Origin of the sequence: Muribacter muris (genome assembly GCF_004569585.1) — a bacterium.
Taxonomy (GTDB): Bacteria; Pseudomonadota; Gammaproteobacteria; order Enterobacterales; family Pasteurellaceae; genus Muribacter; species Muribacter muris.
Window position 1 is genome coordinate 1 of the sequence record NZ_SPPA01000007.1, and the last position, 56707, is coordinate 56707.

At 45.4% G+C, this 56707-nt stretch carries 59 protein-coding genes, 1 tRNA gene and 1 pseudogene (1 of these 61 cut by a window edge); 34 read left to right on the forward strand and 27 right to left on the reverse strand.

Going from position 1 to position 56707, the window contains the following annotated elements:
- Together E4T80_RS04210 and E4T80_RS04215 are read left to right on the forward strand one after the other, a co-directional pair.
- The coding region (locus E4T80_RS04210; RefSeq protein ID WP_167740691.1) for an AAA family ATPase at positions 1–646 on the forward strand (646 nt) is incomplete at its 5' end.
- Between the two features lie 8 nt (positions 647–654).
- Positions 655–1266, forward strand: a complete 612-nt coding sequence (locus E4T80_RS04215; protein ID WP_135055239.1) for an SH2 domain-containing protein — start codon at positions 655–657, stop codon at positions 1264–1266.
- Positions 1267–1282: 16 nt separating this feature from the next.
- Here E4T80_RS04215 and E4T80_RS04220 read toward each other — a convergent pair whose 3' ends face one another.
- A complete protein-coding gene (locus tag E4T80_RS04220) occupies positions 1283–1693 on the reverse strand; it encodes a helix-turn-helix domain-containing protein (RefSeq protein ID WP_135055241.1) in 411 nt (136 codons plus the stop codon).
- Between the two features lie 153 nt (positions 1694–1846).
- Here E4T80_RS04220 and E4T80_RS04225 point away from each other — a divergent pair, with 153 nt between their 5' ends.
- From E4T80_RS04225 to E4T80_RS13100, 6 genes are all read left to right on the forward strand, one after another.
- Positions 1847–2488, forward strand: coding sequence for a hypothetical protein (locus E4T80_RS04225; protein WP_135055243.1), 642 nt, complete (start codon positions 1847–1849; stop codon positions 2486–2488).
- 17 nt (positions 2489–2505) lie between these two features.
- The gene (locus E4T80_RS04230; protein ID WP_135055245.1) at positions 2506–3162 is read left to right on the forward strand and encodes a DUF805 domain-containing protein; all 657 of its coding nucleotides are present in this window, start codon (positions 2506–2508) and stop codon (positions 3160–3162) included.
- Positions 3163–3177: 15 nt separating this feature from the next.
- Positions 3178–3624: a hypothetical protein gene (locus tag E4T80_RS04235; RefSeq protein WP_135055247.1), complete on the forward strand. Its 447-nt coding sequence runs from the start codon at positions 3178–3180 to the stop codon at positions 3622–3624.
- Between the two features lie 373 nt (positions 3625–3997).
- Positions 3998–5059 (forward strand): IS1595 family transposase, encoded by a 1062-nt coding sequence (locus E4T80_RS04240; protein WP_135055249.1) that lies wholly within the window; start codon positions 3998–4000, stop codon positions 5057–5059.
- Between the two features lie 24 nt (positions 5060–5083).
- Entirely contained in the window at positions 5084–5500 is a 417-nt protein-coding gene (locus E4T80_RS04245) for a hypothetical protein (RefSeq protein ID WP_228064868.1), read from the forward strand.
- Between the two features lie 15 nt (positions 5501–5515).
- Positions 5516–5926, forward strand: a complete 411-nt coding sequence (locus E4T80_RS13100) for a hypothetical protein (protein WP_228064867.1) — start codon at positions 5516–5518, stop codon at positions 5924–5926.
- 311 nt (positions 5927–6237) lie between these two features.
- On the opposite strand, the gene E4T80_RS04255 is transcribed toward E4T80_RS13100, so the two are convergent.
- The 5 genes from E4T80_RS04255 to cysZ all read right to left on the reverse strand — a co-directional run bounded on the left by E4T80_RS04255 (position 6238) and on the right by cysZ (position 10822).
- A complete protein-coding gene (locus E4T80_RS04255; RefSeq protein WP_135055251.1) occupies positions 6238–7953 on the reverse strand; it encodes a flotillin domain-containing protein in 1716 nt (571 codons plus the stop codon).
- 9 nt (positions 7954–7962) lie between these two features.
- Positions 7963–8631, reverse strand: a complete 669-nt coding sequence (locus tag E4T80_RS04260; RefSeq protein WP_135055253.1) for a YqiJ family protein — start codon at positions 8629–8631, stop codon at positions 7963–7965.
- 9 nt (positions 8632–8640) lie between these two features.
- Complete coding sequence (locus E4T80_RS04265) at positions 8641–9312, reverse strand: PspA/IM30 family protein (protein ID WP_135055258.1); 672 nt, start codon at positions 9310–9312, stop codon at positions 8641–8643.
- On the reverse strand, positions 9309–9818 hold the full coding sequence (locus E4T80_RS04270) for a hypothetical protein (protein WP_209304366.1): 510 nt from the start codon (positions 9816–9818) through the stop codon (positions 9309–9311). Before E4T80_RS04270 ends, E4T80_RS04265 begins: the two co-directional genes overlap by 4 nt.
- Positions 9819–9976: 158 nt before the next feature.
- Complete coding sequence (gene cysZ, locus E4T80_RS04275; RefSeq protein ID WP_135055262.1) at positions 9977–10822, reverse strand: sulfate transporter CysZ; 846 nt, start codon at positions 10820–10822, stop codon at positions 9977–9979.
- Between the two features lie 113 nt (positions 10823–10935).
- On the opposite strand from cysZ, the gene zipA reads away from it, so the two are divergent.
- The 3 genes from zipA to E4T80_RS04290 all read left to right on the forward strand — a co-directional run bounded on the left by zipA (position 10936) and on the right by E4T80_RS04290 (position 14373).
- Positions 10936–11790, forward strand: coding sequence for a cell division protein ZipA (gene zipA, locus E4T80_RS04280; protein ID WP_135055264.1), 855 nt, complete (start codon positions 10936–10938; stop codon positions 11788–11790).
- 62 nt (positions 11791–11852) lie between these two features.
- Positions 11853–13874 (forward strand): NAD-dependent DNA ligase LigA, encoded by a 2022-nt coding sequence (ligA, locus tag E4T80_RS04285; RefSeq protein ID WP_407662328.1) that lies wholly within the window; start codon positions 11853–11855, stop codon positions 13872–13874.
- Positions 13867–14373: a DUF2301 domain-containing membrane protein gene (locus E4T80_RS04290; protein ID WP_135055270.1), complete on the forward strand. Its 507-nt coding sequence runs from the start codon at positions 13867–13869 to the stop codon at positions 14371–14373. The genes ligA and E4T80_RS04290 overlap by 8 nt, the downstream gene beginning before the upstream one ends.
- A gap of 179 nt (positions 14374–14552) precedes the next feature.
- Here the strand turns inward: E4T80_RS04290 and artM are convergent, their stop codons facing one another.
- The 4 genes from artM to artP are packed head-to-tail and all read right to left on the reverse strand — an operon-like array spanning position 14553 to position 17388.
- Positions 14553–15236 (reverse strand): arginine ABC transporter permease ArtM, encoded by a 684-nt coding sequence (gene artM / locus E4T80_RS04295; RefSeq protein WP_135055273.1) that lies wholly within the window; start codon positions 15234–15236, stop codon positions 14553–14555.
- Positions 15236–15907 carry an arginine ABC transporter permease ArtQ gene (artQ, locus tag E4T80_RS04300; protein ID WP_135055276.1) on the reverse strand — a complete coding sequence of 224 codons (672 nt, stop codon included), beginning with the start codon at positions 15905–15907 and terminating at the stop codon, positions 15236–15238. Before artQ ends, artM begins: the two co-directional genes overlap by 1 nt.
- A gap of 6 nt (positions 15908–15913) precedes the next feature.
- Positions 15914–16636 carry a transporter substrate-binding domain-containing protein gene (locus E4T80_RS04305; RefSeq protein ID WP_135055279.1) on the reverse strand — a complete coding sequence of 241 codons (723 nt, stop codon included), beginning with the start codon at positions 16634–16636 and terminating at the stop codon, positions 15914–15916.
- Positions 16637–16653: 17 nt separating this feature from the next.
- Entirely contained in the window at positions 16654–17388 is a 735-nt protein-coding gene (gene artP / locus E4T80_RS04310) for an arginine ABC transporter ATP-binding protein ArtP (protein ID WP_135055282.1), read from the reverse strand.
- A gap of 152 nt (positions 17389–17540) precedes the next feature.
- Here artP and E4T80_RS04315 point away from each other — a divergent pair, with 152 nt between their 5' ends.
- Together E4T80_RS04315 and E4T80_RS04320 are read left to right on the forward strand one after the other, a co-directional pair.
- Complete coding sequence (locus E4T80_RS04315; RefSeq protein WP_135055285.1) at positions 17541–17963, forward strand: DUF2628 domain-containing protein; 423 nt, start codon at positions 17541–17543, stop codon at positions 17961–17963.
- A gap of 47 nt (positions 17964–18010) precedes the next feature.
- On the forward strand, positions 18011–18706 hold the full coding sequence (locus E4T80_RS04320; protein WP_135055288.1) for a hypothetical protein: 696 nt from the start codon (positions 18011–18013) through the stop codon (positions 18704–18706).
- 195 nt (positions 18707–18901) lie between these two features.
- Here E4T80_RS04320 and E4T80_RS04325 read toward each other — a convergent pair whose 3' ends face one another.
- Both E4T80_RS04325 and E4T80_RS04330 read right to left on the reverse strand, forming a co-directional pair.
- Positions 18902–20338, reverse strand: coding sequence for a surface lipoprotein assembly modifier (locus E4T80_RS04325; RefSeq protein WP_135055291.1), 1437 nt, complete (start codon positions 20336–20338; stop codon positions 18902–18904).
- A gap of 191 nt (positions 20339–20529) precedes the next feature.
- The gene (locus E4T80_RS04330; RefSeq protein WP_135055294.1) at positions 20530–22755 is read right to left on the reverse strand and encodes a factor H binding protein domain-containing protein; all 2226 of its coding nucleotides are present in this window, start codon (positions 22753–22755) and stop codon (positions 20530–20532) included.
- Between the two features lie 143 nt (positions 22756–22898).
- Between E4T80_RS04330 and E4T80_RS13250 the strand changes: the two genes are divergently transcribed.
- From E4T80_RS13250 to E4T80_RS04340, 3 genes are all read left to right on the forward strand, one after another.
- Positions 22899–23030, forward strand: coding sequence for a hypothetical protein (locus tag E4T80_RS13250; RefSeq protein WP_265588429.1), 132 nt, complete (start codon positions 22899–22901; stop codon positions 23028–23030).
- Positions 23031–23130: 100 nt separating this feature from the next.
- Positions 23131–23898, forward strand: a complete 768-nt coding sequence (dnaQ, locus tag E4T80_RS04335; RefSeq protein WP_135055296.1) for a DNA polymerase III subunit epsilon — start codon at positions 23131–23133, stop codon at positions 23896–23898.
- 101 nt (positions 23899–23999) lie between these two features.
- Positions 24000–24076, forward strand: a tRNA-Asp gene (locus tag E4T80_RS04340).
- A gap of 142 nt (positions 24077–24218) precedes the next feature.
- On the opposite strand, the gene E4T80_RS04345 is transcribed toward E4T80_RS04340, so the two are convergent.
- The 3 genes from E4T80_RS04345 to lolD all read right to left on the reverse strand — a co-directional run bounded on the left by E4T80_RS04345 (position 24219) and on the right by lolD (position 27618).
- Complete coding sequence (locus E4T80_RS04345) at positions 24219–25205, reverse strand: amidohydrolase family protein (protein WP_047976013.1); 987 nt, start codon at positions 25203–25205, stop codon at positions 24219–24221.
- Positions 25206–25681: 476 nt separating this feature from the next.
- The gene (gene lolE, locus E4T80_RS04350; RefSeq protein WP_135055299.1) at positions 25682–26932 is read right to left on the reverse strand and encodes a lipoprotein-releasing ABC transporter permease subunit LolE; all 1251 of its coding nucleotides are present in this window, start codon (positions 26930–26932) and stop codon (positions 25682–25684) included.
- Complete coding sequence (gene lolD / locus E4T80_RS04355; RefSeq protein WP_135055302.1) at positions 26932–27618, reverse strand: lipoprotein-releasing ABC transporter ATP-binding protein LolD; 687 nt, start codon at positions 27616–27618, stop codon at positions 26932–26934. Before lolD ends, lolE begins: the two co-directional genes overlap by 1 nt.
- Positions 27619–27789: 171 nt before the next feature.
- Here lolD and eno point away from each other — a divergent pair, with 171 nt between their 5' ends.
- The 12 genes and pseudogenes from eno to E4T80_RS04415 all read left to right on the forward strand — a co-directional run bounded on the left by eno (position 27790) and on the right by E4T80_RS04415 (position 37833).
- Positions 27790–29091: a phosphopyruvate hydratase gene (gene eno, locus E4T80_RS04360; RefSeq protein ID WP_135055305.1), complete on the forward strand. Its 1302-nt coding sequence runs from the start codon at positions 27790–27792 to the stop codon at positions 29089–29091.
- A gap of 65 nt (positions 29092–29156) precedes the next feature.
- On the forward strand, positions 29157–29570 hold the full coding sequence (locus E4T80_RS04365; protein ID WP_135055308.1) for a DUF2251 domain-containing protein: 414 nt from the start codon (positions 29157–29159) through the stop codon (positions 29568–29570).
- Between the two features lie 139 nt (positions 29571–29709).
- Complete coding sequence (ispB, locus tag E4T80_RS04370; protein WP_135055311.1) at positions 29710–30693, forward strand: octaprenyl diphosphate synthase; 984 nt, start codon at positions 29710–29712, stop codon at positions 30691–30693.
- Positions 30694–30719: 26 nt separating this feature from the next.
- Positions 30720–31139 (forward strand): hypothetical protein, encoded by a 420-nt coding sequence (locus E4T80_RS04375; RefSeq protein WP_135055314.1) that lies wholly within the window; start codon positions 30720–30722, stop codon positions 31137–31139.
- Positions 31140–31212: 73 nt separating this feature from the next.
- Positions 31213–31878, forward strand: a pseudogene (locus E4T80_RS04380) (epoxyqueuosine reductase QueH); the annotation flags it as partial.
- A 52-nt stretch (positions 31879–31930) separates the two neighbouring features.
- Positions 31931–32554 carry a LysE family translocator gene (locus E4T80_RS04385; protein WP_135055319.1) on the forward strand — a complete coding sequence of 208 codons (624 nt, stop codon included), beginning with the start codon at positions 31931–31933 and terminating at the stop codon, positions 32552–32554.
- Between the two features lie 74 nt (positions 32555–32628).
- The gene (fabD, locus tag E4T80_RS04390; protein ID WP_135055322.1) at positions 32629–33564 is read left to right on the forward strand and encodes an ACP S-malonyltransferase; all 936 of its coding nucleotides are present in this window, start codon (positions 32629–32631) and stop codon (positions 33562–33564) included.
- 20 nt (positions 33565–33584) lie between these two features.
- Positions 33585–34310 (forward strand): 3-oxoacyl-ACP reductase FabG, encoded by a 726-nt coding sequence (gene fabG / locus E4T80_RS04395; RefSeq protein WP_135055324.1) that lies wholly within the window; start codon positions 33585–33587, stop codon positions 34308–34310.
- 163 nt (positions 34311–34473) lie between these two features.
- The gene (brnQ, locus tag E4T80_RS04400; RefSeq protein ID WP_047976058.1) at positions 34474–35766 is read left to right on the forward strand and encodes a branched-chain amino acid transport system II carrier protein; all 1293 of its coding nucleotides are present in this window, start codon (positions 34474–34476) and stop codon (positions 35764–35766) included.
- An 82-nt stretch (positions 35767–35848) separates the two neighbouring features.
- Positions 35849–36673, forward strand: a complete 825-nt coding sequence (mutM, locus tag E4T80_RS04405) for a bifunctional DNA-formamidopyrimidine glycosylase/DNA-(apurinic or apyrimidinic site) lyase (RefSeq protein ID WP_135055327.1) — start codon at positions 35849–35851, stop codon at positions 36671–36673.
- 16 nt (positions 36674–36689) lie between these two features.
- Entirely contained in the window at positions 36690–37691 is a 1002-nt protein-coding gene (lpxK, locus tag E4T80_RS04410; RefSeq protein ID WP_135055330.1) for a tetraacyldisaccharide 4'-kinase, read from the forward strand.
- Positions 37672–37833 (forward strand): Trm112 family protein, encoded by a 162-nt coding sequence (locus E4T80_RS04415; protein WP_047976056.1) that lies wholly within the window; start codon positions 37672–37674, stop codon positions 37831–37833. The genes lpxK and E4T80_RS04415 overlap by 20 nt, the downstream gene beginning before the upstream one ends.
- A gap of 44 nt (positions 37834–37877) precedes the next feature.
- Here E4T80_RS04415 and infA read toward each other — a convergent pair whose 3' ends face one another.
- Together infA and E4T80_RS04425 are read right to left on the reverse strand one after the other, a co-directional pair.
- Entirely contained in the window at positions 37878–38096 is a 219-nt protein-coding gene (gene infA / locus E4T80_RS04420; protein ID WP_005712424.1) for a translation initiation factor IF-1, read from the reverse strand.
- Between the two features lie 88 nt (positions 38097–38184).
- The gene (locus E4T80_RS04425) at positions 38185–38847 is read right to left on the reverse strand and encodes a YtjB family periplasmic protein (RefSeq protein ID WP_135055333.1); all 663 of its coding nucleotides are present in this window, start codon (positions 38845–38847) and stop codon (positions 38185–38187) included.
- Positions 38848–38984: 137 nt separating this feature from the next.
- Here E4T80_RS04425 and serB point away from each other — a divergent pair, with 137 nt between their 5' ends.
- Together serB and glgP are read left to right on the forward strand one after the other, a co-directional pair.
- A complete protein-coding gene (gene serB, locus E4T80_RS04430; RefSeq protein ID WP_135055336.1) occupies positions 38985–39869 on the forward strand; it encodes a phosphoserine phosphatase SerB in 885 nt (294 codons plus the stop codon).
- Between the two features lie 108 nt (positions 39870–39977).
- The gene (gene glgP / locus E4T80_RS04435; protein WP_135055339.1) at positions 39978–42377 is read left to right on the forward strand and encodes a glycogen/starch/alpha-glucan family phosphorylase; all 2400 of its coding nucleotides are present in this window, start codon (positions 39978–39980) and stop codon (positions 42375–42377) included.
- A gap of 46 nt (positions 42378–42423) precedes the next feature.
- On the opposite strand, the gene malT is transcribed toward glgP, so the two are convergent.
- Positions 42424–45135 (reverse strand): HTH-type transcriptional regulator MalT, encoded by a 2712-nt coding sequence (gene malT / locus E4T80_RS04440; RefSeq protein ID WP_135055342.1) that lies wholly within the window; start codon positions 45133–45135, stop codon positions 42424–42426.
- Between the two features lie 309 nt (positions 45136–45444).
- On the opposite strand from malT, the gene hslR reads away from it, so the two are divergent.
- Both hslR and hslO read left to right on the forward strand, forming a co-directional pair.
- On the forward strand, positions 45445–45858 hold the full coding sequence (gene hslR / locus E4T80_RS04445; RefSeq protein WP_135055458.1) for a ribosome-associated heat shock protein Hsp15: 414 nt from the start codon (positions 45445–45447) through the stop codon (positions 45856–45858).
- Positions 45855–46721: an Hsp33 family molecular chaperone HslO gene (hslO, locus tag E4T80_RS04450; RefSeq protein ID WP_135055345.1), complete on the forward strand. Its 867-nt coding sequence runs from the start codon at positions 45855–45857 to the stop codon at positions 46719–46721. Before hslR ends, hslO begins: the two co-directional genes overlap by 4 nt.
- A 45-nt stretch (positions 46722–46766) precedes the next feature.
- Here hslO and rluD read toward each other — a convergent pair whose 3' ends face one another.
- A complete protein-coding gene (rluD, locus tag E4T80_RS04455) occupies positions 46767–47744 on the reverse strand; it encodes a 23S rRNA pseudouridine(1911/1915/1917) synthase RluD (RefSeq protein WP_135055348.1) in 978 nt (325 codons plus the stop codon).
- Positions 47745–47896: 152 nt separating this feature from the next.
- Between rluD and E4T80_RS04460 the strand changes: the two genes are divergently transcribed.
- Entirely contained in the window at positions 47897–48676 is a 780-nt protein-coding gene (locus E4T80_RS04460) for an outer membrane protein assembly factor BamD (RefSeq protein WP_047976048.1), read from the forward strand.
- Positions 48677–48759: 83 nt separating this feature from the next.
- On the forward strand, positions 48760–49791 hold the full coding sequence (gene tsaD, locus E4T80_RS04465; RefSeq protein WP_135055351.1) for a tRNA (adenosine(37)-N6)-threonylcarbamoyltransferase complex transferase subunit TsaD: 1032 nt from the start codon (positions 48760–48762) through the stop codon (positions 49789–49791).
- Positions 49792–49884: 93 nt separating this feature from the next.
- Here the strand turns inward: tsaD and E4T80_RS04470 are convergent, their stop codons facing one another.
- From E4T80_RS04470 to rsxC, 8 genes are all read right to left on the reverse strand, one after another.
- The gene (locus E4T80_RS04470; protein WP_135055354.1) at positions 49885–51168 is read right to left on the reverse strand and encodes an NAD(P)/FAD-dependent oxidoreductase; all 1284 of its coding nucleotides are present in this window, start codon (positions 51166–51168) and stop codon (positions 49885–49887) included.
- A gap of 329 nt (positions 51169–51497) precedes the next feature.
- Positions 51498–52250, reverse strand: a complete 753-nt coding sequence (locus tag E4T80_RS04475; protein WP_135055357.1) for a class I SAM-dependent methyltransferase — start codon at positions 52248–52250, stop codon at positions 51498–51500.
- Between the two features lie 31 nt (positions 52251–52281).
- Positions 52282–53235, reverse strand: coding sequence for a lauroyl-Kdo(2)-lipid IV(A) myristoyltransferase (gene lpxM / locus E4T80_RS04480; protein ID WP_135055360.1), 954 nt, complete (start codon positions 53233–53235; stop codon positions 52282–52284).
- A complete protein-coding gene (locus E4T80_RS04485) occupies positions 53235–53924 on the reverse strand; it encodes an electron transport complex subunit E (protein WP_135055362.1) in 690 nt (229 codons plus the stop codon). The genes lpxM and E4T80_RS04485 overlap by 1 nt, the downstream gene beginning before the upstream one ends.
- 15 nt (positions 53925–53939) lie before the next feature.
- A complete protein-coding gene (rsxG, locus tag E4T80_RS04490; RefSeq protein WP_135055365.1) occupies positions 53940–54572 on the reverse strand; it encodes an electron transport complex subunit RsxG in 633 nt (210 codons plus the stop codon).
- Between the two features lie 9 nt (positions 54573–54581).
- Positions 54582–55625 (reverse strand): electron transport complex subunit RsxD, encoded by a 1044-nt coding sequence (rsxD, locus tag E4T80_RS04495; protein WP_135055368.1) that lies wholly within the window; start codon positions 55623–55625, stop codon positions 54582–54584.
- Positions 55626–55649: 24 nt separating this feature from the next.
- Entirely contained in the window at positions 55650–56285 is a 636-nt protein-coding gene (locus tag E4T80_RS04500) for a trimeric intracellular cation channel family protein (protein WP_135055371.1), read from the reverse strand.
- Between the two features lie 13 nt (positions 56286–56298).
- On the reverse strand, positions 56299–56707 hold the final stretch of the coding sequence (gene rsxC, locus E4T80_RS04505; RefSeq protein WP_135055374.1) for an electron transport complex subunit RsxC. It continues 2348 nt past the right edge of the window; 409 of the gene's 2757 nt are visible here — the last part of the coding sequence; its start codon lies beyond the right edge, outside the window; its stop codon occupies positions 56299–56301.

The window sequence follows — 56707 nt, forward strand, 5'->3', positions numbered from 1 at the left end:
CCTTAAGTTTGTTCAAAACTTATTTTTTAGAGATAGAGAATTAAGCCCATTTATACAAAAATATGACTATCTTCTTCATGAATTTAGTGATTTAATAGGTGGGGAATATCTAATTGACAATGAAAATGAAGAAATTAGATTTATTCCTAATAATGAGAATTTAGAGTTGTCAATGATGGAAAGTTCTAGTTCTATTCGTTCTTTATGTGATTTAGGTATTTATTTGAAATTTTTTGCAGAAGAAGGAGATCTAATAATAATAGATGAACCTGAATTAAATCTACATCCAGAAAACCAAAGAAAATTAGCTAGACTTTTTGCTAAATTAATAAATTGCGGTCTAAAAATATTAATTACAACACATAGTGATTATATTATAAAAGAATTGTCTATTTTATGTATATTAAATAGTAGAGAGGAAATTTTACCAAATGTCAACAAAATATCTAATGTAAAATATGAATTAAATAGTTTGCTGGACTTAAATAGAATTAATGTGTTCTTATCAAAAGATACAAATAATTATGTAAAACTATACACTTGTGAAATTAATAATATAGATGGAATCGTACTTCCGACTTTTGATGACACAATTCAAGACATCAATAGCATCATGGATGAAATTGCATTCTCTTCAGAAATTTAGATTTTAGCATGTTAGAATACATAAAAAAGGTAACCCAAAAGGAAATAATTAAAGAGCCTTATATAGAAAATGGGAAAAGATGTTTAAAATTATCCGAGGAAGATGAGCAAGGAACGTTATTGTATACTTTTACTTTTTTTAATGTTCCTCAAGATAGTATTCTAATTAGATTGGATGAGAAATTTTTAGAAACCAGGAATATTTTTATTAGTTCTAGTAATGATAAATGCAAAAATAAAAATGATTTCGAACATTATTTATGTAAGAAAGCGGATTATCTTCTAATTGATTCAGAAAATAAAACTATATTTGTAATTGAACTAAAATCTTCTTCTCATACTGAAGAACATATTATTGCTCAATTAAAAGGAGGTTTTTGTATCCTTAAATATATTGAAGCTATAATAAATAATTTTTCTAATCTATTTAGATATAAATCATCTTTAAACCTTCCTTTTGATAGTTTTTCATATCGTTTTATATCAATTAAACATATTAAAAATGCCACTAAAGGAAATAAATTACAGGATTCTAAGAATTATAATGATTTTTCATCTGCAGATAAATTTTTGCATCTAAGAGGAAGAGATAAAATTATATATAATCATTTAGTAAAATAAGGCAAAGTAGCAAGTATTAAAGCTTGCTGCTTTTTATAATTTGAATTAAATCTTTTAAGTGCATTATTTCACTATCCTTTTGCTCAAGCAATCTTTTCAATAAATCTTCTTTCTCATTAGCATGAGCCAGTGACAACTTCAATTTCTCAATTTCAACAAGTAATGCGGACTCTCCCACGCCTTGATATACTGAACCTAGAGGTGACTCAATCTGAAAACAGATATTCTTACCATCAGATTGCATAAGCTCAACAACATCAATATCAAATACTTGGGCTATTTGCTCAAGTTTCTCTAGGTAGATTTTGCTCTCACCTCGTTCAATCTTGGCATAGCCATTTAAAGACATATTTAGCTTCTCAGCCATTTGCTCTTGTGACCACGAGTTGCTTTCTCGTAGCTTACGAATTTTCTCGTTGATATCCATTTTTTTACTGATTGATTGTTGATGGTACACACTTGTAGTGGCAATGAATAACCACCCTGAGTGGCTACATAATATAAGTATAATTCAATAAAATATTCGCTGAATTATGTTCTCTTTTAGATTAAAAATCAACATAAATTGAGGTATCCAAATATGAAAAAGCACCTTATTTTCTTACCATTCAGCCTTGCTCTAACATCTTGTGCAGAGCTTCAATCTCTCGCAAACCTTGCCACATCTAATAGTCAAATGCCACCTCTCACATTTTATGAGCAATATGCCATTACAGATGATGCAGCTACAGTATTACCTCTCTTGAGACAGAATCTTACTACATTCATTGATGAAGATGGTTCACACCAAGTGTTTAAGTTTTCACCAAGTCTTGTAAGTGAGGCTACATTTAATTATTACGACCCAACCCTATCTTGGAACTTTACAAATATCGTACGCCCTAGTGTAGAAGTAGTAAGTAACAAGGTAAAAGATGTGAGCTTATCATTTAGTTCCGTTGTTAATTTTACTCACTCGAATTTCTATAAAATCTTCAATTTGAATCCTAGTGACATTAAAATCTCACAATTAAAACACCATTGCAATTCTTATAGAAGAACTGTCCCGTTCTACAAATTGGTGACAAAAAATGGCTCTTCTTTATATATGATGGAAAATTTTGAGAGTGGTTCTGAGAGTTCAATTACAACCTTTACATTTTTCAAGAAATTACCAACTTGTAAAAAGTTAGGATATGAAGAAACCATTAAGCAATACGGCAATGATTCATTTGGCAATTAATCAGGGAGGATTAAATTATGAACGAATCATTCACAAAGTGGGTAAACACATCAGGAAGAGCTAGTCGGTTTGAATTTATTATTTTAACTATTATCTCTTTAGTGGCTTTAATACTCATTACTTCATTATTTATTGAGCTATTCCAAGCCTTTTCAAAAGAACAGGCTCAACAGTTATACTCAAGAAACTATGTTGAGCATTCTATATATACTGCAATAATTGAACTTTCTGCTACTGGGAGACTTGATGCAACAGCTAATTCACTTTACCAAGACATAGAAAGCGTCACACTACCAAATTTAATAAAGGCAGCATTAACTTATCTCCTATTCTTACCTTTTGCGATAGTTTGGATTGCAGGAGCCGTACGCCGTTTACACGATATCGGTACATTTGGTTGGTGGGTATTACTTATTCTCGCCCCAATTTGGTTATTCTTCGATAATTGGGTCATTATGATTCCCCTGTTGTTTTTATTTTTCAAAAAAGGTCAAGACTTTCATAATAAATACGGAGCACCACCTCATAACCCTAATGCTCCAACCCCACTAGAAATGCCGAAAGAATCGGAAAAACTAGCTAAGTTTGAAAGTAACGTGCTAAAGGTTGTGGACAATATAAAACTCATTCTAAAGCCATATTGGGATTTACTATTAAGTAAAATAAAAAAATAATCAAAAGGAACTTATATGAAAAAACATTTTAAATTGATATCTGTATTGGCTGTTAGCAGTATGTTATCTGCTTGTGCTAATTTCGATTTAGGTACTATACTCCAGCCGCAGAAGAATCAGCAGGTAACACAAACTATCCCTAATGGCTTTGCAGGTAAATGGGTAAGCAAGAAGAATCATAGACACAAGCACTGCAATCCTCCAGCGGGAGATTTTCTTGAACAACCGTTTTTAATTATTAATCCTAAACAAAATCATTTGGAATGGCTTACTTGGTCTGACTATAGAGTAATTAAATTTCACTCTTTGAGTGATAGTTTTTTCACTGCTGAGGTAGAGGTCACTTCTATAGAAATCGATCCTGATGATACACCTAGTGTAAGCAGAAAAAATCTTAGTGCTAAATTAGTAAACCCAACTACGCTTGTTATTGATGATAAACGGTACCATCGCTGCCCTTAAATATTTAGCTATCCCTCAGAATTAGCCACCTTAAATGGTGGCTAACCACCCAAAATCGCTCAATAATCATACAACTCTTAAAACCAGATTGAATGAAATATCATCAATTAAACACACAAAAATCCCCAAATCTCTATTATTTTTCACAAAAATAGCACTTACATATCAATCAGTTAAAATTATTTTTCATTTTTTGTCAAAAATAACTTGACATGCTTTTGAATTTTTGGTTGAAAATATCACTTGACAATACCCCCTGTTACTATTATCATTTTTGGCACGGATAATAGTCCCTTTATTACAGTTTTTGATTGTTTTTAAGCCTAAAAAGGCTTGGAAAATCGAGAGTGGTAATAAAGGGATTTTTGTTTTTATGGCACAGCATTTCCTGTTATCAGCGAACGCTCGCTGCTTGTCACTAACACAAGTGGTTGGGCTTGCTGATGCAGAAATACTGGCTCTACTCAAAAAAGCCCGTTGGGGAACGGAAGATGAACAAGTTTGTCCTCGTTGTGGTGTCCGTCATTCCGCCTACTTCATTAGCACTCGCCAACAATGGCAATGTAAGCATTGCCACGCTCGCTTTTCAATCACGACAGGCACGATTTTCCAATTTCATAAACTCTCATTACGTCAGATTTTAATTGCTCTGTATTTGTTTGCCACAGAAAGCAAAGGCTTGTCGGCTGTTTCGCTTTCCCACAAGCTCAACGTGCAATATAAAACAGCTTGGGTACTGCTGCATAAATTACGAGAGTCGCTGAATCTCACCAAAGACTTAACCCACTTATCAGGCGAGATACATTCGGACGGCTGTTATGTGAATTACTACATTCGCCCGAAGAATTTTAAACATAGACGGATAGATAGACGAGCTAAACGCAATCAACGTCAAGACAAGGCGTGTGTAATGGTTTTCCGCCAACGAGCAGCCAATCAATCCATAATGAAAGGTGCAGATAGAAGTATTGTGGCAATGATTAAGGAAGAAAATAGCGATGATATTCTTGCTCTCACACATCGCTTAGTGAAAGCTAACAGCATTATTTGTGCGGACGAAAATGCCGCCTATGACTTGCTCAACATTCATTATCGGTTAGAACGAGTGAATCACTCACAAGAATACTGCTCGATAGACGGCATCACTAACAACCTTGCCGAATCGTTTTTTGCTCGATTTAGGCGAATGATTACAGGGGTTCATCACCGAATCAGCAACCTCTATATGATGCACTATGCGAATGAAACCGCTTGGCGGGAAGATGAACGCCGTAAAAGCGTAAAAGAGAAATTTACCCAATTACTCAATAAGTGTTTAAGCTCTCCGCCTTCACGGCATTTTGTGGGCTATTGGCAAGGCAATAAAAGACCGCACGCTGCCTTTGGGATAGCCAGTTTAAGCAAAAACGAAACACAGTATCACATAGCCATTTAATCACACTCAATAAAAGGAAATCTTATGATGATGAAAACCACCACACCGATTGATGTTCACGGCATTCGTTTTGATTATGATGCTAATGACCCGATTATCTGCTTATTAGAAAATCAGCCTACCTTAGCCGATAGGATAGCGTTGGAAGTAATGAATGAAGAGGGCATTTCGTGGGATACGTTACCTCAATCACTTGAATCCCAAGATGATTCAAATGATATGTTATTACATCAGCCTTATGATGAAAAGGGCGAGAATAAAGAAATTGAGCCAACCCCTTACTTTAGTTTGGCTTACGCTCACTTTCAGGCACAGAAAAAGATGCAGGATATTGATGCACTAATGGAAGTATTTGAGAGTCCTATCATCTCTAATGAAGTCGATAAGTATTGGTTAGATGGGGCTTTTATAAGTCAAAAAGCGATGATGAACACACATTAAAAAGAGGAATTAGCGATGATTTTATTTTATGCTTTGATGATGTTATATGCTCTAGCTTTTTGTGCTGTCTGCCGCCAGTGCCACCAGTTAAAGGTGAGGCATACTTTTATGCTATCCGCAATAATGCTAGTAGTGGGCGTGCTACTTTATCAATGGCTACCACACCATAAGATACTGGTTTCACTCACTGATGCGACTTTATTTATTATGCTATTAGAGTGGATAACGATTGGATTGGGTCTAATGTATCAGTTTGGTTACTTACGCACCAAAATCGGCACGGATACACAACGTGCAATGCTATGGAATTGCCCGACCTATGTCTTGATAATCCCGTTTTTATTAAACACATCGGTGAAAAAACAATATCACGCATTTTGGCAAAAATATCACCGGCATAACAATGATGTGAGTTTTCCCTATTAACCATAATATGTGATAATAAATGCCCTAGACTGAAAAATCAGTCTAGGGCATTTCATTTTTAAGCGGTTTTAATGAATTTGGGTCTTTGTGCAACTGCTACATAATACCGAGAAAATCTGCAAATCGCCCCGCTTCTATTTTATCAGCCCCATTCATAAGGCAATATTGCGATATGAACCCATCACCATTTTCATTACCAGATCAAAACGCAATATCTAATAGATCATTGTGCAATAAAATGACGAAAACAGACCGCTTGTCCTATCATTGAAACTGAACAGGGCTTCCATAAAGAAGCCCTGTATTACGGATTATTCGTCCGCCGATTTTACGACTTTTTGCCGGATAGGTTGAGTCAGTCCATTGATATCCGCACCGTCTAACCCCAACTCTTTGAGCAGATTATCGACTAATGGTGCTTGCCCTCGATAACGCAATGCGCTATTGACGAGCTGATCGGATAAGCTACTATTTTGACCGGCATTGTCAGCATCATTAGAATGAGTGCCAAAGCCTCCCAGCCCATTGACTTGCAAGATCTTAATATCGTCAATATTTTCCATCGGGCGTACACTTTCACGGATAATATCCGGTAAATGTTTCAAGAGGGCTAAACGCACCTGCATTTCAACCTGTTCAACAGACAGAACATTTGCCGCTTCATTTACCGCTTTTGTTCCTTCTGCGTCCACTTTATATTGCTGCTCTTGTGCTTGAGCTAACAGTATTTTTGCGTCAGCTTCCCCTTTTGCTTGTAAGCGTAATTTCTCCGCTTCGGCTTCCGCACTGATCCGAATCGCTTCCGCTTTATCTTGCGCGGCTTGTTTTTCGGCATCGGCGGCAATAGTGATGGCGATAGCATCTTTCTGTGCCGCTTCTTCCGCCGCAATCAATTCTACCGCCTTGACACGCTCTGCACGCTGCGTTTCTCTCACCGTAATCACGCTCTCTTCTTCACGCACAGCTTCAGCCCTTGCTTTATCCGCTTGCGCTTTCGCTTCGGACTCTGCCCGTGATTTTTCCGCAACCGCAATCGCACGATCCTGTTCAGCAAGTTCAATCGCTTTTTTACGCTCCACTTCTGCACGTTCAATCAGTTGATCTTTTTGGATTTTCTCATTTTCAATATCCCGTTGAGCGATAATACGTTTTAAATCCACTTCTCGCTCTGCGGCAATTTTTGCCTCTTCCGCCTCCCGCTTTTTCTGTGCTTCTTGCCCTGCAATTTCGGCATTTTGCTCGGCTCGGCGAACGGCAATTTCCCGTTCTTGCTCAAGTTTCGCATACTCTTCTTCTCGTAAGATTTGTAAACGGGTACGCTCGGCTTCTAAATTTTTGCTTTTAATCGCGAGATCCGTATCTTGTTCAATGTCGTTACGTTTCTTGCGGCGAACTTCAATCGTTTCGGTTAAACGTGTTAAACCTTCCGCATCAAAGGCATTTTGCGGGTTGAAATATTCAAAACTGGTTTGATCCAATCCGGTGAGGGAAACCGTTTCAAGCTCTAATCCGTTCTTAAAGAGATCTTCGGAAACGACCTGTTGCACTTTTTGGACAAAATCGACCCGCTTTTCGTGTAATTCTTCCATTGCCATTTCTGCTGCCACCGCACGCAGGCTATCGACAAACTTACCCTCAACCAAATCTTTCAGTTGATCCGGCGACATCGTTTTCATTCCCAGTGTTTGTGCGGCAGTCGCAATACTCTCCATTGACGGTTTAACCCGAACATAAAATTCCGCTGTTACATCTACCCGCATTCGATCCCGTGTGATCAGTGCTTGCTCTGCGGCACGGCGAACTTCTAAGCGCAGAGTGTTCATATTCACCGGAATGACCTCGTGCAAGACGGGCAATACGATTGCACCACCGTTAACGATCACTTTTTCACCCCCAAATCCGGTACGAACAAACGAAACTTCCTTACTCGCTCGGCGATATAATCGGGTTAAAATTAAACCAAGAATAATGAGTGTCAGTAAAATAATACCGGCAATAATCGCAATAGGGATAAAATTAAAAGACATAATGAACTCCTATGAATTAATCAGATTATGATTTGGATTTTTTATAGCTTTAAACACGGTGTGCTGGCGAGAAACCAATAAAATAGAGTCGCCTTGCGTCAGCTCACCGTCATCATCGGGTTCAACCAAAATATAGTGCTGTTGCTGATATTTATCTTTCACCCTTGCCTGTGCCGGCGAACCTGATGTTGCCGTACCGAGTACAACCGTTGCGACTGCTCCGATTAAACTATCCACATCGATAGCGGTTGTCTCATCTTTTGGCATTATGCGGTATAAACCACCTGCGCTCCAGCGAACAAGCGGTAGGCAAAGCCCCCAACTTAACAGCGCTGCCAGCCACATATTCAGATAACCCCCAAATAGCGCATAAATCAACGCTTGTAGGCTATACCCAACAATACCGAATAAGGCAAAAAAGAGTACCATTAGCATCAATAAAGGTAGTTTGCCGATATAAAGCCAGCTTAAAAAGCGAATAAATAATCCGGCATCTGCCGTATCCAAAGCAACATCGGGGTGGATATGATCCGCTAAACTATCCGGCAGTAAGTTATCCAGCCAATCGTTACTCCCACCTAATAAAAGGCTGATTAGTTCCAATATCCCCAACAGCAACATTACCATTATTGCAATGCCGAAAATTTGGGTTTGCGGTACAAAAATAAGTTCCCACATAGGCACTTCCTAAATCATATCGGCGGCTTTTAACTGTGCCAAGCGTGCTTTTATTTGTTGGCTTCGGTTTAATTCTTCCAACTCTTTTAATTTGGCTAACTGTGCCGTATCACTCGGATTTAGTCCCATACCTGTTTGACGCTTTAAAATGCGTTCAAACGCATTATGGCTTCGCTCGGTCTCACGGTTAATTTGATTAAGCTTATTTGCAGATATTGCTTCGTGCGTAACCGCTTGTTTCTGGCTTTGCTTCCATTCTTGGATAGCATTTTGCATTTCTCGGCGCTTGGCTTGTAACGCAACAATAAAACGCTCTAGCTCCTTTTCTTGAGTTGCACAATCACTTAGACTATTTTCCAAGATCGGCAAACGTGCTTCGATATCCATTTGCTCTGCAATGCCTGTTTCGGCTAAATCATCTCGCCCTGCCTTTAATGCCGTCTGAATGGTGTCCGCCAAGAGCGTATGGCGGTTATTTTCATCCAGCAGTTTTTTGGTTGTGAGGTGCTTTTGTACCAAGACTTTACCCAACTCGCTACGCACACTCTCAATCGCCTGTTCAACTTCTCGGATATTCTCATTCATTACCGCTTCCGGTGCGAGATTTTCTGCCGCATCTATCACGGCGTGAAACCCACCACTGATTAAACGCCCGACCCGCCGTGCTAATGTTTCGCTCATAATGCCTCCTGTTTTTGCTGGGTGTCAGTAATAATATGTGCCAATTTCAATGTATTCTCTAATTGGTTAAGCACCTTATCGTCATAAGCCGAACCTTTGCCAATCACTGCCAACTGCAAGATACTGTCCATTAAACGTACAATTCGCCACATTATCTCTTGTTCGTATTGCTTCAAGCCGTCTAGCGTGATGTTATCCTCCAGATCGACAGCCAATGTTGCCGTTAAATCCGGCAATAATTCAAACAAACGGGCTAAAATATGTGAATGTACGCCAAGCCGTTTCTCCGCTTGTAATACATCGTGCTTCGCATTTTGCAAAAATTGCTCCGCCTGTTTTAATGCCGATTGATAATTTTGCGGCTGAGTATAGGCAAGCCGTGCCTGCGTTAATAACTCACGGATTTTCTCTGATGGGGTATGTGCCCCCTCTAACTGTAAACCCGCAATAAAATCCGCATCGTCTTGGCTAATTCGGACGCTCACAGGGATTCGATTAGTTGCCATAATTATTTGAACTTATTTGTCATTTTTTGTATTCATTTGTATGCAATATAATAGATTGAACAAAAAAACGCAAACTATTTTGTGTAAAAAACGACTGATGTCTGTATTCAAGTAAATAAAAAGGCTTTCAATCTTGAAAGCCTTTAAACCCTAAAAAATTATCGTTCTACCAAGTGATTACTGCTCGGTTTGTTGTTACTGATGATTAAGGTTGAACCGGAAGCTCCGCCACCAAACTCACCTGATGATTCTCCAAGGAAGAAACGGCGATATTCTTTCACCCACATTGCCGTTGCACCGCATACGGCAACGGGCATTACCACTAGATTGACAAAGGGTAGCATTGTAAACAGACTGACCAACGCCCCAAACGTAAAATTCATCACACGTTGCTGGGCAAGAGCATTGCGCATACGGGCAAAACTGATTTTATGGTTATCAAAAGGGTAATCGCAATACTGGATCGCCAGTAGCCAAGCGCCAAAAATAAAGGTTAAAACCGGCACAATACTTTGCCCGACCACCGGCATAAATCCCAATAAAAATAGAGCGATTAAGCGAGGAAAGCTATACCACATTTTTTGCCATTCCCGTTTTAACATTCTTGGTACATCTTTAAGTAGCTCGCCAAACCCGGTGTCTGTCAGCGCTTCCCCCGTTAGCTGCTGCTCGACTTTTTCTGCGAGCAACGCATTAAAAGGGGCGGCGATGAAATTGGCAAGGGTAGTAAATGCAAAGTAAAACGCAACCAAAATCATTAAGAAAATCAATGGGATCAAAATCACGTTTAACCATTCCAACCACGACGGCAGCAGGCTGTCGAGCAAACCACCGATATGGGCAAAAAAGAGCCAAATCAGCCCAATCATTAACACAGCATTGATCGCAATCGGGAACACCACAAAAGGCATTAGTTTGCGTTGTAAAATCAATCGCCAACCGTAGATAAAATAGTGAAAGCCGGCACTGACTTGGCTTTCAGGGGTAGCAAACGGAGAAGACATCAATCAAACCTTAAAAATTAAAATTTTCAACGGAAATATGGTAAGCTATGCGAGACTTTTTCGCAAAGTGCGAAAGTGTAAATTTCATTATTATTTCAGCTAAAGAGGGCAAAATGGACAATCATATTCTTTTCTTTATTTTAGCAGGATTGCTGATTGCGATTTTAATCGGCTACAGCCTTTGGTCTGCACGCCGTGAAAAATCTCGGGTATTTTCCAACACGTTCTCTACTCGACCGCCTTCAACCCCGATCAGCCATAGCTCGCAAACGGATATTCCGGCAAGCCTTCAGCCGCAAAATGGTGCTTTTCAAGCAACCTATCCGAACGACCAAGCCATTGCCGAACAGCAGGTACAACAGCAAGTCGAGCAAGATGTCAAAAATATCAAAATCCGTTTATCCGATGCGCAAGCGCCCGTACAAACGCCGTTTTCTGCAACACCCGAGCCGACAATGCACTACGCCGAACCGGCATACAGTGAACCGGTCGTTGCCGAACCGCCCCCGAATATTGAGCAGCCGTTAAACGCCGAGCCAGCCCCTGCCGCTCAACCGATTGAAAACGGCTTGATTACGCTCTATGTGGTGGCTCAAGACGGTCAACCGCCATTCTATGGCGAAAACATCGTGCAGCAGTTAGAAGCACTTGGTTTCCAATACGGTCAATACCAAATTTTCCACCGCCATTTAGATAATGCCAACAGCCCTGTGCTTTTTAGCGTTGCCAATATGATGCAACCGGGCATTTTCGATCTAGATAAAATCAGCCAATTCAGCACGGTCGGCTTGGTTTTCTTTATGCAGTTACCGTCTGGCAGCGGCAATGATTTAGTCAATTTACGCTCAATGATCCGTTCCGTTGAAACCTTTGCCCGTGCAATGAACGGTATCGTCCTCACCGATCAACACCAACTGTTTGACGATAATGCCCGCCAGCAGTATTTGTTAAGGGTATCACAGCAGTAATTTGCAACGTTTTAACTCAATCTGACCGCTTGCAAGCGGTCTTTTTTATCGAGAAAATGACAATGTCAGTCCAAATTGAAATCGAACAATTACGTAAAACACTCCACCGCTACGAACATCATTATCACGTTTTGGATAACCCGCTCGTGCCGGATGCCGAATATGATCGTTTAATGAACCAGCTCAAAAGTCTTGAATGGCAGCACCCTGAGCTGATCACACCGGATTCCCCAACCCAGCGGGTCGGCGGCAAAATTTTAGACGGTTTCGCCGAAGTAACCCACGAAATCCCAATGCTCTCGTTAGACAACGCTTTTTCCGATGACGATTTGGAAGGCTTTTTACGCCGTATTGAAGATCGCCAATCCGTCAATGCCGATGATCTGGCTTTCTGCTGCGAACCGAAACTGGACGGCTTAGCCGTGAGCATTTTATATGAGAACGGGCTTCTAACCCGTGCGGCAACCCGTGGGGACGGCACAACGGGCGAAGACGTTACCGCCAATATCCGCACCATTCGCAACGTGCCGCTCAAATTGCATACTGACACACCGCCTGCCCGTTTAGAAGTGCGAGGCGAAGTTTTTATGCGTCAAAAAGGCTTTGAACAACTTAACAAAAATGCCTTACAGAAAGGGGAAAAAACCTTTGCCAACCCTCGCAACGCAGCGGCAGGCTCACTCCGACAGCTTGACCCGAAAATTACCCGCCAACGCCCATTAGTGCTGAATGCGTACGGCATCGGCATTTATGAAAGCGAGCAACCGCTGCCCGACACCCATTTTGCCCGCCTAGAATGGCTGGCAGATCTTGGTATTCCGATCAATCCGGAAATTCGCCTAGCCAAAGGCAAAACCGCACTGTTGCAGTTCTACCACGACATTCAGGCAAAACGCAGCCAATTAGGCTACGACATTGATGGTACTGTGCTAAAAATCAATGACATAGCATTACAGGAAAAACTGGGCTTTGTTTCCCGTGCCCCCCGCTGGGCAATCGCTTACAAATTCCCCGCTCAAGAAGAGATGACTTTACTGAAAGATGTGGAATTTCAAGTTGGCAGAACGGGGGCGATCACACCGGTTGCCAAGCTAGAGCCGGTATTTGTCGCCGGTGTAACCGTCAGTAACGCAACACTTCACAACGGCGATGAAATCGAACGGCTCGGCATTGCGATCGGCGATACGGTTATTATCCGCCGTGCCGGCGATGTAATTCCGCAAGTCGTCGGCGTGGTAGCAGAACGCCGCCCAAGTAATGCAAAAAAAATCCATTTTCCGACCGCTTGTCCGGTCTGCCAATCGGCAATTAGACGGGTAGAAGGCGAAGCCGTTGCCCGTTGTACCGGCGGGCTGTTTTGCGCGGCACAACGCAAAGAGGCGTTAAAGCATTTTGTGTCCCGTAAAGCAATGGATATTGACGGCGTAGGCGAAAAGCTGATCGAGCAACTGATGACCCGTGAGCTAGTGCATACCCCTGCCGATCTGTTCAAGCTCGATCAGGCAACCTTAATGAGTTTAGACAGAATGGGGGAAAAATCCGCTCACAATGCGTTACAGAGCATCGAAAAAGCCAAAAACACCACCCTCGCCCGCTTCTTGTTTGCCTTAGGTATCCGTGATGTCGGCGAAACGACTGCGCAAAATCTCGCCAACCATTTCGGCACATTAGAAGCCATTCGCCAAGCAGATCTTGATAGCTTACAGCAGGTGCAAGATGTCGGCGAAGTGGTGGCGAACCGTATCTTCCAATTCTGGCAAGAACCGCACAATGTTGAAGTTGTTACGGATCTGATCAATCAGGGCGTACAATGGCAAACGGTGGTGAAACGAGAGATTGCGGATAACCCGCTAAAAGATAAAACGGTTGTGCTAACCGGCACGCTCACCCAGCTAACACGGGATCAAGCCAAAGCTATTTTGCAAGGGCTGGGGTGTAAAGTATCCGGCAGCGTCTCTAGCAAAACAGATTTTCTGATTGCCGGCGAAAAGGCAGGTTCAAAATTAGCTAAAGCGGAAGAATTGGGGGTTAAGGTGCTGACCGAGCAACAATTTATCGCTCTCACAGGGCAAGATAATGGCTGATCCGCATATTCAATCCCCAATGGATCGCTGGGATATTCTCACGGTGATCCTGTATCGCAGTGGCTTAACCGTCGCACTGGCAATGTTATTTTGGCTCAAATACAACCCTGAAACTGCCCAATTAGGCTTTTTGGTGAGCGGCGTGATGCTGGCTTCTTCGCTGCATCTTTACCTTAAATCCTTCCGGTTGTTATTCCAATTTGTAATGTGGGGCGGTTTACTGTGCCACATTTTCGGCTTTCCTGAATTGGCACTCGGTGCAGCTTTCTTGGTGATCGGCGGGCTATGCTATAAAGAGTATTTCTGCTTTCGCATCACGGGCTTAAATTTTCAACCGCTCATCTTTGCACTGTTGTGGGTGTCATTGATAACGCAAGCCGACCTCTTTATCGATCTTTTTCGCATTACCGCATTTATTTTACTCGCCATTTTGACGTTTAAAAAATGGCGAATGCCGCTGCACTTTGATATTGGCGATAAAGGTAAATATCAAATTTAATAACCTGCAACAAGCGGTCGGTTTGGTCAGATTTTTTGCAACCATTGTGCGATAACCAAATCAAATCTGTTCAATAGGTAATTAAACGGACGCTGGCGTCCCTACTTATAAACTATTTTATAAAACTGCTATCCAATGCAAAAAATCTGACCAAACCGTCCGCTTGTTGCCATTTTAGGTTAAGCCTTTTCCAGCTCCAAACGCTCAAATGCCAACACTTTATGTTCCAGTTTACGCAATAACAGCGTCATTATGCCGGTAATCACAAGATAGAGCGCACCGGCAATGCCGTAAATCGTTAGTGCATCATATTCCGTGCCGTACAGTTGGCGAGCGTAGCCCATAATATCCATAATTGTGATGGTTGAGGCAAGGGACGTGCCTTTAAATACTAAAATAATTTCGTTACTGTATGAGGGCAACGCACGTTTTAAGGCATAAGGGACGAGGATTTTGAGGGTTTGCAAACGGTTCAAACCTAAGGCAGCACAGGTTTCCCATTGCCCTTTCGGGATCGCTTTGACTGCGCCGTGAAAAAGTTGAGTGGTGTAAGCAGCGCTGTTTAAGGCAAGTGCTAACATTGCACAAAACCACGCATTTGATAGTAGCGACCAAAACGGGCTATTGACGATCCACTGAAATTGCCCCGGTCCGTAATAAATCAGAAAGAACTGCACTAGCAGCGGTGTGCCGGTAAAGAGCGTTAGAAAACCGTTCACCATAGATTTCGTCCAACGGTTTTCCATTGAGAGTATAAAGGTCATCACCACCGCTAGCACAAAGGCAATAGAAAGGGAAACAGCGGTCAGCATTAAGCTGGTCGGAATGCCTTGGGCAATTACGTTGAAATATTCTTGCACCATTATGCGTTGCCTCTCTCAAAACGGGTAAAACGAAGATCTAAACGGCGGATAATTACTTGGCTAATTAAGGTAATCGCTAAGTAGATCAATGCCGCAAAACCATACCACGTAAACGGTTCGTGCGTGCGGGTGTTAATCAACTCCGTTTGACGCATTAAATCCGATGCACCAATCAATGATACAAGGGCGGTATCTTTCAACAGAACCAGCCATTGATTGCTTAACCCCGGCAGCGCGTGCCGCCAAACCTGCGGCATCACAATATGCAAAAAAGTGTAGCCACGGCTTAGCCCCAACGCCGCACCGGATTCCCACTGTCCGAGGGGAATGGCTTGAATTGCACCCCTTAGTGATTGGGAAGCGTAAGCGGCAAAAATAATCGCAAGGGCAACCACACCGCAACCGAAAGGCCCAAGCTCAATATATTGACCGGTAATCAGCTCAATCACTTCCGGTGCACCAAAATAGATCAGAAAAACCACTAAAATTTCGGGCAAGCCACGCAATAAGGTGGAAAATACCGCCATTGATTTGCGCACTACTGCCCATTTGTGCATTTCAAGCACCACAAACAATACGGAAAGCAGTAAGCCGACCAATAACGAACAAACCGCTAACCCTAAGGTCATTAGGGTTGCGGAATAGATCAAAGGAAGATAATCAAAAAACATAAAACCTTATTTCGTCATCCATTTATCATAGATTTTTTGGTATTCACCGCTTGATTTAATGGCAGCAATACCTTTGTTGAGGCTATCCACCAACGCTTGATTGGATTTATTCACCGCGATCCCCAAGCCGTTGTTGAAGTAGCGTTTATCCGTTACTCTTTCGCCGATAAAAGCCAGCTCCGGATTTTTATCAAACATCTCTCTTAACACATCGGTATCGCCAAAAATGAGATCAATCCGCCCGTTTTTTAAATCTAAGATCGCATCTTGTAGGCTGGCGTAGGCTTTTGCTTCATACTGCTTGGCTTCGGCATTAGCATATTGCTGATAGGTTGTGCCGTTTTGTACGCCGATACTTTTTGCCGTCTCCAACGTTACTTTATCTTTCACCGCAATAAAGCTGGCGGAGCTTTCATAATAGGCATCGGTAAACGCCACTTGCTTCGCACGGGCTTCGGTAATATCAATCGCCGAAATTGCCGCATCAAAGCCTCCACGTCCTTTGATTAAACTTGGAATTAACGCATTAAAGGCTTGTGCTTTAAAATGGCAAGTCGCATTGATCTCTTGGCAAATCGCGTTGGCAACATCGACATCAAAACCGACAATCTCGCCTTTTTCATTGGTCGATTCAAACGGCGGATAGCTAGGTTCCATTGCAAAGGTAATCTCTTGGGCGTGTGCCATTGTCGCCGTGGCAAAAAGGGTTGCTAATAGTAATTTTTTCATTGTGTTTACCTCAATTATTAGTGTGAATGTGAAAGATAGTGGGCAAATTGCTCGGTTTGAGGACGCTCAAAGCAACTCGCATCACCAAATTCAATGATTTTGCCTTTTTCCATATAGACCACTTTGGTCGCCGTTTTACGGGCAACGGCAACTTCGTGGGTAACAATCACTTGTGTAATACCCGTTCCCTGTAATTCTTTAATAATATCAACTACTTGAGCAGTAATTTCCGGATCGAGTGCGGCGGTCGGCTCATCAAACAGCAACACTTGCGGCTGCATCATCAACGCCCGAGCAATCGCCACCCGTTGTTGTTGCCCGCCGGAAAGTTGCAGCGGAAAACGTTCGGCAAATTCCGCTAATTGCAAGCGAGCAAGCAGACCTTTCGCCCGCTCAACCGCCGCATCTTTTGCCAGCCCCAACACTTTCATCGGTGCTTCAATTAAGTTTTGCATCACATTAAGATGCGGCCAGAGATGATATTGCTGAAATACCATTCCGACCTCACGGCGTAATAATCCGACCTGCTTACTGTCCGCTTTTGCGCTCAGATCAAAGCGGTGATTGGCTATTTCCAACGTGCCGGATTGTGGCACTTCCATTAAATTCAGCGTCCGAATAAGCGTACTTTTTCCTGCACCGCTTGGCCCCAGCAGGACAACCGTATCCCCTTTCTCAATATTTAAATTGATGTCAAACAAGGCTTGATGCGCGCCATAAAAAAAATTGACGTTGCTGATGCGAATCGCCATTTCACTAAAATCCTACGAATATAAATAACTGAATGAATATTAAATATTTTTGCATAGTTATGCAAGCGTATTTTATAACGGATAATTTGACGCTTACACTCAATTCACTTAGACTAGCCTACGTTTTAATTTATCATTAACAGGAGTCAATAATGTCTGAACACAACAGCACACAGTACGAAGGTCTAAAACCCAAATGGCAAAAACGTTTTGCCTTTTTCGACAAATACGGCACGAAAGAAAGCGCGCCGGAATATAAACAAGCCTTTAAATCCCTCTCTTTTTTCGAAAAACGGTGGCAAGAACTCAATTTTATAGCCCTACTTTTTGGCTTTATTTATTTCTTTGTGCTGGGGCTTTGGCGTAAAAATCTGAGTATCATTGGTCTCTATCTGGTGGTTGGCATTATCGTAAGTATCATTATTGCTATCCTTAATGTACCTGATCGAACGGTCGATGCCATTGCAAACGCAATCGGTTTATTATTCGCCTTTATTTATGCCAAAACAGCAAATAAAGCTTACTACCTTCATAAAGTGAAAGGGTCTAAAAGTTGGAATCCGTTTGAATCATAATCTTCACAGCACGCAACTGCGTGCTGATTTTTTAAGGAAATAACACGATGAAATTAAACGCTTATTTTACTTTTCTGTGTGCCTCGTTTACCGCTTTAAGCCCCCTTGCTTTTGCCGATAACAGCCAACAAGTCCGCAGTATCGACATTTATATTACTCCCTACTACTCTGCCCACGGCGGCAAAGTCGAGCACGTTGCGGTACACCCCGAACTTGATCCACTTTTGAAATCCAACTCGGTCGCCTCACTGAAAAAAGCGATCGCACAGGTCGAAAAAGAACCGCAGCTTATCACGCCAATGGTGATGTTTACCCTTGCCGCACGTTCCTACGATCTTGGGCTGAGAGATGATGCGGTATTTTGGTTTTATGCGGGCAGATACCGCTTAATCACGGCAATGGACGTGTTGGATTTACCCAAATCCTCACTGGCGGAATACAGTAGCTTTGCCACATTAGTCGGCAAATTTATTCTTCCTTACGCCTTTTGCGATCACGCCAAAAACAGCAAAATCAAACGCAAAGCATTGCAATGGGTCAAAGATCACCCTTACCAAGCCCTCTTTTTAGCGCAACTCCCGTCAAAACAGCCGGATCGCAAAAAAGCCCTCGCACAGAGTGAAAAAGCACTGGACAAAAACTTTCAGGAAAGTGAAAACTACTTGAAAGATCCGAAAAAGAAAGCGGATTTTCTGGCTAAACGTAAGGCGGAAAATACCGATGCCCGCTTCTGCTGGAAATAAGCAAGCGGTCGGTTAGGGGAGATTTTTTGCAAAATTATATCGCAACTGCACAATGCTAAATAACAGCTAATCAGTAGGGACGCAACACTTGCGTCCGTTTAATCATATTGTGAAATAATGTTATCTTATTTTGCTCAACGGCGATATAATCCTGATAATTTGCAATACTCCCCCACCAACCCACCGCTTGCGGTGCTAAAACGCTTTTTCCAAGCTCAAAAACAGGCGTTTTTTCTCGGTAGAATAGAGCTGCGCTAAATTAGATTTCACCTTGTTATAGCTGAAAGTCAGCTTCGGCGTAATGCCCCAATAATAAAAATCCCGTTTCCACAGGGTGAGCGTTGCCGCCCACTCTTTATCGTGGCGGACTTGGAGGAACAATTTGTGCAGTGCTAAAAAATCCCGCTTGCCGTAGCTCAACTGCACACGAGAAGAGATACCGCCCCACCACGCCTGCCCCCAACCCAGACGCACCGTTTTGCGATCAGAGCCGAATGCGGCTTCACGGGGACGATCCGCCAAATAATCCGAACCGAGATAGAGATAGCTGTTGGCATTCAGCAAATGTAACAGTGTGGCGGACAACAACAGATTATGCCCGTCTGCCGCACGGTTTTCCGCCGCCCGATGTTTTAGCTCGCCCCGCTCTGCCGCCAGTGAAAGCTGCCATTTCGGGCTGAACCAGTGGTTCAGTTCCCCCCGCACACCATAGCCACGATTGTAGCGGTGATTGCCATACCAACGCATTTCATAAAACGGCAACAACGCCACGCCGGTTTTCGCCCGCAGGTATTGGTAGCCGACAGATAAGCGGTCGGATTGGTCGTCATAAGCGTAATTATCCCAAAAGGTTTTGCCGTGGAAATTATTCTCAATTTTGGCGTAGTGCGAGCCGACTAAATTGATGCTTTTTTCCGCATTAAACACATAGTTCAGTCCGTGGGCTTTTTGCGGCAGCGAGTCCGGCGTTTTCTCAAACGGCACATTGCCGAGGTAAATATAGCGATCGGCGGAGGCATTATTCACATTGTTTTCCTGCAAATAATTCACCCCGAAATGAAACTGCCACTGCGAGCGTTGCGCAATCGCTGCCAAATATTGCGTGGTTAAGGTTGCAATTTGCGGCGGTAATCTGACCGCTTGCAAACGGCGAAAATGGTCGGCCGCCGCCCGATGTTGCCGATCGTCAAACAGTATTTGTGCCAAACGGAAACGGACGGGGTCAAAATCGGGGTGAGCGGCTAAGATACGTTGATACAGGGCAATCCCCCGCCGATATTCCCCCCGCAAGCCGAACAAAATCGCCTCGCTGTAATCAATCAAAATCGGATCGGGCTGGGCGGTTTGGCGGTAAATCGCCAACAAATCGGGCAACAAATGAAACTGCCCGCTGTCAATCACCCGATTCAGCAAAGTACGGGTTAATTCAGGATTTTCCCGCAGCTCTTTTGTGGTTGCCGTTTTCAGCTCGGCAGGATCGAAATTCGCAAAATTCCCCACCATTCTGACCGCTTGCGGGCGGGGGTCAGGGGTCGCAACTTTCACCTCCAATTCAGGCGGATTTGCCCAAAGTGCCGGCGGCAAGCACGCCAATGTCAAAATCGCACAGGGGAAGAAATATGATGATTTCATTGATTCACCTCATTTAAACCAAACAAAATGCGCAATAGTGTTGCCGTTAAACCTGTGCTTATCGGTAGGGAAGCATTGCGTCCAACATCAATCTGCTATTAAATAAGAACGCACACCGTACGTCCCTACTTTTAGCAAAATGTGATGTTGTGTTCATTGCAACATCATTTTACGCACTTAAATTCAGGCGATTATTGGCGTTTGCCGCCGAAGGAGATATCGTTTCCTGCTTTACCTACCACTTCTTCCGCATTTGGACCGGCAAAAATGCCCTTGTAGGCTTGATCTTTTAGCGAACCTATGTCAACTGTACCTGAAAAGACGAGATTATTTTGTGTAGAATAGCTAATATCCCCTTGCTTCAGCGTATATGTTCCTTCCCTCATATTAGTAAGCTCACCACTTACCGTCCCTTGATTAAAATCAGCATTTAAAGTGAGTTCTCCCGTTGTAATAGTCGACTTATCCCAAATACCTCTTTCTAGTGCTTTGCCTCTGTAAGTCGCTTTCGGCGATGTTTGCAGATAAGCTGAGTTATCAAAGGAATCACGGCTGGTTGGCACGGAAAGATAGCTTGGACTACTATGTAAATCATTATCGGTAATTAAATCGGTACGTGTCCAATTCGCATAGGTTGAGTACTGCTGATTAACAAAATGCGCAGTAGCAATTTGTACTTCGACATCGTTATTCAACCCTTTCTTAGTTGCCGTTACAGGTAATTGCTGTACCTCATCAGATACAGGCGCATCATTAAAGTTGATCGCACGCTGTAATTCCCATTTTTCAGCTTGCCCTTTAGGAGATAATTGACCGACTTTACTATCGCTTTTACCAGCATTAGGTCCTTCTACAATTTTATTATCGTATGAGTTTTTCTTCAAATATCGCCACTGACTACCATCACTTAAAAATGCCCAACGTTGTGCTTCGGCTTCTTGTGCTTGGCGTTTACGCTCGGCTTCTTCGCGGTGTGGAGCGAGTTCTTGATTTAACGCTTCATTTTGGCTGTTTAAAGCGGCATTTTCCTGCGCTTTTTCTTCAAGCTGTTTTTGAGCCTCTGCTAATTGCTGACGGGCGGTTTCTAACTCACGTTGTGCCGCTTGTTTCGCTTGAGCTTCGCTGTTTGCTTTCGCCGTTTCCGCTTCCAAGCGTTTTGCACTGTCAGCAACATTTTTCTGCGCTGCCGCTAATTGCTGACGGGCGGTTTCTAACTCACGTTGTGCCGCTTTTTTCGCTTCGGCTTCACTGTTTGTTTTAGCAGTTTCCGCTTCCAAACGTTTTGCACTATCGGCAACATTTTTCTGTGCTGCCGCTAATTGCTGACGGGCGGTTTCTAGCTCACGTTGTGCCGCTTGTTTCGCTTGGGCTTCGCTGTTTACTTTCGCCGTTTCCGCTTCCAAGCGTTTTGCACTGTCGGCAACATTTTTCTGCGCTGCCGCTAATTGCTGACGGGCAGTTTCTAACTCACGTTGTGCCGCTTTTTTCGCTTCGGCTTCACTGTTTGTTTTAGCAGTTTCCGCTTCCAAACGTTTTGCACTATCGGCAACATTTTTCTGTGCTGCCGCTAATTGCTGGCGAGCAGTTTCCAACTCACGTTGCGCCTCTTGTTTCGCTTCGGATTCGCTGTTTACCTTAGCTGTTTCCGCTTCCAAGCGTTTTGCACTGTCGGCAACATTTTTCTGCGCTGCTGCTAATTGCTGACGAGCCGTTTCTAACTCACGTTGTGCCGCTTGTTTGGCTTGGGCTTCACTGTTTACCTTCGCCGTTTCTGCTTCCAAGCGTTTTGCACTGTCCGCTACATTTTTTTGGGCTGCCACTAATTGCTGACGAGCCGTTTCTAACTCACGTTGTGCCGCTTGTTTCGCTTCGGCTTCACTGTTTGTTTTAGCTATTTCCGCTTCCAAACGTTTTGCACTGTCGGCAACATTTTTCTGTGCTGCCGCTAATTGCTGGCGAGCAGTTTCCAACTCACGTTGCGCCTCTTGTTTCGCTTCGGCTTCACTGTTTGTTTTAGCTGTCTCCGCTTCCAAGCGTTTTGCACTGTCGGCAACATTTTTCTGCGCTGCCTCTAATTGCTGACGGGCTGTTTCTAATTCTTTTTGTAGTGTTGAATTCGTTTTAGGTTGCTCAGCGTTTTTCTGTAACTCGGCAATTTTTTTCTCCGCCGTAACAAGATTTGCTTTCGCCTCAGCTAAATTTTGTTCCGCCTGTTCTTTGGCTTTCTGACTAGTCTCCATCGCTTTTTTTGCCGCAGCTTGTTCCGCTTTAACTTGTTCTTTTAATTGATGAATTTGTTTGATTTGCTTTACATTATCGTTGTTACTGGTACTCGAACCACCGCCGCCACTACTGCACGCAGCAACGCCAAGAGACACTAACAAAGCAAGGGCTGTTTTTGATAATTGAGATTGCATAGGAAAAGTCCTTATTGGTAAGAAAATTAAACAAAGATTGTTGATTTTAGTCGCAACTAAAATGCGAAGCGATTATAAATGAAATACACTTCTTTTTTTTTTTTTGCATTTCTTTACATAATATAGGGGTTTTAGGAGGTGTTATGCGTATAACTATCGAAATGAGTTACCACAAGCGGCCTGTTCACTACGTTTATTTACAGTTAAAAGTTCAGCTTAAACATCGGCAATGGCAACTGGTGATTAAAGGTAGCGTTCGCCCGCAAGAAAAATAAGCCAACGGGTACAGCTTTGGTTATAATAACGGCTTGTTAAACAAGCGAACATTCTGCAAAAAATCTTGCCAAACCGACCGCTTGTTAAGGGAGAGATGAGATGAAAGAGCCGATTTTGCGCCAAGTTGTGCTGGATACGGAAACCACCGGTATGAACTTTAACGGTGCACCGCATATTGGGCATAATATTATTGAGATTGGGGCGGTGGAGGTGGTAAATCGCCGTTTAACCGGCAGAACCTTCCACGTGTATATTAAACCGCCGAGGGAGGTGGACGAGGAAGCGATTAAGGTTCACGGCATTACCAATGAGATGCTGGTGGATAAGCCGAGCTTTGCCGAGATTGCCGATGAGTTTATTGCATTTATCAATGGGGCGGAATTAGTGATTCATAATGCGCCCTTCGATGTGGGCTTTATCGACCACGAATTTTCGTTTCTGCCTAATCCGCCGGCAAAGGTGGCGGAGATGTGCGAAGTTACCGATAGCTTGCAACTGGCACGCAAAATGTACCCCGGCAAACGTAATAATTTAGATGCGCTGTGCGACCGTTTAGGCATTGATAACAGTAAGCGGGTGCTGCACGGGGCGTTGCTGGATGCGGAGATCCTTGCCGATGTCTTTTTGATGATGACAGGCGGGCAGATCGCTCTGCTCGGCGAGGAGGAGCAATCGGATATGAGCGTAAACGCACAAGATGCTCACTATACGCCGATTGTTGTCGATCACAGTCATTTGGTCGTGCTGCAACCGACCGAAGAAGAATTGGCGGCTCATCAAGACTATCTTGAGCTAATCAATAGGAAGTCGAAAGGGAATTGCCTTTGGACACGGGAATTGGCGGCAGAATCAACGGCACTCAATTAAAAAATCGTCATTCTGTATAGTAAAAAACCGTTTGATATTTTTTTGAAAAAAAGTATTTGACGCTGATCCGAGAAATCATTATTATACGCCTCGTTCGCTGCGGAGTGGTAGTTCAGCTGGTTAGAATACCTGCCTGTCACGCAGGGGGTCGCGGGTTCGAGTCCCGTCCATTCCGCCAACTAATTTAAACGTCATAATATACCTCCTTAGTACGTTAATAGGAAAAAGCCTCTAGTTATCTAGAGGCTTTTTTCTTTCTATCGTTTTTATAAAAATAAACACGGTGGAAGCCAGTTCCGCCGTGTTTGCTCATTTATCATTTACAGTAAACCCAGTACCTTACGCCCATTGGTGCTGGCAATATTTGCCATTTCATCTAGGTTGGTAAAACGGCAGCCGGCAGAGAGTAGGCTTAATTCCTGCCACATATCGCCCTCACACAGAGGCACCATATAGTCGCAGATATTGTCCGTACCAATCGCAACCGTAATCCCTTCGGGGATCATTTCATCCGCCGGCGTTAAGGCATTATGGAACGGCAGCACTTCGTCTTTACGAGGGCTGTCAATCCACGCCATCGGGCAGGCAATCATCATCATATCGCAGGCTTTCATTTTTTTATACAGCATTTGGCGGTACTCTTTCGGGTGTGCGCCAATCGAAATCCCGTGAATCGCTACAACCCGCCCTTGCATTCCGTGTTCCATTGATTTATCGCACAGCTGCTCCGTTTCTTTCTCTTTTTGGGTATTGAATTGGTCAACGTGAACGTGCAACATTTTGCCCTGCGATTTCGCCGTGTCCATCAAAATATCCATCGCTTCCAGCCCTTTGCCGTAGTCCAATTCATCACGGTAAGGTAAACCGCCAATCATATCCACCATTTCCGAACCGATATCAAACCATTTACGCGCATTCGGTTCAATCACGCCCTTGAGGGTTTGATTGGCAAATTTCAACACAATATCGTTTTTATACACTTCTCGAGCTTTGTGTGCCGCAATGATCGCACGGTCTTCGCACACTTGGTCAATATCGACAAATGTGCCGAACGCTGTTACCCCTTGGGAAATCATCAGCTCAATCGCTTGGCTAAAACGGCGGTAGTAATCTTCTACGCTCGACTGACGTTTCACCTCGTCCACTAAATCCCATTTCTGTTGCAAATTTGCCTCTTGATAAATTTTGATTTTCTCCGGCGTCATCGTAAAGGCACGGTCTGCGTGAGCGTGAGAATTTACCCAGCCGCCTTTTTTAATCACTTCATCACGAATATGGCTTTTTAATGTACGAATCAATTGGCTCATTGCTTATCCTCTATGATCTGAATTTTGGGCAAAAAAAAGATCTCACGTTACGCAAGATCTTGTCGAAATAAAAAAAGAGCTAAACCTCGTAATGATGCGAAGTTTAGCTTTAAAAAAGAAATTAAACAGGTTAAATTTAGTTTGTGGTTCATTACTAGTTCCCTATGGCACTAGAGGCGTAGTATAAATTTTTTAGGCGGAAAATGCAAACGTTTGCTTATAGGTTTACCCTTTTAAACAAGCGGTGAGATTAGCCGTTTTTTCTAATACTATATAGCTATTGCACAAAGTTGTTTTTTATTCGCTTGTAGGGACACGCTGCGTGTGTCCGGATTTCAACCTATTGGAATAATTTGATTTTTATAAACGACACACACAGTGTGTCCCTACATTCCGTTAAAATGTCTATTTTGTGCATTTGCTACATAATACCGTTTTTTCACAAAACTCGGCTAATCTCACCGCTTGCATAAGGGCTAATGCCCGCTTAACACTTTTGCCGGCTCGAGTTTCGCCGCTCGGACGGCAGGATAAAGGCTGGCGAGCAGGCTAAGCACCAGCGTGGCAAGCAGCACCCATACAATGTCCAGCCAATGAATTTCACTTGGCAGAAAATCAATAAAATAGATACCGTCAGAGAGTAGTTTCACCTCAAAAAAGCGTTCAACCCCTTGAATGATGGCAGTTAAATTAAGTGCGGTCAGTACCCCCAGCACAATGCCGCATACAGCCCCTTTCATTCCGGAAATCAAGCCGTACCAAAGGAAAATATGCCGAATAAAGCGATTATTCGCCCCAAGGGTTCGTTGAATGGCAATATCGCCCTGCTTATCTTTCACCGCCATTACAAGTGTTGAAATAATATTAAAGCAGGCAACGCCGATGACCAGCACCATTGCGATATACATTACCGTGCGGATCAACTGAATATCGTTGTACATATAGCCAAACTTTTCGATCCATTTTTGTAGGTAAAGAGGCTGTGGGTAATCCGCTAATGCCTGAAACGTCAGTTGATTGATTTCCAACGGTTTTTTAACCGCCATTTCAATCCCCGACACCTGATCCGGCTGATATTCAAGCAGTTCTTGCGCCGTTTGCAACGGCAATAAGGCGTAGCTGTGATCGAGCTGACCGTCCAAACGCAAAATACCGCTCACTGTTTGCGTAAAACGCAATGGCTGAGTTAAATTGCCGTCATCACTCGGCTGTGGCAGCAGTAAGGTAACATCATCGCCGACCTCAATTTCCAACGCCCGTGCAATACCTGCCCCCAAAATCAGCCCGCCTTGTTGTTGAAACTGCTGCCATTGGCTCGCTTCAATAAATTGATTGAGCCGACTGACCTGCATCTGTTTACTCGGCTCAATCCCTTTGACTTGGGCAATTTTGAGCTTAGCGCCGTTTTCAATCAGCGCAGTAAAGCTGACAAACGGCGAACTTGCCACAATATCTGGGTTATCGGCAAGGCGCTGCGCTAACTCGGTATAGTGTGAAATCGGCTGCGGCTCGCCATTGTCATAACTCAATAACTCGGCGTGCGGCACAACGGAGAGTACCCGCTGGTTCAGCTCCCGCTCAAAGCCGTTCATTGCACTTAAACCGATAATTAGCACCGCAACGCCAAGGGCAATACCGACACTGGAAAACAGTGAAATCAGCGACACCAAGCGGTTTTTTTGCTGACTGCGTTGATAACGCCAGCTAATAAAAAAGGGAGTATTCATTAAACGCCCTCACGCAATACGCCGTCTTGCATCAGTAGGCAGCGGTTAAGTTTATTGGCTAAATTAAGATCGTGAGTTACCAACAAAAACGCAATCTGTTGCTCTTGGTTAAGCTGACTAATCAGCTCAAAAATGCTTTCAGTGGTCTTTTGATCGAGATTACCGGTCGGCTCATCCGCCAACACTAATGCCGGCTGATTAACCAGCGCCCGAGCAATCGCCACCCGCTGCCGCTCGCCGCCCGATAGGGCTGACGGGCGGTGTGCAATACGATGAGATAATCCGACCGCTTGCAACATTTTTTCCGCCCGATCTTTTGCTTCGGTTTTGTTCTGCCTGCCAATCAGCATCGGCATCATCACATTTTCTAAGGCACTGAAATCCGCCATTAAATGATGAAATTGATAAACAAAGCCCAAATGCTGATTTCGCAATTTTGCCAACGCATTGCTGCTTAATTGTTGCAGCGACTGCCCTTGGATAAACACTTCGCCGCTAGAAGGTTGATCTAAACCGCCAAGGGTATGTAACAAGGTGCTTTTTCCCGAACCGGAGCTGCCGACAATCGCCGCCAGCTCACCACAGTTCATTGAAAAAGAAACATTTTTTAGAATTTGAGTGGCGTTCTCGCCCTCTTGATAAGATTTGCTGAGATTCACACAGCGGAGCAATTCGGTTTTGGTCATAATCGGCCTCAAAAAAGGTTATCGTGCTATTTTGCAAAAATAACCCTTTCGGATCAAATTACTTTTAAATTTTGTGAAGTAAATCACTTTTTTGCAAGACAAAACCGCGCGATTCCTTTAGTATATAGCCGTTTTTTCACATTAAATCTCAACTTTTTAGAGGATATTAAAATGGCAAAAATCGTTAAAGTGATTGGTCGTGAGATCATCGACTCTCGTGGTAACCCAACCGTCGAAGCGGAAGTTCACCTTGAAGGCGGCTTTGTCGGCTTGGCGGCTGCACCGTCCGGCGCATCAACCGGTTCTCGTGAAGCGTTAGAATTGCGTGACGGCGATAAAGCCCGTTTCTTAGGTAAAGGCGTATTAAAAGCCGTTGCTGCGGTGAACAACGACATTGCACAAGCTATCTTAGGCAAAGATGCGTCTAACCAAGCAGAAATCGACCAAATTATGATCGACTTAGACGGCACGGATAACAAATCAAAATTCGGTGCAAATGCCATCTTAGCCGTCTCTTTAGCGAATGCCAAAGCGGCAGCGGCATCAAAAGGTTTACCGCTTTATGCACACATTGCCGAACTCAACGGCACACTGGGCGTGTACTCTATGCCGTTACCGATGATGAACATCATCAACGGCGGCGAGCACGCAGATAACAACGTGGATATTCAAGAATTTATGATCCAACCGGTTGGTGCAAAAACCTTAAAAGAAGCGCTACGCATTGGTGCAGAAGTATTCCACAACCTTGCAAAAGTATTAAAAGCGAAAGGTTTAAATACCGCGGTAGGTGATGAAGGCGGCTTCGCACCAAACCTTGCCTCTAATGCCGATGCGTTAGCCTGCATTAAAGAAGCAGTTGAAAAAGCAGGCTATGTGCTAGGTAAAGACGTAACCTTAGCAATGGACTGTGCTTCTTCCGAGTTCTACAATAAAGAAACCGGTCAATACGAAATGAAAGGCGAAGGCAAAACCTTTACCTCACAGGAATTTACCCACTACTTAGAAGGGTTATGCAAAGAGTATCCGATCGTGTCTATCGAAGACGGTCAAGACGAGTCTGACTGGGAAGGCTTTGCTTACCAAACTAAAGTGTTAGGCGATAAAGTACAATTAGTCGGCGACGACTTATTTGTTACCAACACCAAAATCTTAAAAGAAGGGATTGAGAAAGGCATTGCCAACTCTATCTTAATCAAGTTCAACCAAATCGGTTCATTAACTGAAACCTTAGCGGCAATCAAAATGGCGAAAGATGCCGGCTACACTGCTGTCATTTCACACCGTTCAGGCGAAACCGAAGATGCGACTATCGCTGATTTAGCAGTAGGTACGGCAGCAGGTCAAATCAAAACCGGTTCAATGAGCCGTTCAGACCGTGTTGCAAAATACAACCAACTTATCCGCATTGAAGAAGCATTAGGCGATAAAGCACCGTTCAACGGCTTAAAAGAAGTGAAAGGTCAAGCATAATCGTTTACCGATTAAATCAAGCCACCAACTTTGGTGGCTTTTTTGCACGACAAAAAGGACATACAATGCTATATTCCGTAATTGATGATCATCTCCATATTGGCAGCCCTTACCGCACCGGCGCACACTCCACGCAGCACGAACATCTGGTGGTAATGTTTGAAGATGACGGCGAAACGGGCTTCTTTTATGCAATGGATCTGCACCAAACCACCCAACCGGTAGTTGACAGCCTATTTGTCTATCGGGTCAGCGACATTGAACAGCACACCCTAAAAGAACCCCGCCGCTTACAAATTTGCTGGTCGGAAGACGGCTATACCGCCTTTTTAATGATCAACGAATACCCACACGCCGTCTTCGATTTCAGAGCGTTTATCGGCTATAACCGCACCAAGCTCCCCGACATCGAATTAGGCAGTATGTGGCAACATAAAGAAACGACTCCCGCCCTTGTTGAACAGTGGTTTAGGGGATAATACGCATTACAAGCGGTCAGTTGAGAAATATTTTTGCAAATTTCCCATCGGAACACACCGCTTGTTTATTTCTTTTTTTGAAGAAATGCACGCATTAGGGTAAAATCCAAACTTATTTTATCATTCATAAGACAAGCCAATGACAGCGCAACTTTCTCTCGATCATATTTCAGCACTTGCCGATAAGGATATGCAAGCGGTCAATACTGAAATTCTCGCCCAACTTAATTCCGATGTGGTTCTGATAAACCAGCTCGGGCATTATATTATTAGCGGCGGCGGCAAGCGCATTCGCCCTTTAATTGCAGTGTTGGTGGCGCGAGCGTTGGGTTATGAGGGCAATCAGCATATCACTTGCGCAGCCTTTATTGAATTTGTCCATACGGCGACCCTTTTACACGATGATGTGGTGGACGAGTCGGCAATGCGCCGTGGCAAAGAAACCGCCAATGCCCGTTTTGGGAATGCGGCAAGTGTGCTGGTCGGCGATTTTATTTATACCCGAGCCTTCCAAATGATGACGAGTGTCGATTCCCTTGATGTGCTGAAAGTGATGTCGGCAGCAACAAATGTGATCGCTGAGGGCGAAGTGCAGCAGCTAATGAATGTGAACGATCCCGATACGACCGAAGAAAACTATATGGGCGTAATTTACAGTAAAACCGCTCGCTTGTTTGAGGCGGCAACCCATTGCGCCGCCTTAGTTGCCGAGGCTAATCCGGCTCAAATTGCGGCGTTGCAGGATTACGGTCGTTATCTCGGTACGGCATTTCAGTTAATTGACGATATTTTGGATTACAGTGCCAATGCGCAAAAATTAGGCAAAAATATTGGGGACGATTTGGCGGAAGGCAAGCCGACCCTGCCGCTTTTACACGCAATGCGTAACGGTAATCCGCAACAGGCTGCCTTAATCCGTGAAGCAATTGAGCAAGGCGGCAAACGGGAAGCGTTACCGGCAATTTTGGCGATTATGGCGGAGCATCGTTCCCTTGATTATGCGATGCAGCGAGCCAGACAAGAGGCACAAAAAGCAGTCAATGCGCTCGCGATTTTACCGCAGAGCGAATATAAATCCGCACTGGAAGCCTTAGCCTATTTGTCGGTGGATCGCAGCTACTAATTTTGTTCACAAAAACAGGGGGGTGTATGAAAATAGGCGTTGTACTGACTCTTATCAGCTTCGCAATACCGGTGTTGGCACAAACGGCTAAACCGGAAAAATTAGCGCTCACCCAGCATCAACTCAAGCAAAAAAGCAGCGATAATCCGAGGCAGATTTACGAGCCTAATGTCAGCAATAAGGTAGGCGGTCGTCCGCTTTATATCAGCGATAGTCAAGGTAATATTACCCCCTATCAACTTGCGACGGCGGGCGACAAGCATATCTATCGGCATCCGGATAATAAAGCAATCGCTTCCGCGCAGTCTGAACAACAACGTTTTAAAATGACCTATCATTCCGATACGCAGCATTTGGAAACGATGAAATGCCATAAACAAGGCTTTAACCGTGAGCATTGTGAATACACGCCGAAGGGCAGCCGATTTAACCAGCTTCGGGACTAATGGTTCCGATATTTTATAAACAGAGTGATTACCACCATTTATGACAACCAAAAATCCTATCAAGAAAACCCGTAAGGGCAAAGATCCGAACGCCCCTTTTGTACGGGAAAAACTGACACTCCCAAACGGGCATAATAAATTATTGCTACACTCGTGCTGTGCGCCGTGTTCGGGCGAAGTGATGGAAGCGATCCACGCCTCCGGCATTGACTTTACGATTTATTTCTACAACCCGAATATCCACCCACTCAAAGAGTATTTAATCCGCAAGGAAGAGAATATCCGCTTTGCTGAAAAATGGGGCATTCCGTTTATTGACGCTGATTACGACCGCCAAAACTGGTTTGACCGTGCCAAAGGTATGGAAGACGAGCCGGAGCGGGGCATTCGCTGTACAATGTGCTTTGATATGCGTTTTGAAAAGGCGGCGCAATATGCCCACGAAAACGGCTTTCCAGTCTTCACCAGTTGCCTCGGTATTTCCCGTTGGAAAGATATGAACCAAATCAATGGCTGTGGACATCGGGCTGCGGAAAAATACGATGATGTCGTCTATTGGGATTACAACTGGCGCAAAGGCGGCGGCTCGCAACGAATGATTGAAATCAGCAAGCGTGAACGTTTTTATCAGCAGGAGTACTGCGGTTGCGTCTATTCCTTGCGGGACACTAACCGCTGGCGTGAAGCAAACGGTCGCCAAAAAATTGAAATCGGCAAACTCTATTATTCCGCCGATTAACAAGCGGTGAGATATGGCATAATTTTTGCAAACATAACTTGAGGAAACGAAAATGGACTTTTGGCAAGGCTTCATCATTATTACCAGTATTCATATTTTAGCGGCAATTTCGCCGGGGCCGGATTTTATCTATGTGTCCCAGCAAACACTTAGTCGTGGGCGAACGGCGGGGCTAATTTGCGCACTGGGCGTTGGCTTAGGATTCGGCATACATATTTTATATTCCGTGCTTGGTTTAGCGGCAGTGATTGCTTCTGCGGCTTGGCTACTGACCGCAATTAAAATTGTCGGTGGGGCTTATTTAATTTACCTTGGCTATCAAGGCTTAAAAGCAAAAGCGAAAAAAGATGTAGTGGAAATCAGCGCACAGCAGGTTGAGCCGGAATCTTCGCTCAAAACCTTATGGAAAGGCTTTCTTTGCAACTTGCTTAATCCCAAAGCCCCTGTTTATCTCGTTTCTGTGTTTACGGTGGTACTTTCACCGGAGATGCCGATGTGGCAGCTCAGTATTTACGGCGTATGGATGATGCTTTTACTGTTTTTATGGTTTGCAACGGTAGCATTTTTGCTTTCCATTCCATCTGTCAACAGCCGATTTCAGAAAGCTGGACATTGGATCGACCGTATTTTAGGTGGTCTAATGGTCGGATTGGGGATTAAAGTGATTTCGAGTTAAGCTAGCTGCCTAGCTAAAATAAGAACAAGCGGTTAAATTTCAATCGATTTTAACAAATAAAGAGGAATACAATAATGACACAATTTGCAATGGTTTTTCCGGGGCAAGGTTCTCAAGCAATCGGAATGTTGGCAGATTTAGCACCGCTCTACCCTGTGGTTAAACAGACGTTCCAACAAGCCAGCGAGGTGCTGGGCTACGATTTATGGGATTTAGTCCAAAACGGCACGGCGGAAGCCTTAGGGCAAACGGAACGCACACAACCGGCATTATTGGCGGCATCGGTTGCGTTGTTCCGCATTTGGCAACAAAAATTCCCTGCGCAACAACCGTCCGTAATGGCGGGGCATAGTTTAGGCGAATATTCCGCCTTGGTTTGTGCCGGCGTGTTGGATTTTCAGCAGGCGATCAAATTGGTCGAACTGCGTGGGCAGCTGATGCAACAAGCCATGCCGGCGGGAACAGGAGCAATGTATGCGATTATCGGCTTGGATAATCAGCCGATTATTGATGCCTGTGCGAACGCAGCAGCGGAAACGGGCGAAGTGGTGTCGGCAGTAAACTTCAACTCACCGGGGCAAGTGGTGATTGCCGGTACAAAAACCGCAGCGGAACGTGCAGCGGCATTGTGTAAAGAAGCCGGGGCGAAACGAGCATTGCCGCTGGCGGTGAGCGTGCCGTCCCACTGTGCGTTGATGAAACCGGCGGCAGAAAAACTTGCTGCCGTGTTGCAAAAAATCAGCCTCAACCCACCGCTTGTCAATGTGATCAACAATGTTGACGTAGCGGTTGAGAAGGATCTGGAAGCGATCCGTGATGCGTTGGTGCGTCAGCTTTACAGCCCAGTTCGCTGGACGGAAACAGTGGAAAAAATGGCTGAACAAGGTATCACAATGTTATATGAAATCGGGCCGAATAAAGTGCTGACGGGCTTAACCAAACGCATTGTGGCAGATTTATCCGCTCAAGCGGTCAATGATGTGCCGTCCTTTGAAGCCGTTTCATTCTAATTCAAAATTAAGGAGAAAAAATGCAAAAAATCGCACTGGTTACGGGTGCAACCCGTGGCATTGGTAAAGCTATCGCACAAGAGTTGGTTGAGAAAGGCGTTTTTGTGATCGGAACAGCCACTTCAGAAAAGGGTGCAGAAGCAATCAGCGCTTATTTAGGCGAACACGGTAAGGGATTAGTGTTGAACGTTACTGATGCCGATTCCATTGATGCCACCCTTGCCCAAATCAAAGCGGAAGCGGGTGAAATTGATATTTTGGTGAACAATGCCGGCATTACCCGTGATAATTTGTTAATGCGAATGAAAGATGAGGAGTGGTTCGACATTATGCAAACCAACCTCACGTCCGTTTACCGTCTATCCAAAGCAATGCTGCGCTCAATGATGAAAAAACGCTTCGGGCGGATCATCACTATCGGGTCGGTGGTCGGTTCAATGGGTAATCCGGGGCAGACTAACTATTGTGCGGCAAAAGCAGGGTTAATCGGTTTTTCCAAATCGTTGGCAAAAGAAGTGGCGTCCCGCGGCATTACGGTAAACGTGGTCGCACCGGGCTTTATTGCAACGGATATGACCGATGAATTATCGGACGAACAAAAACAAGCGATTTTAAGCCAAATTCCGGCGGGGCAGTTAGGGCAGCCGAAAGACATTGCCAAAGCAGTTGCATTCTTAGCTTCTGACGATGCCGCTTATATTAACGGCGAAACCTTGCACGTCAATGGCGGTTTATATATGCAATAATCTCAACAAAAGTTTGTTGGCGACCGAATTTTACTCGTGTAAAATTCGGTTTTTTCTTTCTCGGTTTTTTGCCAAATCGTATCATTTGGCTATTGACGATTTTTTAATGGATAGTGTTCTTCTCTTAGAAGAATAAATGTTTAACTTACCTTTAGGAATGTGTATGAATAAAAATACGCTTGTTATCGGCTTTATGCTCTTTGCCATCTTTTTTGGCGCAGGTAACCTGATTTTCCCACCGAAGCTCGGCTTGGAAAGCGGGTTGGATTTTTGGTCTTCCATCAGCGGTTTTGTGATTACCGGTGTCGGTTTGCCGCTATTGGGTATTATTGTCAGTGCCTTTTATGAAGGCGGCTATAAAGCCGTGCTGAACAAAGTTCACCCACTGTTTTCCCTGTTATTTTTAATGGCGATTTACTTGGCGATCGGCCCATTCTTCGCTATTCCCCGCACCGCCGCCACTTCCTATGAATTTGCGGTATTACCCTTTGTGAGTGAAGGCAGCTCAACCTACCTGTTTGTTTTCACCGTGATTTACTTCGCCATTGCGCTTTGGTTGAGCCTTAACCCGTCTAAAATGGTCGAACGTATCGGGGCGATCTTAACACCTGCCTTACTACTTTCTATCTTCGCCTTGATTATTGTGTCCGTTTTCGCTTACGCCAACAATACGCCGTTAGCGGTTGATAAAGATAGCAGCGAAGCGTTGTTCGGCGGAATGGTCGAAGGGTATCAAACAATGGACGCTCTCGCTTCCGTTGCCTTTGCCGTTATTGTTCTCTCGGCAATCAAAGCGAAAGGCGTTTCCGGCAAAGCAATGATCAGCCAAACCATTATGGCGGGTTTAATTGCTTCCGTGGCACTCGGCATTATCTACATCGCATTAGGCTGGATCGGTAACCACATTGCCATCGACCAAAGCACCTTAACCCAACTTGCCACAGAAGGTAAAAACATCGGCGCATTTATTTTAAACAAAGCGGCGTCTGATAATTTCGGCATTTTCGGCAGTGCATTGCTCGGTTTAATTGTAACGCTGGCGTGTTTAACCACCACGATCGGTTTGATCGTGTCCGTGTCTGAATATTTTTACGAAGTATTCCCGAAAATCAGCTATAAAATTTATGCAATTTTATTTACCTTAATCGGTTTTATCATTGCGAACCAAGGCTTAAATGTAGTAATCAGCAAATCCGTGCCGGTACTGCTCGTGCTTTACCCAATCACAATGACGGTGATTTTATTACTGTTAGTGAATATTTTCGTCAAAATCCCGCTGCTTGCCCAACGTATTTCCCTCGGCTTAGTCACGATTACCTCCATTTTATCTGTTGCAGGGGTAGAATTTATCAGCCAACTACCGCTGAAAAACTACTCAATGGAATGGCTACTACCGGCAGTCATCGGTTGTGTTGCAGGTTATCTGCTTAACCCTGTGATTGGCGAAAAAGCCTAATCGCCAAGCGGTCGGTTATCTCTCACGTTTTGCAAAAAAAGCAAGTAAACCGACCGCTTACCGTTTAATTTAAGGATTTAAAATGCCGGAATTACCCGAAGTTGAAACCAGCCTGAGAGGGATTGAACCCTATCTGCACGGCGAAACGATCAAACAGATTATCTCCCGCACGGAACGACTGCGCTGGGCGATTTCACCGCAACTGGCGCAAATGCAAGGGGCAAAAATCCAGCGTCTTTCACGTCGTGCCAAATACCTGATTATTCACACCGACCGAGGCGATATTCTCGTTCATCTTGGAATGTCCGGCTCGCTCGGTATTCTGTCCGAGCAACAGCCGAAAGCTATCGGCAAACACGATCACGTGGATTTAATCACTGAAAGCGGCACGATTTTACGTTATAACGACCCACGCAAATTCGGTGCGTGGCTATGGGTAGAAAAGGCAGAAAATGCCGAATTGCTGGCAAAATTAGGCCCTGAACCGCTCTCTGATGCTTTTACAAGCGGTTACTTATACGAGAAAAGCCGCAAAAAAACCGTCGCAGTGAAAAATTTCATTATGAATAATGAGGTGGTGGTGGGCGTGGGCAATATCTACGCCTGTGAATCACTGTTTATGGCGGGTATTCACCCCGACATCGCCGCCCAAAATTTAAGCCAAACCCAATGCGAAAAATTAACTGACGTAATCAAATCGGTATTGCGTAAGGCGATCATTCAAGGCGGCACAACCCTCAAGGATTTTATTCAACCGGACGGCAAACCCGGCTACTTTGCTCAAGTTCTGCAAGTGTACGGCCGCAAAGGCGAAGAGTGCAACGACTGCGGCAATATTATCCAAGCGAAAGTTATCGCCCAACGCAACAGCTACTTCTGCCCGCATTGCCAGCCGTTACCGAAATGATTTTTTATTGATGAAAATGAACATTTGGCAATCTCGCTCGCTGATTACCTGGCTACTCGCGCCGTTTTCGTTGCTGTTTTGGTTGGTTAGCCAACTTCGGCGGCAACTTTATCGTAAAAAAATCCTGCCAACCTACCGTTCACCTATGCCGGTGCTGGTGGTCGGTAATCTTTCTGTCGGTGGAAACGGCAAAACGCCGGTGGTGGTGTGGCTGGTGGAACAATTACAGCAACGCGGGCTGAAAGTCGGCGTGATTTCACGGGGCTATGGCGGGGAAAATCGTGCATTTCCCCAATTAGTGAGAGCGGACAGTTCACCGCAGCAAATGGGCGATGAGCCGGTGTTGATCGCCCAGCGTACCCAAGCTCCCGTGGCAATTTCTCCCGACCGCCGACAAAGTATTGAATTACTGTTAAGCCGATATGACTTGGACATCATCATCACCGATGACGGCTTGCAACATTATCGTTTAGAGCGAGATATCGAATGGGTGGTGGTGGACGGCGAACGCCGCTTCGGCAACGGTTTTGTGCTACCCGCCGGTAGTTTGCGTGAGCTGCCGGGCCGTTTGGCGTCTGTACAAGCGGTGATTTGCAACGGCAAATCTGCAAAAGCCGGAGAACATCAAATGACCCTTACCCCAAGCTATGCCATCAATCTTAAAACGGGTGAAAAACGCACCCTTACAGCCTTTCAACACACATCTTGTGTGGCAATGGCAGGCATCGGCTATCCGCCTCGTTTTTTTACGATGTTAAGTCATTTAGGTATTTCGCTGCAAACCTGTCACGCCTTTGCCGATCATCAAGCCTATCTGCCCGAACAGCTTTCTGCATTGGCAACAAGCGCAATACCGCTATTGATGACGGAAAAAGATGCGGTAAAATGCCAAGCATTTGCGGAAGATCATTGGTGGTATGTGCCGGTTTCTGCCGCATTTAGCCCTGAATCGACCGCTTGTCTGATTGATCCGATTTTAACGTTAGTGAGAACACGAAATGAACGAAAAACTGCTTGATACCTTGGCTTGCCCGATTTCCCATCAAAAATTAGAGTGGGATAAAGCCAATAATCGCCTGATAAGCCCTGCCGCTCAAGTTGCCTATCCGATTGAAAACGGCATTCCGGTATTGTTGCCGGAAAAAGCGGAAGCACTATAAACAATGAGGGACGCCAATGCGTCCCTCTTGTGTTCTACGGCAGATTATCTTGCACGGAAAATAATGCGACCTTTGCTTAAATCGTACGGGGTCATTTCAACGGTTACTTTATCACCGGTTAAAATGCGAATGTAGTTTTTACGCATTTTTCCTGAAATGTGAGCGGTTACAACGTGTCCGTTTTCTAATTCGACACGGAACATTGTGTTCGGTAAGGTTTCTAAAATTGTACCTTGCATTTCAATGCAATCTTCTTTAGCCATTTATTCCTCTTTGTCTGATGAATGTCATTTATTACAGCCGTTTTCGGCAAAACGGGCGATATTATACTCTCACACGGGCGAATTTCAATCATTTACGGCGAAAAGCGCGTCGGCGAGAGTGAAAACGTCGGCTTGGCGGGCGATTTTCCGTTGAAACCGCTTTTAACGGTAAATGTGCAGCCAAATGCGATTTGCGTTTAAACAGGTAAAAGCAACTGACAAACAGACCGCCGGCTAAAAATAAGATAATCAACTCACCGTAGAGCAGGTGAAATAATTCATTGACTTTACTTTGCGTGGTTTGTCCGTATTGCATATCGAAGGTAACCCGCAAAAAGCCGACCAAATTTTGCTGGGCGAAAATCGGCTCGACTATTTGCTGGGTGGACTGATTAGGGCTATCGAATGTGGCTTGTGGCACAAACGGGCGGGCATTTTCGCTTTGGGCAATCAACTGACCGTTTGCCGAGTAGAGATTGGCATCAATCACAAAATCTTCTTTGGCAAAGGTGTCTAAGGCTTCCGTCAATTCATCATTCTTGGCTTTTCTCACCAGCAATAACGAAAATAATTTGGCTTGCTGACGAACCAGTAAATGCGAAAGGTTAGAGACTTGGTTAATGCCGGCGAGTTGCGAGCTGAGTTTAAATTGCCCGATGCCGTTTAAGATCAGCCCGACAATTGCCACGCAGACCACCAAAATCACCGCCATTAAACCGCTTTTTATCGCTTTTTCACGCGTTATATACATAAATGTCCTCTCTTTTAGGCGATAAATTTTAGCCTGTAAATGCGTTGGAGTATAGCCCCGCTTTTTTGGCGACAATCTAGACAGTCGCAGATTATTTTTTTATTATGCGTGCTTTGATTTTTTAACCGATAACGACTATGCCTCAGCCTTTTTTTATCTACGCTAAAACCTTATCCGATGACCAAATTCACGCCTTTGCCACTCAAATTGAGCGGGCTTGTTTAGGCACAATCGCCTATTTGGATTATCGTCTTGCCTTTTTTGAAGGCGAACTGACCGCTTGCATTCGCCAAGCCGCCCACGCCATTGCCGCTGATGTGAGTGAATTAGCCATTACCCCGCAATTAGACCAAGCGGGATTGCTGGTAATGGATATGGATTCCACCGCTATTAAAATTGAATGTATTGATGAGATCGCCAAACTCGCCGGCACAGGTGAGTTGGTGTCCGCTATTACCGCCAGTGCAATGCGTGGCGAGTTGGATTTTGAGCAAAGCCTGCGTAAACGGGTCAGTACCCTTGAGAATGCCCCCGCCGCTATTTTGCAGCAAGTGCGGGCAGCACTACCGTTAATGGATGGCTTTGAACAACTGGTTGCGACGCTCAAACAACACGGTTGGAAAGTGGCGATTGCCTCCGGCGGTTTTGATTATTTTGCCGATTATTTGAAAGAAAAATACGGTTTAGATGCCGCAGTCGCCAATCAGTTGGAGATCCAAGACGGCAAACTCACCGGTGCAGTGCTGGGCAAAGTGGTTGATGCGCAATATAAAGCTGACACCTTACAAGCCTTAGCCGCCGAGTTCGGCATTGCGCCAACACAGTGGGTGGCAGTGGGAGACGGCGCAAACGATTTGCCGATGCTCAAAACGGCACGTTTAGGCGTGGCACTGCACGCTAAACCGGCGGTGCAGGCACAAGCCAACACAGTGGTTAATTTCGGTGATCTCACCGCTTTACTGGTACTACTGAATGCGGCAGCACTTTTTCAGGCGATGAAAAGCACGGCACTTGATAATTAGGTATTCCTACCCCGCTATCATACCTAATTGATTTTTTCAGGGATGATTTAGTCCCAAGCCTTTTAGGAATAATAACGGTTAATATGATTTTTAAATTGGAGCAAATTGATGTTAAGTTCTCAACAATTTCAAACCTTATTTGATGCAACCCTCAGCCGCTATTGCGAAGCACGTTTTTTAACCCCTTCGCAGCTATCGGATACCCAATGGTATCAATTCCTCGCCACCCTTTCTCACCAAACGGTTTTGCAACATTTTCCCGCTAACGCCCAGCTTGCGAATACCCGCAAGGTCAATTATTTATCAATGGAATTTTTGATCGGGCGTTTATTGGGCAATAATTTGTTGAGCCTAGGTTTATATGATGAAACCAATCAACAATTAGCCAAATACGGTAAAAATTTGGTCGATATTTTAGAACAAGAGCGTGATCCGTCATTGGGTAACGGCGGGTTAGGACGTCTGGCCGCCTGCTATTTAGACTCAATGGCAAGCCTCTCCCAACCGGCGATTGGCTACGGTTTACACTATCAATACGGCTTATTCAAGCAAGCCTTTGGTGATGAAGGTCAGCAACTGGAATCCGGCGACGGCTGGGAGCGTGATTTTTATCCGCAACAATATCATCGGGCAGATTTCCGCCAAACAGTCGGCTTCGGCGGTAAAGTGAGTCTTATCAGCGGCGATAAATATGCGTGGCAGCCGGAATGGAGAATCTTCGGTGAAGCCTTTGATTTGCCGGTGGTCGGCTACAAAGGCGTGCAACAACCGCTCCGCTTATGGCAGGGTTACAGCGAATCCGCCTTTGATTTGGCAACATTTAATGACGGCGACTACCTTGATGCCGAAAGCCGTGTGGTTGATGCCGCCAAGCTCACCAAAGTATTGTACCCGAACGACAATCACGCCGAAGGTAAAGCCTTACGCCTAATACAGCAGTATTTCCACTGTGCCTGCTCGGTGGCGGATATTCTGAAAAATCATCTAGCGCAAGGCAGAACCCTTGAGCAACTGCCTGAATTTGAGGTAATTCAGCTCAACGACACTCACCCAGCGATTGCGATTCCGGAATTACTCCGCCTGTTACTCGACCAATACGATCTCAGTTGGGAACAAGCGTGGGCAATTGCAAGCAAAACCTTTGCTTACACCAACCACACCTTATTGCCGGAAGCCTTAGAGCAGTGGGATCAAAAATTACTCACCCAACTATTACCACGTCATATTTTAATCATCGAACGGATTAACGATCAACTGCGTCAGCAAGTAGAAGCGGCGTTCGACGAAGCGGAATTTGATGCGGCGTGGCAAGAAACCGCTGTCTTGTTCGATCAACGTGTGCGTATGGCAAACTTATGTGTGGTCGGCTCGTTTGCGGTAAACGGCGTGGCGCAAATTCACTCGGATTTAGTCGTCAGCGATCTCTTCCCTGCCTATGCCCGCTTATTTGAAGGACGCTTCCACAATGTTACCAACGGCATTACCCCTCGCCGTTGGATTCGCCAAGCCAACCCGAAATTAAGCGCCTTATTGGATCAACATATTCAAGGCGACTGGACGCAGGATCTCTCGCTTCTCAACCAAATTGAACCGCTTGCAAAAAATCCAGCATTTCAGACCGCTTACCGTGCGATCAAACAGCAAAATAAACAGGCATTGGCGGCGGAAATCGAGCAAACCCTCGGCTTAAAGGTGAACTGTGAGGCGATTTTTGATGTGCAGATCAAACGTTTCCACGAATATAAACGTCAGCATCTCAATTTGCTCAATATTATTGCAACTTACCAATCGCTCAAAGCGAACCCGCAGCAAGATTTCGTGCCACGTGTGTTTATCTTTGCCGGCAAAGCCGCACCGGGCTATTTTATGGCGAAGCAAATTATCCAAGCCATCAACGGCGTGGCGAACGTGATTAACCAAGATCCGGATATGCAGGGCAAATTGCAAGTGGCATTCCTGCCGGATTATCGTGTTAGTTTGGCGGAAAAAATTATTCCGGCGGCAGATGTTTCCGAGCAAATTTCCCTTGCCGGTAAAGAAGCGTCCGGCACAGGCAATATGAAATTAGCGTTAAACGGGGCGATTACCCTCGGTACGCTAGACGGTGCAAACGTAGAAATTGCCGAATTTGCCGGTAACGAAAATGTGGTAATCTTCGGGCATACGGTGGACTCCGTGCGGGAATTACGGGAGCAAGGCTATGTTTCCAAAACCTACTATGAGCAAGATGCGGTATTAAAACAGGCTATTGATGCCTTGGCAGACGGTACCTTCTCAAACGGCGATACCGAACGTTTTGAAGCACTGGTAAACGATATGCTTAACCACGATTACTTCTGTGTGCTTGCCGATTTCGCCAGCTACCGTGAGGCGCAGGACATCGTTGCAAAACGTTATCAAGATCAGACCGCTTGGGTGGAATCCACCATTCTGAATACTGCCCGTTTAGGCACATTCAGCTCTGACCGTTCAATCCGTGATTACCAAACCCGTATTTGGAAAAAATAATCCGAGGATTGACTATGAAAAGGGGCACTAATGCGTCCCTTTTTAGTCAGTGATACCCCATCATTCTTAACAGACTTCTGGTATATTCAATCGCTTCGGCACGGTTAGATACCCCGATCTTTTGGTAAATATTCCGAATATGTGTTTTGATTGTTGTCATCGCCACGAATAATTCTTGGCAGATCTGCTCGTTGCTGTAACCGGAATAGATTAACCCAAGAACCTGCCATTCCCGTTGTGTAAGCGGGCTGATTTTCAGCATTTCCGGAATGTGCGGATTTTTCAATAAATTTGCGACAAATTCTTCATCAAAATGGGCGGTTTTGTGGCGGTTGTGTTGGTTAATGCTGCGTAAAATAAATTGCGCTTTGTGAACCGTCAGTTCTTCCAACACATTCAGCTGTAATAATTGGCGGATCTGCTGGGCGATTAAATCGCCCTCAATCACGAAAGCACTGATAAAATTGGTTTGGCGGCTGAGATTGAGGGCTTGGATCAGATCCCGCTGTGCTAAATCCGGGCGGTTTTGCAACGTATAAACCCGATTGCGTAAAATCAGCGCGCGTTGGCTATCGCTCACCAAATTAAACACGCCGCTGGTACGCAGTAAGCTATTCAGAATTTTTAACGCTTGATCGTAATCTTGCTGTAACAAATAGCAGCGGGCGATATTCCGCCATTGGCGTTGCGTAAAATGATTATGCTCTTGCGCCGGAAAATTGGCTTGTGCCAACCAGCTTTCCGACTGTTCGGTCTGATTACACATTTGCCAGTAAATCAGTTGAACTTCGTCCACAGCGGTAACCCAATCCTTATGGGGTGAACAACGGGAGAGCAGCTGGCAGCACTGTTCAATCAACCGCTCGGCATTGTTGAGATCGCCTTTCGTGAGCGAGATTTTTGCCAATAGAGTCAAACATTGAATATGTTCTTCTTCGTTCTCCAACACCTCAATCCCCGCATTTGCCATTGCTTCGGCTTGATCAAGATGATGCCACTCCCATAAAATTTGCCCTTTGAGACGTAACAGAAATTCATTCATCGGAATTTGATGAAATTCGGTAGTTTGTTGGGTGGTTTCTTTCAACAGATCGTAGGCGGATTGCCAAAAACCTTGGGCGGACAGGATCTCCGATTGTTGTAGTTTCGACCAAAGCCAGTGGTGATAGGCACGGCGACCGGTCGCCATTTTCTCCACTTGCTGCATTAGGGCAAGGGCTTCTTTCAAATAGCCTCGACAGTGCTGCGCCTCGCCGATAACGGAGGTCGCCACAATTTGAGCGTAACCAAATTCGGACGATAAATTACTCAATGCTTGGCTGGCAATCAGATAGGCTTGTTCCTCATTACCCGCATTGATTTCCACCTGTGCCCGCAGCGCATCAAAACGCCCTTGTAGGCTGGCGGTAAGCGGTGCTTTCGGCTGACATTTTTGCAAAATGCCGGACACCTCTTGATGCCGATGCTGACTTTGAGCTAACCACGCTTTCAGCAATACCAGATTTTCATCTTGCCAAAGTTGCTCGGTTGGCAAGCGGTTGAGGCAGTCCTCCAGTAATTTGAGCTGCCCCTGATGAAACAACGCCCAGCCGTGCTGCTGCAAAATTTGGTAGAGTGTGTCGGGGTCATCAAGTATTTGGGCGTGATAAAGGGCTTCGGAGCTGTAACCGAGTTTTAGCCACATCAGCGCGGCGGTTCGATGGAGCGATTGCCATTCGTTCGGCAGTTCTACCCGACAACTTTGGGCGAGATAAGACGCTAAAATAGGGTGAAATTTCCACCAAACTTCCCCGTTATCATTGTTGATACGGGTGAGAAACAAGCCGAGTTTTTCAAGCTCGTCCAAGGTTTTAATGCCGTTTTCGTCTTGAGTGAGGGCAACGATCAGCTTTTCGTTCATTGAACGCAAAATGGCGCAACGCTGCATAAAGCGCTTCATTGTCGGATCGACATAGTAAAACACTTCTTCGTTCAAATAATCGGCAATATGCTGCTGGTTTAATTTGTACAGTAATTTTTCGGGGAAATGGACTAATTCCGCATTTTGTTTGAGGGCAAACACCATCAGTTGCAACGCTGTCGCCCAGCCCTCCACCCGCTCGCACAGGGTAAAAATCTCACTATCCGTTAAGGCAGTATTCAGCTTCAACTCAAAGAATTGACGGGCTTCCGTGGGGCTGAATGCCAGTTGGTGTACATCAATTTCCAAGACTTTTTCCCGAATCCGCAAATTCGTAATACTCAGCGGCGGGGTTAAGCGGGAGATTAAAATCAGGCTCATCGTATCGGGCTGATGTTTGAGCCAAAAACGCAATGCATCGTGAATTTCACTGTTTTCAATCAAGTGATAATCATCAAGGATCACATAAAACGGCTGAGACACTTCGGCAAGCTGCACCAATAACTGCCCGAAATAATCGATCAGGTTATTCTGATAGTTAATACCTTGCAAAGAAATATCGGTAATACTGGCAAGGGCGGCGGCAAAATAGTGGGAAAATTGCTCGGCTTTATTGTCGCTTTCGTCCAATGCAAACCACACAACCGATTGATTTTGTTTGAGTAATTGCGTTTTCCATTGTGAAACCAACGTGGTTTTGCCATAGCCTGCCGGTGCGGTTACCAACGTCAGCGGATAGGATTTTGCTACCGATAAACGAGCTAAAAGTTCACTACGTTCAACGCTCTGTTCAATTTTGTGCATTGGGGCGGATTTACCGGCGATTAGCTTGGTCGGAATCAATTTTGTGGTTTGCATTGCGATCCTTTGTTATTTTTATGAAGCGCTTTAGAGGGAGTCTATTCTAGCAAAATTTCACTCGAAATAGAGGGCGCGAGATCAACAAGCGGTCGGTTTTAGTAAAATGTTTGATCCGATATTACCGTTGCACAACATTACATTTTGATGATGGGTAAGGACATCTTTGTCGTGTCCCGAAATTTAAGGAAAATGTACGCCATCATTTTGCAAAAAATATCACAATAACGCACCGCTTGTCCTTTACACCTTGAAAAAATAAAAAGTCCCCCCATTTTATTTCGCACTATTTTCAACAGAGTGGCTAAGATGACACATCACAATCCCGATAATGACGGGGTACGCTTAGACAAATGGCTGTGGACAGCACGCTTTTATAAAACCCGTAGTATCGCTAAAGCAATGATTGAAGGCGGCAAAGTCCATTATAACGGGCAACGGGCGAAAACCAGCAAGCTGGTGGAAATCGGGGCATTGATTAAACTTCGCCAAGGCAATGAGGAAAAAGAAGTGGCAGTGCTGGCGTTAAGCGATCAACGTCGTGGCGCACCAGAGGCACAACGGCTTTATCGAGAGACCGAGCAGAGCCTCGAAACACGGGAGAAACTTGCCTTTGCCCGCAAAGCAAATGCCCTGTCAATGCCGCATCCGGATCGGCGACCCAATAAAAAGGAACGCCGTGATCTGATCAAATTTAAACATATCAACTCGGATACACTATGACTTATACACAAGACAACGACAAACTTTACCGTTTTTTATTTCAAAACCGTGCGGTTAGGGGCGAATGGGTACGTTTAAACAGCACGTTTACGGAAACCCTTAATACGCATCAATACCCGAAAGCCGTCCAAAATTTACTCGGTGAAATGTTAGTAGCAACCAGTTTGCTGACGGCAACCTTGAAATTTGAAGGGACGATCACCGTCCAAATTCAAGGGGACTGTGCATTAAAATTGGCAGTGGTTAATGGCAATCAGCATCAACAACTGCGGGCATTAGCACGGGTAGAAGGTGAGATTGCCGATAACGCCACATTAACGGAGATGATCGGTAACGGGGTATTGGTGATTTCCATTATTCCGGAAAAAGGCGAACGCTATCAAGGGGTAATCAGCCTCGATAAGCCGACCGTCAGCGAATGTTTGGAGGCGTATTTCGCCCGTTCCGAACAGTTAGCGACACAACTGGTGATTAGAGTCGGCGAGTTTGACGGTAAAGCCGTTGCTGGCGGAACGCTCTTACAAATTGTGCCGGACGGCACAGGCACGCCGCAGGATTTTGAACATTTAGCCACGCTGGCTTCAACAATTAAAGACGAGGAATTATTTGGTTTAACCGCCGAAGGATTGCTCTATCGTTTATTCCACGAGGAAACCGTGGAAGTGTATCCGCCACAGGCTACCGAATTTAAGTGCGGCTGCTCACGGGAACGTTCCGGCGCAGCAATTATGCTTCTACCTGAAGAGGAAATTAGCGAAATGTTGGCGGAAAAACAAGGCGTGATTGATATGCAATGTGAATGCTGCGGCACGCAATATTTCTTTGATAAAAATGCGATTGATGAACTGAAAGCACAGGCTTAACCTTCTAATATAAAAAGGGTTGGCATACGCCAACCTTTTTTATCGCTAATAATCCAATTCGTGTTTGTAAAGTTGATAGTCGGCTTTAAGCGCTTCGATTAGCTCGACAAAATCTTCAGGCAACGGCGCGTGCCATTCCATTAGTTCATTCGTGATCGGGTGATGCAGCCTTAACATTGCAGCGTGCAACGCTTGGCGTTTGAAATTTCTCAATACGTCTAAAAATTCCGCACTTGCGCCTTTGGGCGGGCGAGGTCGTCCACCGTAGAGTTGATCGCCCAGTAACGGGTGGGCAATATGTGCCATATGCACCCGAATTTGATGGGTTCTGCCGGTTTCAAGGCGTAAACGTAACCGAGTATAGTTACGGAAACGCTCCATAATGCGATAGTGAGTAACCGCCGGTTTGCCCATCGGGTGAACCGCCATTGCCGTCCGTTTAGTCGGGTGGCGTGACATCGGCTCGTCCACCTTGCCCCCTTGGGTCATAATACCGCTCGCCACCGCTTCATACTCGCGGGTAATTTCCCGCTTTTGCAGTGCCGTTACCAAGTGAGTTTGTGCCGGCACAGTTTTTGCTACGACCATTAAACCGGTGGTGTCCTTATCCAGCCGATGCACAATCCCCGCTCTCGGTACTTCGGCAATTTGCGGGTAATGATGTAACAAGGCATTTAAAACCGTGCCGTCCAGATTGCCCGCACCGGGGTGAACCACCAACTCTTTCGGTTTGTTGATCACTAAAATATCATCGTCTTCATACACAATATTGAGCGGGATCGCTTGCGGCTCAAAGCGGATCTCTTCTTCCAGCTCGGCTTGAATTTCAATTTGCTCTCCCCCAAAGACTTTTTCTCTCGCTTTATTGACGATCGCTCCGTTTACTTTGACCCGATCGTCTTCAATCCACACTTTTAAACGGGAGCGGGAGTAGTCGGGAAAGAGCTGCGCTAAAGCCTGATCCAGCCTTGCGCCTAATAAATCTGCACTGACCTCGGCAGATAAGATAATTTGCTGCGACATTGATAATAAAATTCCAAATTCTGATTTGCTTATTGAGTGTTGTCCTATAAAATAGTGCCGTTTTTCCGTCTGAACTTTACGAAAGACGGCAAGTCAAACGGCATTGTACATTAAACTTTTCCCGCAAGCACTTTTTATAGGTAGAAATCATTATGCGTAAATTCAGCTCTTTTGTTTCCATTATTCTTGCCGGTCTGGTAATGGCAGGTTGTTCAAATTCAAACAAGAACGAATTTGACGGTGTACCGGCTCAGGATCTTTACAACAAAGGTCAAACCTACTTACAAGATGGCGATTATAACAATGCTATCCGCCACTTAGAAGCGGTCGATTTACGAGCACACGGCGGGGCTTACGGGGAGCAAACCCAGCTCAGCATTATCTACGCGCAATACAAAGTCGGCGAATATTATAAAGCACTGGATGCGGCGGAACGTTTTGCCCGCAGTTATCCTAACAGCGCCAGTATGGATTATGTGTACTATCTCGCCGGTTTAAGCAATGCCCGTTTAGGCGATAACTGGATTCAGGATTTCTTCGGCGTAAACCGCTCTTCCCGCTCTATTGAAAATATCCGCAATGCCTACGGCAATTTCCAAATGATCGTGAAACAATATCCGAACAGCCAATATGCGCAAGATGCTCAACGCTGGATGGCATATTTGCTTAACCGTTTAGCCGAACACGAGTTAAAAATTGCACAATACTATATGAAACGGGATGCTTATGTGGCGGTGGCAAACCGAGTGGAAGAAATGATGCGTTTTTATCCGGACAGCAAACCGACGGCGGATGCACTCCCTCTATTGCAAAAATCCTTTGAAGCAATGGGCATTAATGACTCTGCTCAAAAGGTGGCAGCGTTAATCGAAGCGAATAAGGCGAAAACCTTTCCGGATACCACCAAGCCGGAATACGCCGCCCAATTCTAACAAGCGGTCGTTTTCAAACGAAAATATGCAAAAATCTCAAGGGGCGGCTTCGCCCCTTTCCCATTTTAACCTGAGTAGAACCAATGAAAATTTTAGGTATTGAAACCTCCTGCGATGAAACGGGAGTGGCAATTTACGATGACGAAAAAGGGCTGATCGCCAATCAACTTTATAGCCAAATTGAGATGCACGCCGATTACGGCGGCGTTGTACCGGAGCTTGCCTCACGGGATCATATCCGCAAAACGCTCCCGCTGATTCAGGCGGCATTAAAAGAGGCAAATCTCACCGCTTGCGAGATTGATGGCGTGGCTTATACGGCAGGGCCGGGGCTGGTCGGGGCATTATTAGTCGGTTCAACCATTGCCCGCTCGCTCGCTTATGCGTGGCGAGTGCCGGCGTTGGGCGTACATCATATGGAAGGGCATCTGCTCGCCCCAATGCTAGAAGAAAGCGCCCCTGGCTTTCCGTTTGTCGCCCTGTTGGTATCCGGCGGACATACCCAGTTAGTCGATGTTAAAAATGTTGGTGAATATGCACTTTTGGGCGAATCCATTGATGATGCCGCCGGCGAAGCCTTCGACAAAACCGCCAAACTGCTCGGTTTAGATTACCCCGGCGGTGCAGCCTTAGCAAAATTAGCCGAAAAAGGTACGCCAAATCGTTTCCAGTTCCCTCGTCCAATGACGGACAGACCGGGGTTGGATTTTAGCTTTTCCGGCTTAAAAACCTTTGCCGCCAATACCATTCACACCCATTTAGACGCACAAGGCAAACTGGACGAACAAACCTGCTGCGATATTGCCCACGCCTTTCAGCAGGCGGTGATTGACACACTGATCATTAAAGTTCGCCGAGCCTTACAACAAACAGGGCGTAAACGGTTGGTGATTGCCGGCGGCGTGAGCGCTAACCAGCAATTACGCCGTGATCTTGCCGATACAATGGCACAACTGGGCGGCGAAGTGTTCTACCCCCGCCCCGCTTTCTGCACCGATAACGGTGCAATGATTGCCTATGCCGGCTATCTGCGTTTAAAACACGGCGAACAAACGGATTTAGCCGTGAGTGTCAAACCCCGCTGGGCGATGACCGAGCTGGCAAAACTTACCTAACCCAAACAAGCGGTCGGTTATGCCGATTTTATTGCAAATATTCAATGGTGCAAAAACTCAAAACGGACGCGGTTGCGTCCGTTTTTTAATCGGTTAATGTAGCTTCATTGACGGGCGGATAAAGCGGTTAATGCGTCCGACCAACAAAATCAAGCCCGTTTTAAAGCAACCGTGCAACGCCATTTGGTGCATACGGTAGAGGGAAAGGTAAGCAAGGCGGGCGATTTTGCCCTCAATAAACATTGATCCTTGGGTTAAATTCCCCATTAGGCTGCCGATAGTGCCGAAACGGGAGAACGAGACCAACGATCCTTTATCGTTGAATACAAAGGTTTTAAGCGGTTTATATTCCAGTTGCGCCACAATGTTTTTACCGCATACCGTTGCCATTTGATGCGCCGCCTGCGCCCGTGGCGGAACAGGTTTGCCGTCCGCTTGCAATAAAAAGGCGCAATCGCCGATCACATACACATCGTCATCGCCAACCGCTTGCAGCGTATCTCTAACGGCAATTTGGTTTAAGCGATTGATCTCAAAGCCGAATTGTTGCGTAATTTCCGGCGCTTTCACACCCGCTGCCCAAACCATTAAATCCGCTTCAATTTTATCGCCCGCTTTTGTGATCAGCCCGTCTGCCTGCGCTTCCGTTACCGCAGTATTGAGCAGCACATTCACCCCCAACTCTTTCAACTCTTTTAAAGCTGATGCCGATACCCGCTCCGGCAGAGCAGGCAGCAATCTTTCGCCTGCTTCTAGCAAGGTAACTTTCAGGCTGGTATTATCCAACTTACCAAAGCCGTAAGAGTTGAGGTGCTTCACCGTGTTATAAAGTTCGGCGGACAACTCAATGCCCGTTGCGCCACCACCGACAACCGCAATATGCACTTCTTTGTCGTTATTATTAGAAAATTTGAGAAACAGCTCCATCATTCTCTGATGAAAACGCTTTGCCTGCTCCGAGCTATCCAAGAAAATACAGTGCTCCGCCACCCCCGGTGTGCCGAAATCGTTTGAACGGCTACCAATCGCCAACACTAATTTATCGTAATGTAGTGTGCGTTGCGCTACCAATAACTCATTGTTTTCATTGTAAATCGGTGCAAGAGTGATGTATTTTTCCGCCTTATTGACACTGGTGAGCGTACCTTGCTGAAATTGGAAAGCGTGATTTTTGGCGTGTGCCCGATAGCTCAACGCATCTGTCCCGTCATCTAACGCCCCCGTTGCCACTTCATGCAGCAGCGGCTTCCATAAATGGCTGATATTTTTATCCACCAGCACAACGTTCGCTTTCTGCTTTTTGCCCAATTTATTGCCTAAATAAGTGGCAAGTTCTAACCCGCCGGCACCGCCGCCGACCACAATAATGGTTTCCATCAGGATCTCCGAGTAAATGAAAATGATGTGAAATTTTAATGGCTTGCGTGTTAAAGTCTAGCGATTTTTTCGGGGATTTTTAATAAAAAAACGGCTAATCAAAATAAGTTTTGCACAGGCTGATGTTGTCAAGTCAAAAAACCGTGAAAAAACTAAATTTTTTTGAAGTTGATCTCTAGTCAAAATGTAACTAATTGATTTTAAATAATAAGTTATTTTGTGGTCGATTAAGTGTAGTTGAGCCAAAGCCTATGAAATATCAAGGATTAAGGCATTTTGAAAAAAGTAATCCACAACGTTATCCACAGGCAGTGTGGATAGAAAATCCCTTAATTTTTGACTGATTTTATGAACAGTAACGGCGGGCGGTGGCACAGATCTTTAAACTCGGCGTGCCAATTCGGTTGATCCGCCAACATCGGTTCTTCCACTTGCACAATACGAAAACCGGCTTGAATAAGCTGATTTAGGATCGTTGCCATTGTACGATGATAGGTCTGAAAAGATTGCCGAAACCAATTTCGTTCCCGCAGCCCTTCTTCACGATAATGATTAAGCCGATACGCCGTCTGTTGCTTGTGAGCATCTTTCTCCCAACGATCACCCATACGGTGAGCGGTAACAATCGGGTGCTCTTGAGAAAAAATTAACTCACCTTTCGGTTTTAATTTAGCGTGAATGTGCCGTAGCAGTGCAGAGAAATCTTCAACATAATGGAATGCAAAGGAACTGGTGATCAGGTCGAAATCCGTTTCCTCAATCTCGGCAAGCCGCTCCATCGGTAAACAGTAGAATCGGCAAGCGGTCTGATCCACCCCGTTTTTTGCAAGATCCTGCTGCGCCTGCATCAGCATAGCTGAAGATAGATCCAGCCCGACCAACTGCACCGCCCCGCATTGCCAATAATGCAGCAAATGCCCGCCTGCCCCGCAACCGAGATCTAGCACCCGCTTTCCTCTCAATTCTGGGAGCAGAGAAAACATTGTCGGCTTCTCGACCACTTCGTTCAAACTGATCGGATTTTCCCGCAGTTTCAGATAACGCTCGAAAAAAAGCGGGCTGTCGTAAATACTCTGTTTCATTTGCACATTTTCCGCCCAAACCGACCGCTTGTTAGCGGCGGTAAATATCTTGCCCATCCCGACGGGTTTTGAGCAGCCGCAAAATCCAGACATATTGTTCGGGCTGCTTGCTGACAAAGTATTCAATCACTCTATTCATTTCCGCCGCAGATTGCTCCGGTGTGCCGTTAAATTCAATTTGCGGCAGGATTTCGATCTGATAACGTCCTTTTTCCGCATTGTAAATCGGGAACATCGGGATCACGACCGCATTAGCCACCCGCGCCATTTTATTCAAACCGGGCAGGGTTGCTTTTTCTGTTGCAAAAAACGGCGCATACACACTCAATGCTTCGCCGTAGTCCTCATCGGGCAGAAAATAGCCCAGCTCGCCTTTGCGGACATCCGCCAAGAAAGGTTTAATCCCGTTTTGGCGCGCGTGCATTTTACCGCCAAAGCGTTCCCTCACCGCATTCCACAGCCAATCTACCAACGGGTTATGGTGCGGGTGATACATTGAGGTCATCGGCATACCGTAGGTGTGCATCACAATGCCGGAGGCATCAATCGCCCAAGTATGCGGCACAAGCAAAATAACGTTTTTGCCGCTCTCGCAGGCTTGGCGGACAATATCCAGCCCGCTAAATTCGCTGCGTTGCTGAATATGGCGAACGGAACGCAGGGCGATTTCCCCAATACCGAACATTGTTTGCGCAACGGTGATAAACATTTTTTCGATCACCTCCGCCCGCTGCGCTGCCGACCAATCGGGGAAGCAGTAGCGTAAATTAACATCGGCACGGTGATAGGGCTTTTTGCCTTTCAGATATTTTGCCGCAAGTTTGCCGACAAACGCCGCCAGCCGATCCCGCCATTGATACGGCAGGTATGCCAATAAACCTAAGGCAAGCACCCCGAGCCAAACGCCCCAATATTTCGGGTGTAAAAAGGCTTTTTGGAAGCGGTGTTGATAGCCGACACGGTAGGTAAAACGTTCTTCACTCATTATTTCTTTATCCGATGATCAATGATATTTTTGAGCGCCAAAATGATGCCCAAACCGATGAAAGCCCCCGGCGGTAAAATCGCAAGCAAAATGCCGGAATCAAGGTGTAACAGGTCGATTTTCAGGGCTTTCGCCCAATCACCCAGCAGCAAATCCAAGCCGTCAAACAAAGTGCCGTTACCGACAATTTCCCGCAGGCTGCCGAGCAAAACAAGGCTGAAGGTCATTCCCAACCCCATTGCAAAGCCGTCAAAGGCGGAATGAGCCAAACTGTTTTTTGAAGCAAACGCCTCCGCCCGCCCAATCACAATGCAGTTGGTTACAATCAGCGGGATAAAGATCCCCAACGATTGATAAACCGGATAAGCAAACGCATTCATCAGCAACTGAATCGTGGTAACGGCAGTGGCGATAATCATCACATAAATCGGAATCCGAATATCGTGCGGGATCGCCTTGCGAAACAGCGAAACCACCGAATTGGTGATGATCAATACCAGCAAGGTTGCCAGCCCCAATCCTAACGCATTAGTAACATTATTGGACACGGCAAGCAACGGGCATAGCCCCAACAGTTGCACCAATGCGCCGTTGTTTGTCCATAGCCCTTGGCTAAACAATGTTTTCCAGACGGACGGTGCTTTCGGTTGCTCGTCTATTTGCTGAACCGGAATAGATGTCTGTGCCATTTTTCCTCCCAAAAATCAACGGCATACGCCAAATTGTGCCAACCATTCAGGGTGGTGGTTAAGTTGAGTTACCACCCATTTTGCCGTTTGGCGGACATTATTCACCACTGCCCGTGGCGTAATGGTCGCCCCCGTAAATTGATCGAACTGCCCGCCGTCTTTTTTCACTGCCCACTGCGCTTCGCTTTCCACGCTGAAAGTCCGTTGGTTAAAGCTCAAAATCCAATCGGAAATGCGGGTTTCGATTTTATCGCCCAGCCCCGGTGTTTCCTTATGCTCCAAGGTACGCACGCCCAGTACCGTGCCGTCAGGCTGAATACCAATCAGCAGGCGAATATCGCCGGAGTAGCCGTCCGGTGCGGTAGCTTGAATGGCGTAAGCGGTCAGATTCTCCCCTTTTTTTGCCACATAAAGCTGATTTAAAAACGGCGCTTCGGGCAGTGTAATTTGGCGGCAGGTCGCCAAGACATCATTGTCAAAAGAGTGATGCGGGATAACTTCGCCTAATAATTGGCGTTGTTGTGTGGCAATCACATCGTCAATCCGCCCTTTTGTAAGCTGATACACTAAGGTTGAAACAGCACTACAAAGTAGTGCAATCAGCCCCAGTAATAACGCATAACGTGTTGTAATCACGGAGGTTTTCATTCTTTTTCCTTATCGTGTGCCGTATAAACGGGGCTGGGTGTAATGGTCAATCAGCGGCACGCAAATATTTGCCAGTAACACGGCAAACGCTACGCCGTCAGGGTAGTTGCCGTAATAGCGGATTAAATAGACCAATAAGCCGATCAAGCCGCCAAAAATCAGTTTGCCTTTTGGGGTGATGGCGGCGGAAACGGGATCGGTCGCAATAAAAAATGCGCCGAACATCATCGCCCCGCTCAACAGTTGGCTGGCAAGCCCTAAATGACGGGCATTATCCAGCAGTTCCGTCAGCCCGCTTAAGAGGCTGAACATTGCCAGCATTGCAAAGGGAATTTGCCAGTGAATAATTTTCTTATAGATCAACAACAGCCCGCCAACGAGGAAAGCCAAATTCACCTGCCACCAGCCCGTTGCAAAATGTCCGCTGAAAATAACCGCTTGCAATACGCCCTCTAAGCCTTGCTTGGCGATATTGGTTTTGGCACTGTCAAGCGGGGTGGCTTGGCTGATACCATCAATGCTATTCAGTAACTGATGTACCCCGAAACCGTCTGTCGTTACCCCTCGAAAGACTAATGAGAGGCTGTCTGCAAAGGTCGGCGGTTCATTTAAAAGAGAAATCGGCGGCAACCAAGCGGTCATTTCCAGCGGGAAAGAAACCAACAATAACGCATAGCCAATCATCGCCGGATTAAAAATATTCTGCCCCAACCCGCCGTAAACGTGCTTCGCCAGCAATAATGACGTCAGCACGCCAATGCTGATTAACCAATAAGGCGCATAAGGCGGAATAGCAACAGCCAAAATGAAAGCGGTTAATATCCCCGATAAATCGCTTAAATAGAACGTCAATGATTTATGGCGCATCTTCGCCACCGTTAGCTCGATCACTATCGCTAAGCCCAATGCGATTGATACTTGGATCAACACGCCATAGCCGAAAAAATACCCCTGAACGCACAACGCCGGCAGCATTGCCGCAATCACCCATAACATCACGTTCGCCGTTAAACGCTGTGAATGGGTATGCGGGGAACTCATCATCTTAAACATTGCTCTTTCCTAAACTCGCTAAACTCAAATCTTCGGCAAATGCAGGTTAAATCGGATCGTCAGCATACGGATTGCAATCACGGTGCTGACCGTTGCCACATCGATCCAATTACTTTCAAAGCCTGCCTCACGGAATAAAATAAAGATAATGCCGCCAACCAGACTGGCGGTAACATACACTTCCCTTTGCAAAATAATCGGCACTTCGTTACGCAAAATATCCCGAATTAACCCGCCAAAGCAGCCGGTTACGCCACCGAGGGCAATGGAAATCAGCGGGTGTAAGCCAAAATCCAGCCCTTTTTGTACCCCAATAACGGTAAACACACCTAAACCAATCGCATCGAAGATCAGCAAGCCGGTTTTCCAGTAGGCTTTATCGATCGCATTTTTCGCCAATGCTACAATGACGACTGCCACCGAAATCATCGGCACATAAATCGGCTGTTTCATCCAAAAGACCGGCGTACTGCCGATCATCACATCACGCAATGTGCCGCCGCCGACCCCGGTAACAAACGCCAGCACAAACATACCGAAAATATCCATTCGATGTTGGCGGGCGGCAATAGCGCCGGAAATGGCAAATACAACCGTGCCAATCAAATCTTGTATAAACAGAAATGACCAAGGAAATTCAGGAATGAGGCTTGCGATCATTTTCTCTCCGTTCTCAAGTTATGGGTGAATTTGGTTTTACATTCGCCGCTGCGGGATTTTCCTCTATCTCCGGCGATATTGCAGAATTTGGCACAGAACTCACCGCTTGCTGTGCTGCTTTTTTCGCTTTCGCACGGGCAAGGGCGGCGGCAACGGCGGCTTTGCGGGGATCGGCATTTTGCACGCTCGTGTCAGCCGTTACGCTATTTTCTGTAATATCCGCCGCTGCGGGATTTTCCTCTATCTCCGGCGATATTGCAGAATTTGGCACAGAACTCACCGCTTGCCGTGCCGCTTTTTTCGCTTTCGCACGGGCAAGGGCGGCGGCAACGGCGGCTTTGCGGGGATCGGCATTTTGCACGCTCGTGTCAGCCGTTACGCTATTTTCTGTAATATCCGCCGCTGCGGGATTTTCCGCTAAC

Bases quoted from the DNA above. Each gene is read 5' to 3' on its own strand.
- E4T80_RS04215 (WP_135055239.1), top strand. From the start codon at position 655: ATGTTAGAATACATAAAAAAGGTAACCCAAAAGGAAATAATTAAAGAG.
- E4T80_RS04220 (WP_135055241.1), bottom strand. From the start codon at position 1,693: ATGGATATCAACGAGAAAATTCGTAAGCTACGAGAAAGCAACTCGTGG.
- E4T80_RS04225 (WP_135055243.1), top strand. From the start codon at position 1,847: ATGAAAAAGCACCTTATTTTCTTACCATTCAGCCTTGCTCTAACATCT.
- E4T80_RS04230 (WP_135055245.1), top strand. From the start codon at position 2,506: ATGAACGAATCATTCACAAAGTGGGTAAACACATCAGGAAGAGCTAGT.
- E4T80_RS04235 (WP_135055247.1), top strand. From the start codon at position 3,178: ATGAAAAAACATTTTAAATTGATATCTGTATTGGCTGTTAGCAGTATG.
- E4T80_RS04240 (WP_135055249.1), top strand. From the start codon at position 3,998: ATGGCACAGCATTTCCTGTTATCAGCGAACGCTCGCTGCTTGTCACTA.
- E4T80_RS04245 (WP_228064868.1), top strand. From the start codon at position 5,084: ATGATGATGAAAACCACCACACCGATTGATGTTCACGGCATTCGTTTT.
- E4T80_RS13100 (WP_228064867.1), top strand. From the start codon at position 5,516: ATGATTTTATTTTATGCTTTGATGATGTTATATGCTCTAGCTTTTTGT.
- E4T80_RS04255 (WP_135055251.1), bottom strand. From the start codon at position 7,953: ATGTCTTTTAATTTTATCCCTATTGCGATTATTGCCGGTATTATTTTA.
- E4T80_RS04260 (WP_135055253.1), bottom strand. From the start codon at position 8,631: ATGTGGGAACTTATTTTTGTACCGCAAACCCAAATTTTCGGCATTGCA.
- E4T80_RS04265 (WP_135055258.1), bottom strand. From the start codon at position 9,312: ATGAGCGAAACATTAGCACGGCGGGTCGGGCGTTTAATCAGTGGTGGG.
- E4T80_RS04270 (WP_209304366.1), bottom strand. From the start codon at position 9,818: ATGGCAACTAATCGAATCCCTGTGAGCGTCCGAATTAGCCAAGACGAT.
- cysZ (WP_135055262.1), bottom strand. From the start codon at position 10,822: ATGTCTTCTCCGTTTGCTACCCCTGAAAGCCAAGTCAGTGCCGGCTTT.
- zipA (WP_135055264.1), top strand. From the start codon at position 10,936: ATGGACAATCATATTCTTTTCTTTATTTTAGCAGGATTGCTGATTGCG.
- ligA (WP_407662328.1), top strand. From the start codon at position 11,853: ATGTCAGTCCAAATTGAAATCGAACAATTACGTAAAACACTCCACCGC.
- E4T80_RS04290 (WP_135055270.1), top strand. From the start codon at position 13,867: ATGGCTGATCCGCATATTCAATCCCCAATGGATCGCTGGGATATTCTC.
- artM (WP_135055273.1), bottom strand. From the start codon at position 15,236: ATGGTGCAAGAATATTTCAACGTAATTGCCCAAGGCATTCCGACCAGC.
- artQ (WP_135055276.1), bottom strand. From the start codon at position 15,907: ATGTTTTTTGATTATCTTCCTTTGATCTATTCCGCAACCCTAATGACC.
- E4T80_RS04305 (WP_135055279.1), bottom strand. From the start codon at position 16,636: ATGAAAAAATTACTATTAGCAACCCTTTTTGCCACGGCGACAATGGCA.
- artP (WP_135055282.1), bottom strand. From the start codon at position 17,388: ATGGCGATTCGCATCAGCAACGTCAATTTTTTTTATGGCGCGCATCAA.
- E4T80_RS04315 (WP_135055285.1), top strand. From the start codon at position 17,541: ATGTCTGAACACAACAGCACACAGTACGAAGGTCTAAAACCCAAATGG.
- E4T80_RS04320 (WP_135055288.1), top strand. From the start codon at position 18,011: ATGAAATTAAACGCTTATTTTACTTTTCTGTGTGCCTCGTTTACCGCT.
- E4T80_RS04325 (WP_135055291.1), bottom strand. From the start codon at position 20,338: ATGAAATCATCATATTTCTTCCCCTGTGCGATTTTGACATTGGCGTGC.
- E4T80_RS04330 (WP_135055294.1), bottom strand. From the start codon at position 22,755: ATGCAATCTCAATTATCAAAAACAGCCCTTGCTTTGTTAGTGTCTCTT.
- E4T80_RS13250 (WP_265588429.1), top strand. From the start codon at position 22,899: ATGCGTATAACTATCGAAATGAGTTACCACAAGCGGCCTGTTCACTAC.
- dnaQ (WP_135055296.1), top strand. From the start codon at position 23,131: ATGAAAGAGCCGATTTTGCGCCAAGTTGTGCTGGATACGGAAACCACC.
- E4T80_RS04345 (WP_047976013.1), bottom strand. From the start codon at position 25,205: ATGAGCCAATTGATTCGTACATTAAAAAGCCATATTCGTGATGAAGTG.
- lolE (WP_135055299.1), bottom strand. From the start codon at position 26,932: ATGAATACTCCCTTTTTTATTAGCTGGCGTTATCAACGCAGTCAGCAA.
- lolD (WP_135055302.1), bottom strand. From the start codon at position 27,618: ATGACCAAAACCGAATTGCTCCGCTGTGTGAATCTCAGCAAATCTTAT.
- eno (WP_135055305.1), top strand. From the start codon at position 27,790: ATGGCAAAAATCGTTAAAGTGATTGGTCGTGAGATCATCGACTCTCGT.
- E4T80_RS04365 (WP_135055308.1), top strand. From the start codon at position 29,157: ATGCTATATTCCGTAATTGATGATCATCTCCATATTGGCAGCCCTTAC.
- ispB (WP_135055311.1), top strand. From the start codon at position 29,710: ATGACAGCGCAACTTTCTCTCGATCATATTTCAGCACTTGCCGATAAG.
- E4T80_RS04375 (WP_135055314.1), top strand. From the start codon at position 30,720: ATGAAAATAGGCGTTGTACTGACTCTTATCAGCTTCGCAATACCGGTG.
- E4T80_RS04385 (WP_135055319.1), top strand. From the start codon at position 31,931: ATGGACTTTTGGCAAGGCTTCATCATTATTACCAGTATTCATATTTTA.
- fabD (WP_135055322.1), top strand. From the start codon at position 32,629: ATGACACAATTTGCAATGGTTTTTCCGGGGCAAGGTTCTCAAGCAATC.
- fabG (WP_135055324.1), top strand. From the start codon at position 33,585: ATGCAAAAAATCGCACTGGTTACGGGTGCAACCCGTGGCATTGGTAAA.
- brnQ (WP_047976058.1), top strand. From the start codon at position 34,474: ATGAATAAAAATACGCTTGTTATCGGCTTTATGCTCTTTGCCATCTTT.
- mutM (WP_135055327.1), top strand. From the start codon at position 35,849: ATGCCGGAATTACCCGAAGTTGAAACCAGCCTGAGAGGGATTGAACCC.
- lpxK (WP_135055330.1), top strand. From the start codon at position 36,690: ATGAACATTTGGCAATCTCGCTCGCTGATTACCTGGCTACTCGCGCCG.
- E4T80_RS04415 (WP_047976056.1), top strand. From the start codon at position 37,672: ATGAACGAAAAACTGCTTGATACCTTGGCTTGCCCGATTTCCCATCAA.
- infA (WP_005712424.1), bottom strand. From the start codon at position 38,096: ATGGCTAAAGAAGATTGCATTGAAATGCAAGGTACAATTTTAGAAACC.
- E4T80_RS04425 (WP_135055333.1), bottom strand. From the start codon at position 38,847: ATGTATATAACGCGTGAAAAAGCGATAAAAAGCGGTTTAATGGCGGTG.
- serB (WP_135055336.1), top strand. From the start codon at position 38,985: ATGCCTCAGCCTTTTTTTATCTACGCTAAAACCTTATCCGATGACCAA.
- glgP (WP_135055339.1), top strand. From the start codon at position 39,978: ATGTTAAGTTCTCAACAATTTCAAACCTTATTTGATGCAACCCTCAGC.
- malT (WP_135055342.1), bottom strand. From the start codon at position 45,135: ATGCAAACCACAAAATTGATTCCGACCAAGCTAATCGCCGGTAAATCC.
- hslR (WP_135055458.1), top strand. From the start codon at position 45,445: ATGACACATCACAATCCCGATAATGACGGGGTACGCTTAGACAAATGG.
- hslO (WP_135055345.1), top strand. From the start codon at position 45,855: ATGACTTATACACAAGACAACGACAAACTTTACCGTTTTTTATTTCAA.
- rluD (WP_135055348.1), bottom strand. From the start codon at position 47,744: ATGTCGCAGCAAATTATCTTATCTGCCGAGGTCAGTGCAGATTTATTA.
- E4T80_RS04460 (WP_047976048.1), top strand. From the start codon at position 47,897: ATGCGTAAATTCAGCTCTTTTGTTTCCATTATTCTTGCCGGTCTGGTA.
- tsaD (WP_135055351.1), top strand. From the start codon at position 48,760: ATGAAAATTTTAGGTATTGAAACCTCCTGCGATGAAACGGGAGTGGCA.
- E4T80_RS04470 (WP_135055354.1), bottom strand. From the start codon at position 51,168: ATGGAAACCATTATTGTGGTCGGCGGCGGTGCCGGCGGGTTAGAACTT.
- E4T80_RS04475 (WP_135055357.1), bottom strand. From the start codon at position 52,250: ATGAAACAGAGTATTTACGACAGCCCGCTTTTTTTCGAGCGTTATCTG.
- lpxM (WP_135055360.1), bottom strand. From the start codon at position 53,235: ATGAGTGAAGAACGTTTTACCTACCGTGTCGGCTATCAACACCGCTTC.
- E4T80_RS04485 (WP_135055362.1), bottom strand. From the start codon at position 53,924: ATGGCACAGACATCTATTCCGGTTCAGCAAATAGACGAGCAACCGAAA.
- rsxG (WP_135055365.1), bottom strand. From the start codon at position 54,572: ATGAAAACCTCCGTGATTACAACACGTTATGCGTTATTACTGGGGCTG.
- rsxD (WP_135055368.1), bottom strand. From the start codon at position 55,625: ATGTTTAAGATGATGAGTTCCCCGCATACCCATTCACAGCGTTTAACG.
- E4T80_RS04500 (WP_135055371.1), bottom strand. From the start codon at position 56,285: ATGATCGCAAGCCTCATTCCTGAATTTCCTTGGTCATTTCTGTTTATA.